This window comes from Acinetobacter sp. SH024 (genome assembly GCF_000163635.1).
GTDB classification, from domain to species: domain Bacteria; phylum Pseudomonadota; class Gammaproteobacteria; order Pseudomonadales; family Moraxellaceae; genus Acinetobacter; species Acinetobacter pittii.
The window spans coordinates 316,749-374,419 of sequence record NZ_GG753603.1 but is presented as its reverse complement, the minus strand read 5'-3'; the positions used below and the strand labels follow the sequence as shown (position 1 = coordinate 374,419).

The 57,671-nt window shown below is 38.2% G+C and carries 59 protein-coding genes and 2 pseudogenes (1 of these 61 only partly in view); 25 read left to right on the top strand and 36 right to left on the bottom strand.

Features of this window, described 5'->3' with window-relative positions:
• Positions 1-71 carry the beginning of a YciI family protein gene (locus tag HMPREF0013_RS20550; RefSeq protein ID WP_005804582.1) on the bottom strand. It extends 214 nt beyond the left edge of the window, so 71 of the gene's 285 nt are visible here — the first part of the coding sequence; it begins with the start codon at positions 69-71; its stop codon lies beyond the left edge, outside the window.
• 35 nt (positions 72-106) lie between these two features.
• A complete protein-coding gene (locus tag HMPREF0013_RS20545; protein WP_005804581.1) occupies positions 107-1,009 on the bottom strand; it encodes a DMT family transporter in 903 nt (300 codons plus the stop codon).
• 108 nt (positions 1,010-1,117) lie between these two features.
• Here HMPREF0013_RS20545 and HMPREF0013_RS20540 point away from each other — a divergent pair, with 108 nt between their 5' ends.
• The 3 genes from HMPREF0013_RS20540 (at position 1,118) to HMPREF0013_RS20530 (ending at position 3,081) form a co-directional block, all read left to right on the top strand.
• The gene (locus tag HMPREF0013_RS20540) at positions 1,118-1,984 is read left to right on the top strand and encodes a LysR family transcriptional regulator (protein ID WP_025464179.1); all 867 of its coding nucleotides are present in this window, start codon (positions 1,118-1,120) and stop codon (positions 1,982-1,984) included.
• Between the two features lie 147 nt (positions 1,985-2,131).
• Entirely contained in the window at positions 2,132-2,551 is a 420-nt protein-coding gene (locus HMPREF0013_RS20535) for a hypothetical protein (protein ID WP_005804579.1), read from the top strand.
• Between the two features lie 95 nt (positions 2,552-2,646).
• A complete protein-coding gene (locus tag HMPREF0013_RS20530; RefSeq protein ID WP_005804578.1) occupies positions 2,647-3,081 on the top strand; it encodes a hypothetical protein in 435 nt (144 codons plus the stop codon).
• Positions 3,082-3,183: 102 nt separating this feature from the next.
• Here HMPREF0013_RS20530 and HMPREF0013_RS20525 read toward each other — a convergent pair whose 3' ends face one another.
• Positions 3,184-4,539 carry a S8 family peptidase gene (locus HMPREF0013_RS20525; protein ID WP_005804577.1) on the bottom strand — a complete coding sequence of 452 codons (1,356 nt, stop codon included), beginning with the start codon at positions 4,537-4,539 and terminating at the stop codon, positions 3,184-3,186.
• A gap of 35 nt (positions 4,540-4,574) precedes the next feature.
• Positions 4,575-4,883, bottom strand: coding sequence for a hypothetical protein (locus HMPREF0013_RS20520; protein ID WP_005078399.1), 309 nt, complete (start codon positions 4,881-4,883; stop codon positions 4,575-4,577).
• 585 nt (positions 4,884-5,468) lie between these two features.
• Between HMPREF0013_RS20520 and HMPREF0013_RS20515 the strand changes: the two genes are divergently transcribed.
• Positions 5,469-6,263: a hypothetical protein gene (locus HMPREF0013_RS20515; RefSeq protein ID WP_005804575.1), complete on the top strand. Its 795-nt coding sequence runs from the start codon at positions 5,469-5,471 to the stop codon at positions 6,261-6,263.
• 59 nt (positions 6,264-6,322) lie between these two features.
• On the opposite strand, the gene astE is transcribed toward HMPREF0013_RS20515, so the two are convergent.
• The 8 genes from astE to HMPREF0013_RS20475 form a co-directional block, all read right to left on the bottom strand.
• Positions 6,323-7,297: a succinylglutamate desuccinylase gene (astE, locus tag HMPREF0013_RS20510; protein WP_005804574.1), complete on the bottom strand. Its 975-nt coding sequence runs from the start codon at positions 7,295-7,297 to the stop codon at positions 6,323-6,325.
• Positions 7,298-7,309: 12 nt separating this feature from the next.
• Positions 7,310-8,653, bottom strand: a complete 1,344-nt coding sequence (gene astB, locus HMPREF0013_RS20505; RefSeq protein ID WP_002116805.1) for an N-succinylarginine dihydrolase — start codon at positions 8,651-8,653, stop codon at positions 7,310-7,312.
• An 18-nt stretch (positions 8,654-8,671) separates the two neighbouring features.
• On the bottom strand, positions 8,672-10,141 hold the full coding sequence (gene astD, locus HMPREF0013_RS20500; protein ID WP_005804573.1) for a succinylglutamate-semialdehyde dehydrogenase: 1,470 nt from the start codon (positions 10,139-10,141) through the stop codon (positions 8,672-8,674).
• On the bottom strand, positions 10,141-11,172 hold the full coding sequence (gene astA / locus HMPREF0013_RS20495) for an arginine N-succinyltransferase (protein ID WP_002116871.1): 1,032 nt from the start codon (positions 11,170-11,172) through the stop codon (positions 10,141-10,143). The genes astD and astA overlap by 1 nt, the downstream gene beginning before the upstream one ends.
• 18 nt (positions 11,173-11,190) lie before the next feature.
• Positions 11,191-12,405: an aspartate aminotransferase family protein gene (locus HMPREF0013_RS20490; protein ID WP_005804572.1), complete on the bottom strand. Its 1,215-nt coding sequence runs from the start codon at positions 12,403-12,405 to the stop codon at positions 11,191-11,193.
• A gap of 136 nt (positions 12,406-12,541) precedes the next feature.
• A complete protein-coding gene (locus tag HMPREF0013_RS20485) occupies positions 12,542-13,813 on the bottom strand; it encodes a Glu/Leu/Phe/Val family dehydrogenase (RefSeq protein WP_005078412.1) in 1,272 nt (423 codons plus the stop codon).
• A gap of 1,034 nt (positions 13,814-14,847) precedes the next feature.
• Positions 14,848-16,281, bottom strand: coding sequence for an amino acid permease (locus HMPREF0013_RS20480; RefSeq protein ID WP_005804571.1), 1,434 nt, complete (start codon positions 16,279-16,281; stop codon positions 14,848-14,850).
• 413 nt (positions 16,282-16,694) lie between these two features.
• Positions 16,695-17,972 (bottom strand): hypothetical protein, encoded by a 1,278-nt coding sequence (locus tag HMPREF0013_RS20475; protein WP_005804570.1) that lies wholly within the window; start codon positions 17,970-17,972, stop codon positions 16,695-16,697.
• A gap of 127 nt (positions 17,973-18,099) precedes the next feature.
• Between HMPREF0013_RS20475 and HMPREF0013_RS20470 the strand changes: the two genes are divergently transcribed.
• Positions 18,100-18,888, top strand: a complete 789-nt coding sequence (locus HMPREF0013_RS20470; protein WP_005804569.1) for a class I SAM-dependent methyltransferase — start codon at positions 18,100-18,102, stop codon at positions 18,886-18,888.
• Positions 18,889-18,914: 26 nt separating this feature from the next.
• Entirely contained in the window at positions 18,915-19,445 is a 531-nt protein-coding gene (locus HMPREF0013_RS20465) for a hypothetical protein (RefSeq protein WP_005067173.1), read from the top strand.
• Positions 19,446-19,498: 53 nt separating this feature from the next.
• Here HMPREF0013_RS20465 and HMPREF0013_RS20460 read toward each other — a convergent pair whose 3' ends face one another.
• Entirely contained in the window at positions 19,499-20,062 is a 564-nt protein-coding gene (locus HMPREF0013_RS20460) for a hypothetical protein (protein ID WP_002116739.1), read from the bottom strand.
• A 139-nt stretch (positions 20,063-20,201) separates the two neighbouring features.
• Positions 20,202-20,669 (bottom strand): Holliday junction resolvase-like protein, encoded by a 468-nt coding sequence (locus HMPREF0013_RS20455; RefSeq protein WP_002116954.1) that lies wholly within the window; start codon positions 20,667-20,669, stop codon positions 20,202-20,204.
• A 158-nt stretch (positions 20,670-20,827) separates the two neighbouring features.
• Between HMPREF0013_RS20455 and HMPREF0013_RS20450 the strand changes: the two genes are divergently transcribed.
• The 4 genes from HMPREF0013_RS20450 to yccS all read left to right on the top strand — a co-directional run bounded on the left by HMPREF0013_RS20450 (position 20,828) and on the right by yccS (position 25,764).
• Positions 20,828-21,472 (top strand): ParA family protein, encoded by a 645-nt coding sequence (locus HMPREF0013_RS20450; RefSeq protein WP_005804567.1) that lies wholly within the window; start codon positions 20,828-20,830, stop codon positions 21,470-21,472.
• Positions 21,473-21,596: 124 nt separating this feature from the next.
• Positions 21,597-22,715: an AI-2E family transporter gene (locus HMPREF0013_RS20445; protein ID WP_005067168.1), complete on the top strand. Its 1,119-nt coding sequence runs from the start codon at positions 21,597-21,599 to the stop codon at positions 22,713-22,715.
• Between the two features lie 125 nt (positions 22,716-22,840).
• The gene (gene sodC / locus HMPREF0013_RS20440) at positions 22,841-23,410 is read left to right on the top strand and encodes a superoxide dismutase family protein (RefSeq protein ID WP_080549280.1); all 570 of its coding nucleotides are present in this window, start codon (positions 22,841-22,843) and stop codon (positions 23,408-23,410) included.
• Between the two features lie 203 nt (positions 23,411-23,613).
• Complete coding sequence (gene yccS, locus HMPREF0013_RS20435; RefSeq protein ID WP_005804565.1) at positions 23,614-25,764, top strand: YccS family putative transporter; 2,151 nt, start codon at positions 23,614-23,616, stop codon at positions 25,762-25,764.
• Positions 25,765-25,804: 40 nt separating this feature from the next.
• Here the strand turns inward: yccS and HMPREF0013_RS20430 are convergent, their stop codons facing one another.
• On the bottom strand, positions 25,805-27,034 hold the full coding sequence (locus HMPREF0013_RS20430) for an MFS transporter (RefSeq protein WP_005804564.1): 1,230 nt from the start codon (positions 27,032-27,034) through the stop codon (positions 25,805-25,807).
• 368 nt (positions 27,035-27,402) lie between these two features.
• Positions 27,403-27,771, bottom strand: coding sequence for a hypothetical protein (locus tag HMPREF0013_RS20425; protein ID WP_078210504.1), 369 nt, complete (start codon positions 27,769-27,771; stop codon positions 27,403-27,405).
• 237 nt (positions 27,772-28,008) lie between these two features.
• On the opposite strand from HMPREF0013_RS20425, the gene HMPREF0013_RS20420 reads away from it, so the two are divergent.
• Positions 28,009-28,596 carry an NAD(P)H-dependent oxidoreductase gene (locus HMPREF0013_RS20420; RefSeq protein ID WP_002117050.1) on the top strand — a complete coding sequence of 196 codons (588 nt, stop codon included), beginning with the start codon at positions 28,009-28,011 and terminating at the stop codon, positions 28,594-28,596.
• A 13-nt stretch (positions 28,597-28,609) separates the two neighbouring features.
• Entirely contained in the window at positions 28,610-28,924 is a 315-nt protein-coding gene (locus HMPREF0013_RS20415) for a putative quinol monooxygenase (RefSeq protein WP_005804561.1), read from the top strand.
• A gap of 44 nt (positions 28,925-28,968) precedes the next feature.
• Here HMPREF0013_RS20415 and HMPREF0013_RS20410 read toward each other — a convergent pair whose 3' ends face one another.
• A complete protein-coding gene (locus HMPREF0013_RS20410) occupies positions 28,969-29,337 on the bottom strand; it encodes a hypothetical protein (protein ID WP_017400479.1) in 369 nt (122 codons plus the stop codon).
• Positions 29,338-29,522: 185 nt separating this feature from the next.
• On the opposite strand from HMPREF0013_RS20410, the gene HMPREF0013_RS20405 reads away from it, so the two are divergent.
• On the top strand, positions 29,523-30,311 hold the full coding sequence (locus HMPREF0013_RS20405) for a hypothetical protein (RefSeq protein WP_005804559.1): 789 nt from the start codon (positions 29,523-29,525) through the stop codon (positions 30,309-30,311).
• 52 nt (positions 30,312-30,363) lie between these two features.
• Here the strand turns inward: HMPREF0013_RS20405 and HMPREF0013_RS25460 are convergent, their stop codons facing one another.
• From HMPREF0013_RS25460 to HMPREF0013_RS20395, 3 genes are all read right to left on the bottom strand, one after another.
• The gene (locus HMPREF0013_RS25460; protein WP_005804558.1) at positions 30,364-30,693 is read right to left on the bottom strand and encodes a hypothetical protein; all 330 of its coding nucleotides are present in this window, start codon (positions 30,691-30,693) and stop codon (positions 30,364-30,366) included.
• A 113-nt stretch (positions 30,694-30,806) separates the two neighbouring features.
• Complete coding sequence (locus HMPREF0013_RS20400; protein WP_005804557.1) at positions 30,807-31,787, bottom strand: AbiH family protein; 981 nt, start codon at positions 31,785-31,787, stop codon at positions 30,807-30,809.
• Positions 31,788-31,863: 76 nt separating this feature from the next.
• The gene (locus HMPREF0013_RS20395) at positions 31,864-33,273 is read right to left on the bottom strand and encodes an FAD-binding oxidoreductase (RefSeq protein ID WP_005804556.1); all 1,410 of its coding nucleotides are present in this window, start codon (positions 33,271-33,273) and stop codon (positions 31,864-31,866) included.
• A gap of 378 nt (positions 33,274-33,651) precedes the next feature.
• Between HMPREF0013_RS20395 and serA the strand changes: the two genes are divergently transcribed.
• From serA to HMPREF0013_RS20380, 3 genes are all read left to right on the top strand, one after another.
• Positions 33,652-34,884, top strand: a complete 1,233-nt coding sequence (gene serA, locus HMPREF0013_RS20390; RefSeq protein WP_004705258.1) for a phosphoglycerate dehydrogenase — start codon at positions 33,652-33,654, stop codon at positions 34,882-34,884.
• A gap of 98 nt (positions 34,885-34,982) precedes the next feature.
• Positions 34,983-35,867, top strand: a complete 885-nt coding sequence (locus HMPREF0013_RS20385) for an EamA family transporter (RefSeq protein ID WP_005804555.1) — start codon at positions 34,983-34,985, stop codon at positions 35,865-35,867.
• Between the two features lie 90 nt (positions 35,868-35,957).
• A complete protein-coding gene (locus tag HMPREF0013_RS20380; protein WP_005804554.1) occupies positions 35,958-36,821 on the top strand; it encodes an EamA family transporter in 864 nt (287 codons plus the stop codon).
• Between the two features lie 7 nt (positions 36,822-36,828).
• Here the strand turns inward: HMPREF0013_RS20380 and HMPREF0013_RS20375 are convergent, their stop codons facing one another.
• The 3 genes from HMPREF0013_RS20375 to truB all read right to left on the bottom strand — a co-directional run bounded on the left by HMPREF0013_RS20375 (position 36,829) and on the right by truB (position 39,187).
• On the bottom strand, positions 36,829-37,272 hold the full coding sequence (locus HMPREF0013_RS20375; protein ID WP_001019905.1) for a hemerythrin domain-containing protein: 444 nt from the start codon (positions 37,270-37,272) through the stop codon (positions 36,829-36,831).
• Positions 37,273-37,485: 213 nt separating this feature from the next.
• Positions 37,486-38,262 carry a sulfite exporter TauE/SafE family protein gene (locus HMPREF0013_RS20370; RefSeq protein ID WP_000525218.1) on the bottom strand — a complete coding sequence of 259 codons (777 nt, stop codon included), beginning with the start codon at positions 38,260-38,262 and terminating at the stop codon, positions 37,486-37,488.
• A gap of 19 nt (positions 38,263-38,281) precedes the next feature.
• Positions 38,282-39,187, bottom strand: coding sequence for a tRNA pseudouridine(55) synthase TruB (gene truB, locus HMPREF0013_RS20365; RefSeq protein WP_002116937.1), 906 nt, complete (start codon positions 39,185-39,187; stop codon positions 38,282-38,284).
• A 153-nt stretch (positions 39,188-39,340) separates the two neighbouring features.
• On the opposite strand from truB, the gene HMPREF0013_RS20360 reads away from it, so the two are divergent.
• A complete protein-coding gene (locus HMPREF0013_RS20360) occupies positions 39,341-40,372 on the top strand; it encodes a lipase secretion chaperone (protein ID WP_005804553.1) in 1,032 nt (343 codons plus the stop codon).
• Between the two features lie 115 nt (positions 40,373-40,487).
• Positions 40,488-41,429, top strand: coding sequence for a lipase family alpha/beta hydrolase (locus HMPREF0013_RS20355; RefSeq protein ID WP_078210319.1), 942 nt, complete (start codon positions 40,488-40,490; stop codon positions 41,427-41,429).
• 52 nt (positions 41,430-41,481) lie between these two features.
• On the opposite strand, the gene rplS is transcribed toward HMPREF0013_RS20355, so the two are convergent.
• From rplS to ispH, 12 genes are all read right to left on the bottom strand, one after another.
• Positions 41,482-41,850 (bottom strand): 50S ribosomal protein L19, encoded by a 369-nt coding sequence (gene rplS / locus HMPREF0013_RS20350; protein ID WP_002116654.1) that lies wholly within the window; start codon positions 41,848-41,850, stop codon positions 41,482-41,484.
• 219 nt (positions 41,851-42,069) lie between these two features.
• On the bottom strand, positions 42,070-42,825 hold the full coding sequence (gene trmD / locus HMPREF0013_RS20345; protein WP_002116964.1) for a tRNA (guanosine(37)-N1)-methyltransferase TrmD: 756 nt from the start codon (positions 42,823-42,825) through the stop codon (positions 42,070-42,072).
• Between the two features lie 42 nt (positions 42,826-42,867).
• Positions 42,868-43,416 carry a ribosome maturation factor RimM gene (rimM, locus tag HMPREF0013_RS20340; RefSeq protein ID WP_002116736.1) on the bottom strand — a complete coding sequence of 183 codons (549 nt, stop codon included), beginning with the start codon at positions 43,414-43,416 and terminating at the stop codon, positions 42,868-42,870.
• 19 nt (positions 43,417-43,435) lie between these two features.
• Positions 43,436-43,687: a 30S ribosomal protein S16 gene (gene rpsP / locus HMPREF0013_RS20335; protein ID WP_000260334.1), complete on the bottom strand. Its 252-nt coding sequence runs from the start codon at positions 43,685-43,687 to the stop codon at positions 43,436-43,438.
• A gap of 147 nt (positions 43,688-43,834) precedes the next feature.
• Positions 43,835-44,260 (bottom strand): type IV pilin protein, encoded by a 426-nt coding sequence (locus HMPREF0013_RS20330; RefSeq protein ID WP_025464177.1) that lies wholly within the window; start codon positions 44,258-44,260, stop codon positions 43,835-43,837.
• Positions 44,257-44,739 (bottom strand): type IV pilin protein, encoded by a 483-nt coding sequence (locus HMPREF0013_RS20325; RefSeq protein ID WP_005804550.1) that lies wholly within the window; start codon positions 44,737-44,739, stop codon positions 44,257-44,259. Before HMPREF0013_RS20325 ends, HMPREF0013_RS20330 begins: the two co-directional genes overlap by 4 nt.
• A 10-nt stretch (positions 44,740-44,749) precedes the next feature.
• Complete coding sequence (locus tag HMPREF0013_RS20320) at positions 44,750-48,604, bottom strand: PilC/PilY family type IV pilus protein (RefSeq protein WP_005804549.1); 3,855 nt, start codon at positions 48,602-48,604, stop codon at positions 44,750-44,752.
• A gap of 11 nt (positions 48,605-48,615) precedes the next feature.
• The gene (locus HMPREF0013_RS20315) at positions 48,616-49,425 is read right to left on the bottom strand and encodes a PilX N-terminal domain-containing pilus assembly protein (protein WP_005067126.1); all 810 of its coding nucleotides are present in this window, start codon (positions 49,423-49,425) and stop codon (positions 48,616-48,618) included.
• Positions 49,422-50,423, bottom strand: coding sequence for a PilW family protein (locus HMPREF0013_RS20310; RefSeq protein WP_005804547.1), 1,002 nt, complete (start codon positions 50,421-50,423; stop codon positions 49,422-49,424). The genes HMPREF0013_RS20315 and HMPREF0013_RS20310 overlap by 4 nt, the downstream gene beginning before the upstream one ends.
• Complete coding sequence (gene pilV, locus HMPREF0013_RS20305) at positions 50,423-50,983, bottom strand: type IV pilus modification protein PilV (RefSeq protein WP_078210318.1); 561 nt, start codon at positions 50,981-50,983, stop codon at positions 50,423-50,425. Before pilV ends, HMPREF0013_RS20310 begins: the two co-directional genes overlap by 1 nt.
• Positions 50,977-51,450, bottom strand: a complete 474-nt coding sequence (locus tag HMPREF0013_RS20300) for a pilus assembly FimT family protein (protein ID WP_005804545.1) — start codon at positions 51,448-51,450, stop codon at positions 50,977-50,979. The genes pilV and HMPREF0013_RS20300 overlap by 7 nt, the downstream gene beginning before the upstream one ends.
• Positions 51,451-51,619: 169 nt before the next feature.
• Complete coding sequence (ispH, locus tag HMPREF0013_RS20295; RefSeq protein ID WP_002116992.1) at positions 51,620-52,570, bottom strand: 4-hydroxy-3-methylbut-2-enyl diphosphate reductase; 951 nt, start codon at positions 52,568-52,570, stop codon at positions 51,620-51,622.
• Between the two features lie 122 nt (positions 52,571-52,692).
• Between ispH and gmk the strand changes: the two genes are divergently transcribed.
• From gmk to HMPREF0013_RS20275, 5 genes and pseudogenes are all read left to right on the top strand, one after another.
• The gene (gmk, locus tag HMPREF0013_RS20290) at positions 52,693-53,322 is read left to right on the top strand and encodes a guanylate kinase (protein ID WP_005804544.1); all 630 of its coding nucleotides are present in this window, start codon (positions 52,693-52,695) and stop codon (positions 53,320-53,322) included.
• A gap of 72 nt (positions 53,323-53,394) precedes the next feature.
• Positions 53,395-53,673, top strand: coding sequence for a DNA-directed RNA polymerase subunit omega (gene rpoZ / locus HMPREF0013_RS20285; protein ID WP_002116990.1), 279 nt, complete (start codon positions 53,395-53,397; stop codon positions 53,671-53,673).
• Between the two features lie 71 nt (positions 53,674-53,744).
• Positions 53,745-53,867 (top strand): annotated as a pseudogene (locus HMPREF0013_RS25010) (hypothetical protein).
• A gap of 15 nt (positions 53,868-53,882) precedes the next feature.
• On the top strand, positions 53,883-55,988 hold the full coding sequence (locus tag HMPREF0013_RS20280; RefSeq protein WP_002116807.1) for a RelA/SpoT family protein: 2,106 nt from the start codon (positions 53,883-53,885) through the stop codon (positions 55,986-55,988).
• Positions 55,989-56,134: 146 nt separating this feature from the next.
• Positions 56,135-56,518 carry a RidA family protein gene (locus HMPREF0013_RS20275; protein ID WP_002116996.1) on the top strand — a complete coding sequence of 128 codons (384 nt, stop codon included), beginning with the start codon at positions 56,135-56,137 and terminating at the stop codon, positions 56,516-56,518.
• On the opposite strand, the pseudogene HMPREF0013_RS25005 reads toward HMPREF0013_RS20275, so the two are convergent.
• Positions 56,508-56,635, bottom strand: a pseudogene (locus HMPREF0013_RS25005) (hypothetical protein). The gene HMPREF0013_RS20275 and the pseudogene HMPREF0013_RS25005 overlap by 11 nt on opposite strands.
• A 102-nt stretch (positions 56,636-56,737) precedes the next feature.
• On the opposite strand from HMPREF0013_RS25005, the gene HMPREF0013_RS20270 reads away from it, so the two are divergent.
• Both HMPREF0013_RS20270 and bfr read left to right on the top strand, forming a co-directional pair.
• A complete protein-coding gene (locus HMPREF0013_RS20270; RefSeq protein WP_000289091.1) occupies positions 56,738-56,932 on the top strand; it encodes a bacterioferritin-associated ferredoxin in 195 nt (64 codons plus the stop codon).
• 243 nt (positions 56,933-57,175) lie between these two features.
• The gene (bfr, locus tag HMPREF0013_RS20265) at positions 57,176-57,640 is read left to right on the top strand and encodes a heteropolymeric bacterioferritin subunit Bfr (protein WP_002117082.1); all 465 of its coding nucleotides are present in this window, start codon (positions 57,176-57,178) and stop codon (positions 57,638-57,640) included.
• Positions 57,641-57,671: the final 31 nt, after the last annotated feature.

Genomic DNA, 57,671 nt, shown 5'->3' with positions numbered 1-57,671 from the left:
GCAATATGCTGTTTCAGTACAGCATCAACTTCGGCTAATGGTTTTTTATAGGTCAAGGTAACAACAATCATTTCATTCTCTTAAAGCAAGTAGCGCATGACATAGCTTATTCGATAGTACGCCTATTCCCCCAATTCATCCATACCAAACTCCCCACAATAATTACTCCACCCAGCAGCACCATCATTGATGGTTTTTCATTTAAGAAAAGCACTGCCAAACTCATTGCGACAATCGGCGAGCAATATAGAAAATTCGATGCAATCGTTAATGGCATATTTTTAAGTACATAACCCCACAGCACATAAGCCATCGCACTTGGGAAAATACCCAATAAGACAACCGACATATTGGCTTGCCAAGTAGCATGTAAAATTTCATGGGGTAAATGAGTACTATAAAATAGTAAAGGAATGGTTCCGAACCAAATGATGTAGCACATCATGCTCAAAGCGTCATAATTTAAAGCAAATTTCTTATATAAATTAAAGTAGAGACCCCATGCAATTGCAGCCAAAACAATCAATAAACTATAAGGACTCGGTACACCAAAACCATGATCTCCACTGACCACCAACACGGCGCCGCAAAGTCCCAATAAAATACATAACCATTGTTTGAAACTAATTTTTTCCTTAAAAAGCAAAGCTGAAATAATAAAAGTAAATAACGGAATAGATTGACTCAAAATACTAGATGCGACCGCAGTCACATACTGCTGCCCTGTATTGATAAGCAAATGATGCAGAGTTACAGAGAAAAAACCTAATACAGCAAGTGCAGGGACATCTTTCCACTTTAAAGGTTGAATGCCTTTTTTCATGACCAAAAGCAGTAAAAAAAACGATGCAATCAAAAAGCGGAGCAAGGCAATGTGCTGCGGTGTATATGAATGCAAAGCACTATGTACGCCAATAGGTGAATAGCCCCAACAAAAGACAGTCACAGCAATACATAAATAGAGCTTAAATGCGGGAGGCTGGGTTTCGGCAGCAAGAGAAATTGCCATGTTAAATCTGCACTAATGAAATGGAACTCTTTCATCATATGCACATAGATAGTTGAATAAAATTAACTTATATTGAGTCAAATATTCATTAAAAGTGAATGATAAAATATGGATATCACACAGTTAAAAATGTTTCAGACAGTGGTTGAGTGTGGCACGATGGCTAAGGCCTCACTACAACTGCATTGCGTACCATCCAATATCACGACGCGTATTAAACAACTCGAAGAAGAACTAGGCGCACCACTGTTTTATCGAGAAGGAAAAAGTTTAAAACTCACCCCATCAGGAGAAATCTTTCTTAATTATTGCCATAAAATTTTAGCGCTATGCGATGAAGCAAAACGCAGTATTCACCCTGATGCTCGCCCCTCTGGTCCATTAAAAATTGGAGCGATTGAATCTTCTGCTACAACTCGCCTACCCAATTTACTTGCGAAATATCATCAACGTTTTCCAGAGGTTTCCATTCAAATTATTACAGGCACATGGAAACAGCTATTAGTCGATATTTCTCAGCACAAACTTGATGGTGCAATTGTCGCGGGCAATATTGATTTTCCAATGTTAAATAAGCTCGGTATTTACCAAGAAGATATGGTCTTAATTGCATCTCACTCTTTGGGAGAGATTCATTGCCAAGAAGACCTGATTGGTAAAGAAATTTTTATGTGGACTGAAGGCTGTCCTTACCGTGCAGCCCTTGAAGAATGGCTTAAACTGAAGAATATCTCTCTTCCCATCACCAGCATTACCAGCTATGCCACGATTATTGGCTGTGTCAGTGCAGGCTCAGGGGTAGCTCTGGTGCCTAAGAGCATTTATGAGCAATATAAAAATTTGGCCCATATTCAAAGTTATAAATTTGAATATCTTGCTTTTATGCAGAACCACTTTTTCTGGCACAAAAATGTGAGTAACCATAAAGCTAGAGACATGTTTATAGAATTGATTAAGACTGAATTTAGTTTATGAATTATTGCAATGATTGGTTTAGCGCCATTAAATGATGATTTATCGTAATCAAATCGTATGGGTTTTATCTCATTGCAGTACAAGCTTTATTTTTAACAGTAAGATCACCACTTCATCTTTTGATTCTGGTTGGGGAGATTGATCCATATGAAAACCTTACAAGTGTTATGCGTTGCAAGTTCTATATTGGCTTCATCAACCTTATTTGCAGAAACAACACAGCCACAACAAGTTGTTGAAACGACACCTAAAACACAACCTTATGGTGACAATCCTAGCTTAGGGCGCGTACTGTTATATAAAACAGGCAAAGGCATACAAAATTTAGGAAACTCTATTCAAGGTGCTTCTGAAAAGACATCGAATAAAATTAGTGAGAAATGGCAAAACACCAAAGAATTTACTGCTGAAAAAGCAGAAGTCGTTCAACAAAAAGCAGATACAGCCAAAGTATTTACTGAACAGAAAATAGAACAAGCCAAACAAAATATTACCAGTAGCCGAAATGGTGAAAATATCCCGATCGAGCAAGGTGAATTAAGTAAATCGAGCACAGCAGCTAACTAATTTTTTGGATAGCGCGATAACTTCGCGCGCTTATAAACACAGATATTTATCTATAAATAATGTCATTAACTATAAGAAAGCTAGGAATCTGCCTTATGAATAGTCAAAAACTCTTCTTTTCAACACTATGCTGCTTAGCATTAACTGCATGTGCAACCTCTACACCTCCTTCTTCATCTTATTCTCAAGCACAAGTTTTAGAACAAGATACGAATATCGAGGCTTATCCCTCTACCACAGGTAATGTAGCCAAACTCATTAAACAAGATAAACAGGCTTGTATGATTGAATTTACTGGCTATTTAGGGGGTGGACATGTAACTGAGCACTGGACTTTTAATAATAATGGTCTGATTTCAGCGACCTCATCGACTATGCAGTATCCTGATGAATCAGGCATATTAAATCAGGCAACCAACTCCACAACCAAAAGCTCAACTACATTTAATATTCAAGATCCAGAAATTCAGAATAATTTCAAGAAACTCCAAAACAACTTTAATCCAGCGAATCTAGCAAAGTGTAATTAATACTTTTTACATAAAAAGCCCGTTGCAGAAGTTACCCTTTGCAACGGGTTATAGCTATTTAAAAATTTCTTGGACCTAATTTAAAAAATTATAAATAAGCTATTAATTAATGGTTAAACCATTTGTTGCTGCCAGTAAATCAATACGTGGGAAAACCAAGCCCGTTCTTGAATCAGTAATTGGTTTACCTGTCGTTTTTAAACGGCTGATGGTTTGATCAATACTTTCTGTTGGACTCACGCTATTCGCTCGTAACAAAGCAATTGCACCTGCCACATGTGGTGTCGCTTGAGATGTACCACCCATGGTATAACCACCCGCCGTGATCATTGCTCCCGGTGCTAATAAGGTCACAAGACTACCACCATTACTAAAGCACGCCACCTTATCTGCCGCTGTGGTTGGGTCCGAACATTTCACAGGGTTCCCCCATGACACACCACCAATATTACTATCATAAACAGCCCCCACTCTTACTGCACCAGCAACACAAGCAGGAGATGAGATACCATCTGAAAATGCATCATTACCTGAAGCGACTACAGGCACCACACCAGCAGCTCGTGCATTGGCAAATGCAGTTCCATAACTGCTATCACTACACTCCGAGGTATATTTAACACCTGGTACGCCAAGGCTTAAGTTAACTGCTTTGATGTTATAAGTCTGAGCATTATTTACAGCCCAATTAATCCCTGCGAGGATATCACTATCATAAGCTGTGCTTACCCATTTACCTTGGGATCTGACCTTTCTAAAAACATCTATGCCTATAATTTTGGTTTTGGTAGCAACCTTAGATACGATGCCTGAAACATTACTTCCATGCCCATCATCATCTAAAGCGCCATCATCTGGTGCACTATCAAATGAATAAACCACTCGACATGTGCTTGATGGTGTATTCACTGCCGTACAGCCAAAATCAGAGTGAAGATAATTCACACCTGTATCAATCACTGCCACACTAGAGCCCTCACCCGTAAAACCATTGGTATTGGCTTGTGGTTGATTAATTAAAGGTAAACTTTCATTGGTCGTAGTCCGGTTAATACGGTTCGGATAAACTGCTTTAACATTTGGATCATTTAATAAAGTCACCAAAGCTTCGCGATTACTAATTCGATAGAAAGCTAAAGGTAAATTATTGTAGTCCCGAAGTACTTGGACACCACCAGCACGGTTAAACCTTGCCTGTATATTCTTTTTATTTGTTGCAATATAACTCCGCCGTTCTAAACTGGAAGGCACACTCACCGAAGGAATATTGTATTCGACGATTAAATCATTCGAATCATTATTAACCAAGGCATCCAAATCAATTTTGCCCTGAAATACTTTTTGTTTTGCTGCTTGATTTAACCGCTGTTTAGCACTTTGAGAATCCAAAGGAAGAGCGGATGCAGTTGTACTTAATATCGTACATAGACCTAATAGAAATAACGTTTTACTTTGCATTATTTTTCTCCGTAGTTTTTCAACTAACAATTTGCTTATTTCGCTTTTATTTCATTTGCTGGATCTTTTTCTGGATCAATCGGTTGAATAGAAAGATCACTTTTTGTGTCATAAAAAGGAACGGTATCAGCTGATACCGATTGAGGATGAGTTGAATGTTGAGATAAATTTTTAGGTTGAGTAGGCTCCTTAAGTTTAGAAAGAAAGGAAGATGTGTCTGGTTGTGGCGAATTCGACTCATGTAAAGCAGAATTGAACACATCAGATGCACCACTTGTCGGCTTAAGATAGAGAACAACGGCGACCAAGCCGACCAATACAAGAAGGGAAGCAATAATTTTCATCTGTCATATCTCTGTTTTTTTGTTTATAGATATCTATTTTTATTTTTGATTATTCGAAATAAAGCGCTATTTCTTTCAATATATTTCATGTGAAATTTCTATTTCATGAAATATACAAACCTGAGAAAAGCTAAAGTACCTTTTCCCGAATAAGCAAAAATACAGTTCTGCCCTGTACATTTATATTTCTGGCAGAATATGGTTCAAAAAAGTGCTAAAAAAACACTCCATTCTCATAATAAGCAATAATTATGCCGTTTCCTCTAATAAATAATTAGATTCACATCACATTTAAAGATATAAAGGACAAGTCGAGAAAAACCGAAAGAGAAAAATTAAAGGATATTTTTTAAAAAAGGAAAGACAAGAGAGTCTAATTAGAATATCTAACAAATAAATGTTCTTTTTCACTTTATTATTAATTTTTATTAATCTTCACAATTTATCCCTAGTCTGTTTACTCAACGTAACACTGTTGTAACATTTTGATGAAGACAGTTCACAAGACTATATTCCCTTGGCTATGATTCGTTTGCGTTTATGAAATACCTCACTAAAAGGGTATATTCTTTGAAGGATATCGCAATGAAAATGATGAAAACAGCTATCGTTACTGCAAGTGTTCTTGCTTCTGCCTCTATTTTTGCACAAAGTGCGGGCGTTAATGCAGGTGCTTCTGCTCAAGTAAATGTACAACCGGGTGGTCTTGTTAGTGGCGTAGCCAACACAGTCAAAAATACTGCTCATAATGTAGGTAGCTCAGCGAAGCATGCTGGTCATGTAGCGGCTGACACTACAGTTAAAGCAACAAAAAAAACAACAGGAAAAGTGACTGAACTTTCTTCTAAAGCTGCAAATGGTACAAAACATTTTGCTACCGAAGCTGCGACAGGTACTAAAAATGTAGCAACTAAAGCCGCAACTGGTACTAAACATTTTGCTACCGAAGCAGTAACAGGTACTAAAAATGTAGCGACTAAAGCTGCAAACGGTACTAAAAACTTAGCAGTTGAAGCGAAAGCTGATACAAAAGCACGTGTTGATGCTGTAAAAGCTAAAGTTGCAGAAAAACAAGCAGATCAAAAAGAGTTTACTGCGGAAAAACAAGCTAATGCTCAAGCGCATGTAGATGCAGTAAAAACTCGTGTAGCTCAAAACCAAGCTGAGCAAAAAGAGTTTGTAGCTGATACAAAAGCAGATGCTCAAGCAAAGTTAAATGCAGCTCAACCAGCTCATGGAGTTAACGCTCAAACAGGTGTAAACGTTGGTGTTAATGTTGCTGGTATTAATGCAAATGCAAACGTAAATGCAGGCGCTCAAGCGACTACACAAAAAGCTGAAAAGAAATCTTTTATTAAAGGTCTTTTCGGTAATAACTAATCCGTTATAAATAAAAAAGGGCAATTAATTGCCCTTTTTTATTTCTCAAAATCAAGTATTCAACTCGTTTCAGTTAAAACTAAGCCTGCACGCAAACCAAGCTTCACTTTTGGGTTTGGAAATAAAATCCAGACCTGATCTTGCTCAACCACATAATTACCAGAAGGTTGAGTTGCAATGATTTCACCTTTGGTAAAAGTCGAAAAATTCGGAGCTTCAGCAGATAAATTCATCTGGAAGTCTTCATCTTTTTTAATTAAAGAATCAGACACTTTAAAGACTCGAATTTTTGTTTTATTGCGTAGCGGTAAGGCTTGCTCAGAAACTACATTACGAATAACTTCATCAATTGCAGCAAATTGGCTCAAGTCATTTTGCCCAAATGGCAAGGCTTTGCCTAACTCTAAAGTTGCGCTCGCCGCTTTAAAATTCTCACTCGTAAAATGTGTAAACGTTTTACCTACCGCATTGTGATAAACCAAAGCATCTAAATCGGCTGCTTCAAGACTTGCTGTTAAATCAGCATCATAGCCATGCGTTTGATAGGGAAATAAAGCAAACGTTGGTAACAATGAAGCACGAATTGCTGTGTGTAAATCATAGTGATAGCGTTTAGCGTCACTTGCACTTTCTTGAAAGAAGTTTGTGACAACTTGCTCTAAAACTTCAGCACGCTTTGACTCTTCAGTCACGGCTAGAGTTTTATATCCACCACAAAACATTCGATTTACATCGTCATGCACATAGCGTTTGCCTTGACGCATTGCATAAGGGTTACCCAATACAAGCAGCAACCTCACAGCAAGGTTTAAACGCCCTGCAAATAAATCCGTGCAAAGATGAGATAATAATTCAATTGGTGCTGTTTCATTACCATGCACTCCAGCTGACAGTACGACAGCTTTGTCGTACTGTGCGTTTGGCGTACATTCAAGAAGTCCTTCACCCAACCAGCGCCAAGAAAAATTATTTTGTTTTCCTTCGCGAGTTGTAGGCTGCTCACCTTGTAAGGTTAATGCTAGAAAATCTTGCATGTCACCTCCTCATTATTTTTGGAAAGGATAAACCGAACCTAAACCTAAAATTTTGGTCAGTTCGTCAAGTGCCATACGGCTTTCCATTAACAAATGCGGATCAGCCAAATCTTCTTGTGCTAAACGATCACGATAATGTTTATCAACCCATTGATTGAGTGTGCCAAACAACTGATCGTTCATGAGTACTTTTGGATTTACGGCATTTAACTCAGTTTCGTTTAAAGCTACACGTAAACGTAGACAAGCTGGACCACCACCGTTACGCATACTTTCACGTAAGTCATATACCTGAATAGCATCAATTGGTGTGCCCATTTGAATCATGTCATTCAAATAGCCCCACACTGCTGCATTTTGACGAGACTCTTCTGGTACAACAATAGTCATTCCACCATCTGGACGAGTCAAAATTTGGCTATTAAATAAATAGGTTGCTACAGCATCGTCAACGGTAACACGGTTTTCAGGGACTTCAATTGAAATAAAGTCTTCACCGATGCTTGCCATTTTTTGACGAATTTCAGCAAAAGCCTGATCTTGATTTAAAAAGGCATGTTGGTGATGGAATAAAACCTGTTGGTTACTTACCGCGATCACATCGTTATGGAAAACGCCCTGATCAATTACATCCGGATTTTGCTGAACAAAAACGGTATGTGCATCATCTAAACGGTGCAAACGTGCAATAGCTTCACTTGCCTCACGCGTTTGACGAGCTGGATAACGTTTTGGTCCTGGCAAGCCATTATTTAAATGTTGTTGACCATAAACAAACACCTGAACACCGCGCTTAGCATAATCACCACCTAAACGATTGTGATTGGCTGCACCTTCGTCACCAAACAACGCTACTTGTGGCAATGCTTCGTGGTGTACAAAGTGGCGTTCATTTTTAAAAATTGCTTGTAAAACTTGGCTTGTAGTTTCAGCTTCAATTGAACGGTGAAACTTATTGTTCAAGTTCGCTGCTGTAAAATGCACGCGCTCATCTTGACTATCTGCCGAAGGTGAAACGGTAGCCGCATTGGCAGTCCACATTGGAGAAGCTGAACTTAAAGATGATAATAGTTCAGGTGAATGACGCATTGCTTGAGCAACAACGCTAATGTCATCACCTGTAAAACCTAAACGGCGTAACATTGGAACATGTGGACGCTCATGCGGAGCAAGTACACCTTGTTTCATTCCCATGTCAGCCAAAGCTTTCATCTTTAGCAAACCTTGTTTAGCTGCTAATTTTGGATTCGAGGTATTATTACGGTTTTTTGTCGATGCTTCATTACCAAACGACAAACCCGCGTAGTGATGTGTTGGTCCCACTAAACCATCGAAATTTACTTCATATCCTTTCATTTTTTCTTTCCCTAGTGTTTAAGGCAACACAATCCCTGGAGATAATTTTTCTGGTAAGGTTAAGCTGTCACTTTCAAGTGATGCCATTGGCCAAGCACAATAGTCGGCAGCGTAAAAAGCACTCGCGCGGTGATTACCTGACGCCCCTACACCACCAAATGGCGCGGCACTTGAAGCCCCAGTTAATGGCTTATTCCAATTCACAATACCGGCACGTGCTTCGATGAGTAAGTCATCAAACAGTTCACGTTTTGGTGAAACCAAACCAACTGACAAGCCAAAACGAGTTGCGTTAGCAATTTTTAATGCTTCATCAAAGTTGTCATAACGTTGAATGGTGGTAAGCGGGCCAAAATATTCTTCATCCGGAATATCTTTCACGCCTGTGACATCAACAATACCCGGAGTAAGTAGAGAGCTGTCTTCTTGAGGACGTGTCATGGCTAATAAACTTTTTGCACCCAGCTCAAGTAATTTTTGCTGAGCATTCATCATGTTTGTTGCAGCAACCGACGAGATTACCCCACCCATAAATGGTTGTTGCTCGTCGTTCCAACGGCCAACTTTTAGGTTTTTAGCAACTTCAACAAAACGTTGAATAAATGCATCACCTTCAGCACCATTTTTTACCAAGATACGGCGTGCACATGTACAACGCTGACCTGCCGAAACAAAAGCAGATTGAATAGCAAGATTAACTACTGCATCGACATCAACAATTTCATCAATAATCAATGCATTATTGCCCCCCATTTCAAGCGCAAGAATTTTTTCAGGTGCACCCGCCATTTGCTTATGCAAGTGATAACCTGTGTTCGCACTTCCGGTAAACAATAAACCATCAATTTCATGTGAAGCAGCTAGCGCTTCACCCGTGGTACGACCACCTTGCACCAAATTCATCACACCATTTGGCAGACCAGCTTGCTGCCAAAGTTTTACAGTTTCTTCAGCAGTCCATGGCGTTAATTCACTTGGTTTAAATACAACTGTGTTGCCAGCAAGTAATGCAGGAACAATATGCCCATTTGGTAGATGGCCCGGGAAGTTATATGGACCGAAAACCGCAAGTACACCATGCGGACGATGACGTAAAGATGCTACACCATCGGCCATTTCAGTTGAGCTTTCGCCTGTACGCTGGTGGTAAGCGCGAATCGAAATCGCAACTTTGCCAATCATTGATTGAACTTCAGTTAACGTTTCCCAAAATGGCTTACTGGTTTCTTGGCTAATGACTTCTGCTAAATGCTTTTTATTTTCTTCAAGCAAAGCGGCAAATTTTTCAACAATCGCTACACGCTCTGCAAGTGGTAAACGCGCCCAAGCTGGAAACGCAGTACGCGCTGCCTGACAAGCTTGCTCTACATCAGTAGCAGTAGCCTCGGCACCTGACCATACAGTTTGGTTATCAACCGGATTTGTTTTTTCAAATGTTGCGCCGCTGCCTTGTAACCAGACACCGTTTATAAATAAAGAGTTTGACATCAGGATACTTCCATTGGATTTAGTGATAACACACGAACAACGTGACCTTCTTGTACACCGAGTTTTTCAGCTTGTTCATGTGTTAAATTTATTGTGTTATCAACAAGATCAAGCTTTAACAGCATTGCCTTATAGTCATGATAATTATCATTGGCAATGAGATATTGGGTCTTACCGACCGCAGCTTCACTTGTAATTTTGACGTTTAGTAACTGACTTTCTTTTACTGCTCGCAATTCATCAATATTGGCTTCAATGGTTGGACCAGCATCAAAAATATCGACATATCCTTGATAGCGTAAGCCTTCCGACTCAAGCACATGATAAGCAGGCAAAGTTTGTGGATGCATTTTTCCAATTACCTCTTGCGCATCTTTTGGCAAGAGATCTACATAGACTGGGAAACGTGGCATAAGCTCTGCAATAAACACTTTTTGCCCAATTCCACTTAAATAGTCTGCTGTTGAAAAATCCATATTAAAGAAATGGTGACCAATCGCATCCCAAAATGGAGAACACCCATTTTCGTCTGAGAAACCACGCATTTCAGCAATTAACTTTTTCTCAAAATATTGCTTAAAGGCAGCGATAAACATAAAACGGATTTTCGATAAGAATTTACCGTTTTGGTTTTCACGACGCTCTGGATCTAAAAATAGTGTACAGAGTTCACTACTACCTGTTCTGTCATTACTTAAAAATAAAGTAGGTAATGACTTATAGACATTTAATGCTTTTGAAGCGTGTACTTGAGTACCAACATGAAAGTTGTACCAAGGTTCAATGAGTCCCACAGCAACTTCAATTGCACTTAACCCAATAACACGTTGAGCTTCTGTATCTTCAAGAACAAATAAATAGCCTTGTTCACTTTTATGGACATTGCCATTTAAAGTATTGCGAGTACGTGAAATTCGAGCCGAAAGTGTATCCATATTTTGTGGCAAGGAAGTCAGGCCTACACCCGACTTACCTGCTAATTTATAAATATCTTCAAGGTCTCGAAACTCGGCATGACGGACGATCATCATGGCTAGCTTTCCTTTTTTTTATTTAGCCAACTTTGCCAATGCGCGTTTTAAACGAGCAATCCCTTCATCAATATCTTGTTCAGGAATAATTAGAGACGGTGTAAAACGAACCACGTTTGGTCCCGCGATTAAAGCAAGCAAACCTTCTTCGCCCGCCCAAGTCGTAATGTCTTTCGCTTTCCCTGCATACTCAGCTTTTAATACACAACCAATGAGTAAGCCTTGACCACGAATTTCTTCAAAAATCGGGTACTCAGTATTTAATTTATTTAATGCGTCTAGGAAATATTGATGACGATGTTTTACACCTTCAAGTACTTCAGGCGTATTAATAAACTCAAAGACTGCACCAGCAACCGCACTTGCTAACGGGTTACCACCATAAGTCGTACCATGTGTACCCACTGAAAAATGCGGAGCAAATTTATCTGTTGTTAACATTGCACCGACTGGAAAACCACCACCTAGTGCTTTTGCAGTGGTTAATACATCTGGAATAACGCCAGAGTTCATGTAGGCATATAGTGCACCTGTACGGCCAACACCAGTTTGTACTTCATCAAAAATCAGTAAGGCACCAAACTCATCACACAGTGCTCTTAAGCCTTTTAAAAATTCGATGTCAGCAGGAATAACGCCGCCTTCACCTTGGATTGGCTCAACAATCACGGCACAAGTTTGTTCATTAATGACCGCTTTTGCAGCTTCTAAATCATTAAAGGCAACATGGTTGATACCATTTGGAAGAGGTGCAAAGTCTTGTGAATATTTAGGTTGACCACCCGCCGAAACGGTAAATAAGGTACGGCCATGAAACGCATTGTTAAATGCCACAATGCCACTTTTGCCAGCAATACCGCTGTCTAGTCCAACTTTACGAGCCAGTTTTAAAGCAGCTTCGTTGGCTTCTGCACCTGAGTTACAGAAGAAAACCTTATCTGCAAATGTATTTTCGGTGAGTTGTTTTGCAAGGCGTAGAACCGGTTCATTTGTATAACCGTTACCAACGTGCCAAAGTTTTGTTGCTTGTTCTGTTAAAGCATTTACTGCCACTGGATGCGCATGACCTAATGCGTTTACTGCAATCCCGCCTGCAAAATCGATATATTCTTTATTTTCTTGATCCCAAATACGTGAACCTTCGCCACGTACTGGAATGAAATTTGCCGGTGCAAAAACTGGAACCATCCAGTCGTTAAAGTTGCTTCGAGTTACAGAAATTGGCTGTTCCATGCTTACCTCAGTATTTATTTAATATATTCGATAACACTTAAATTTGAATAATTCAGAAAAAGGGACTGAACAAATAAACCCTATAACATCCTTTATATTTGTTCAGACCACTTTTTCTAAAAGTAATTTCCGCAGATTAGCCTGGGAAAATACCGCGTTCTTTACGAGCTTTTAAGATACGCTCACATGCCAAGATGTAAGCTGCTGTACGTAAAGTACAAGCGTTGCTGTTTGCTGTATTCCAAACATCTTCCATAGCTTGAACCATCAACTTGTCTAAACGTTCGTTGATTTCTTCTTCGCTCCAGAAGTAGCTCGCCATGTCTTGAACCCATTCGAAGTAACTTACAGTTACACCGCCGGCGTTACATACCACGTCAGGAACTACAACAATGCCACGCTCAACTAATACGTCTTCAGCTTTAGGATATGTCGGGCCGTTTGCGCCTTCTAAAATCAACTTAGCTTTAAGTTTTTGAGCACGTTCAACAGTGATTTGGCCTTCCAATGCAGCTGGAACAATAATGTCAACTTCAGCTGTCCAGAAATCTTCGTCAGCAATTGATTGAGCGCCGGCAAAACCACCAACACCTTGATTTGCATTTACGTGATCACGTAATGCTTCAAGATCAATACCATCAGCATTGAAAATTGTGCCAGTGTGGTCTTGAACGTGTGTAACTTTCGCTTTCGATTCAACAAATAAGAAAGCTGCTTCACTACCTACGTTACCAAAACCTTGAATAGCAACTTTCGCGCCTTCAATTGGTAAATTAATTTTTGCTGCTACTTCACGACCTGTAACGAATACGCCACGACCAGTTGCTTTTACACGACCTAAAGAACCGCCTAAGTGAACTGGTTTACCAGTTACAACACCAGTTACCGTGTGACCTTGGCTAGTAGAATAAGTATCCATCATCCAACCCATGATATTGGCATTCGTACCAACGTCTGGAGCAGGAATATCTTTTTGAGGCCCAATAATATGACCAATTTCAGTCGTATAACGACGAGTCAAACGCTCTAATTCACGAGTTGATAATTTACGTGGATCAACACGGATACCACCTTTTGCACCACCAAATGGCAAGTTCAAAACAGCAGTTTTAATTGTCATCCATGCAGACAACGCCATCACTTCATTCAAATCAACATTTGGATGGTAACGAACACCGCCTTTACCCGGACCACGAGACAAGTTGTGTTGTACACGGTAACCTTCAAAGTGCTGGATCGAACCGTCATCCATCACGATTGGCACGTCAACAATAAGCGCACGCTTAGGACGTTTTAAAGTATCGATATAATCAGCTAAGTGTTCTAAATATGGCGCTACACGGTCAATTTGTGCCAAGTAAGTTTGCCATGCATCGCTATGTTCGTTTACGTATGAAAGATCTGACATCTTTTTTCCTATATACCTTCATAGACTCAGATTTGATAAACCCGTAGTCTTTATTATTCAGCAACCAAAACCTTGCAATAACAAAGTCTTAGTTTATTTACTAAACCTTCTGCTCTTCTAAAGCATTAGATTTTTTAAATTCCATTTGTTGATACTAAAAGTATGATCTACTTTTATATATCGATATCTTTTACAAGCTTTCTTTCATGTAACTTACTGTTTATAAAGCTATCTTTATAAAAGCAAAGTTTAACCACAACCCACTTAATCCAGTCGGCTGAAATATAAATACAAAAGAAATGGCATAACCGTTTGGGAGTTAAAAAGAACGATGATTTATAAAAAAATCATATGTCCATAAAAATTATTTTGACTAATCGATAGATCCCTCCATTAGTCTTTTTAAAAATAAACATTGTTCAATAATGCTACAGATTAATTATCTCTACACATACCGCTTAAAATTAAGCCGGAACATAGCTATAAAATCTTCCAATAAATATAGCATAGAGCACACTCATTTAGAACATTTTAAAATAAATAAGCAGAGAAAAAATAATCAAATCGCACTAATCTTTATAATAAAAAAACAACAAATATTAAAAAAAGCTTAACTTTAATAAAAAAAATTTATAGAAAACATAAAATCATAATTTAAAAAAATACACCAAATTAAAATTATAAATAACAACAACTTAAAAATTAATCATCTTTGTTAAATTGTCAAAAAATTATACCTTCTCTACATGAAATCTATAATAAGTCCATTTCTAATTCATATTTTATAAAAACCCAAAAATCTCTTTATCAAATAACCAAGCTAAACATAGACTTAATCAAATATTAATAATAAATAAATATTAATAAGAATCCGATAAATGGTAATTTTATAAAACAATATTTGTTTTCATGATTAAAAATAAAACTTCATTTTTAAAAAAAATACAGAAAATCTCTCTTTTGTAGTTCCTGTAAGGCACAAAAAAGGCCCCTTTCGGGACCTTTAAAAACAAATTTTTTTCAACTAAAAAAGCTTAGCTTTGCACTAGATCTTTCTTTCGATAAAAAATGAAGTAGCTTGCATAGCATAGAATGATAAAAATAATGCAACAGATAAAACCAACCTGCATAGATGGGTCAAACACCATACTGATACAGGTAACGATACAGAACAGCCCACCTACAATTGGAGTAAGAGGGAAAAGAGGTGCCGCGAAGCGTAAATCTTTTGCTGTTTTACCCGACTTATACCACTGTCTACGGAAGTTAAACTGTGAAACGCAAATCGCAATCCAAACCACAACCATCGTAAAAGCAGCTACTCCCAACAAATTCTTAAAAATTGTTTCTGGCGCGAATTGTTCTGAAAGCAACCCAGGAATTGCACCAAACATAGTTACAGTAATGGCAACAATCGGTGTTCCAGAAGGAGTTAATTTAGAAAATATTTTTGGTAATTGATTTTTTGCCGAAAGCGACCACATCATACGTGAAGCAGCAAACAAACCAGAATTTGCAGCAGATAGTAAAGCCGTAATAATTACAAAGCGAATAATGTCTTCTGCGTATGGAATACCAATATAGTTAAATACCGTCACAAAAGGACTATTACTTACTTCATTTGCACTAAGGCCTGCAAGCTGGAACGGCAGTAATGAACTAATCACCACAATTGTACCAACAAAGAAAATCAGTAACCGCCAAATAGCTGCGTTGATTGCTTTAGGAACTGTCTGTGCTGGATTTTCAGCTTCCCCCGCCGCCACTCCAATCAATTCAGTGCCCGAAAAAGCAAAGTTAACAATCAGCATAGTAGCAAAAATTGGGAAGAGACCGTTTGGGAACCAACCGTGAGCAGTCAGGTTACTAAATAATGGCGCTGTTTCATGTCCTTGGTAAGGAATAAAGCCAAAAATTGCCAGTAGACCTAAACCAATAAAACAGATGATTGTAATAACTTTGACGAGTGCCAACCAGAATTCAGATTCGGCAAATAATCGAGTTGAACTGATATTAAGAAAAAAAACTAAGGCACCAAAAAAAAGAGTCCAAGCCCATACCGAGGTAGATGGAAACCACTCCTGCACCAATAAAGCTGCCGCAGTAAACTCAGTCCCCAAAGTTGCAGTCCAAGTTAACCAATAGAGCCAAGTAATCATATAGCCCGTACCCGGACCAATATAACGACGCGCATATTCCCCAAAAGAACCTGATTCCGGCACATGAACCGCAAGCTCACCAAGGCATAACATCACGGTATAGGCAATTAAACCGCCCAAAAAATAAGAAATAATTGCGCCAATTGGACCTGCTTGGGAAATTACATCACCAGACCCTAAAAAAAGACCTGTACCTATGGCACCGCCAAGGGAGATCATCACCAAATGTCGAGTACTCATTGCTCGTTTCAAAGGTGCAGAACTTCCATGTTGCGATGCATCATTATTCCGATAATTTAATGATTGCATATAAAAAACTGTAACGACAATTTAGTAAAAAATCATTTTAGGAGAAAAAAATAAATATGCAATTATCTTTGAATAGTGAACTTATTTTAACCAAGCCCTTTAGGCAAAAATAAAATATATAGTAAAAACATTTATTTATATTTTTTTGTAGCTATAACTGTATTTTAATTAATCTTATATTATTTCTATAATTTATGTAGTAGAAAAACCCATTTATTTTTAAATATAATATTTATATACATTACTGGTTATGTCTACTTTAAATACAGCAGATCACCATATAATAAACCTACTATTTATTTAAATAATGAATTTTAAAATAATATACAAATAAGTTTATAAAAAAATATTTTTTAAGCAAAAAATAAAGCCCAAACCTAAAGGTCTGAGCTTTATTTAAACACTATAAAGTTTTAATAGCTGATGGTAGTCAACTGTTCTGTAGGTTGAATTGAACCTTCCGTAAATTCACACAGCCCTTGTTCATCACAAGATAAATTTAGTTGCTTATAGCTAATCGCAAAGCAGTCGGAATATTTTTTGATTAGAAAAGGACTCATATCCGATGTTAAAGGCTCTTCACTCTTGAACAATTTAATGACTTTGCGATCATTCATCGCTAACAAATAAATTTCATTATTTAATTCAATATTCACTACACCAGTTTGCTCAGCCACAATTGGAACCAAATAAGATTTATTCGCCAGTAGAGTGTCTACCGTGTAACTTTCAAATTTTGAGTTGATGAGGTTGAATACCAAAATTAAACCAAAGCTAGTCTGCAAGCCTTCTTTGTAATTTGCATCTTCTTGAATTCTTTGTACTTTAATACCGAGCTTTTGAAAGTCCAACTCAGTTGCTTGATTTGTTTTTATCAGACTACGTGTAATAGCCTGTTTAAGTGGGATATCAAAATAACGTTCATCTAGCTGAAAATCATTTTGGCGTAATATTTTTAACAACATTTCATCATGTTGGGTAAGAACATGCGCAAGTACATTACGGAAGTAAAACTTACTTTGTTTTTTGACCTTACGAACTTGCTGATAAAAATAGATTTCATCGAAATCATGTTCAATAAAATCATGTAATAAACTTGAACTAGCCAATACAGACAATGCTTCATGACCAGTAAATGGCAAATGAATCGTATGTAAGCTTGGTAACAGCTCTTTTATTTTTAAGTAATGTTCACGGTCAATCGAGAAATATGGGTCATAAACAATGACGTATTCACGCGCTGCATCAACATCTTGCGGCTGAATCTGCATGTCCTTGTTTGCTACCGAATCAAAAAACTCAGCATAGCGTCGGTCTTCAACGTGTTCAGGGTCAATTGAATATTGAGGCACAAATGCAATCACACGGTTCATATTCAATAAATTAGAATATTTGATTGCCGCATAGCCGCCCATTGAACCGCCATAACCCACAATATTTTTAAAGCCTTCTAGAATAGGCGAAATTGCTTTTGCCAACTCAACCATGCTTGCTTGAGGAAACCATGATTTTTGTTTTGGCATTACCCCAATAACATTATATTGGTATTTAATTAGAGACTTTTCAGCATTGATAGATAAGCCACTCGCTCGGGTAATCAAATCGCCAAAAGAGAGAACCAATGTATTAGAATCGCCTGGTAAAAAAATGGCTCTAATGTGTTCGTCTTCAAAAATAATTTGCTTATCCATGCTCACACCGAAAGAAAATTTACTCCCACATACAACGTCAAAAATGAAACAAAATAGGTGTTTTGCCAATTTATGATTGCGGAGTATCTTATTTTATAGATGCCAGTCAGATTAAAAAGCGCAAAATATGACACAATCCTTACATCCTGCCGCTCAAAAAGGCTTCAGTTCAGCTGCTGAACTATATCAGCAAGTTAGACCCAATTATCCCGCAGAAATAGTAAGTTGGCTGCAAAATTGCCTACAAATACAGGAAAAATCTACTGTTATTGATCTTGGATCGGGTACTGGCAAATTCTTACCCTACTTAAAACAAACACATGCTGATGTTATTGCAGTTGAGCCAATTGGCGAGATGTTACAGCAGCTTCAACAAGTTTATCCTGATATCAAAACATTACAGGCTTTTAGCAATTCAATTCCTGTAGCAGACCATAAAATTGATGCCATTATTTGTGCGCAATCTTTTCACTGGTTTGACAACCTCGATACCCTAACAGAAATGCATAGAGTATTAAAACCAAAAGGACATTTAGGGCTAGTCTGGAATCAACGTGATGAACGTACAGATTGGGTCAAGGCTTTAGCTGACTTCCTACTTCCTCTTGAAGGTGACACACCTCGTTACCATAGTGAAAAGTGGAAACGCGTATTTGAACAACAAGATTTATTTTTATTTGATAGCCTACAAACATTCACACAGTCACAACACGGTTCTGTCGAACAAGTCGTGAGTAAACGTTTACTCTCTACGAGTTTTATTGCTGCAATGACTGAAAAAGATCAATTACAACTCAAAGCACAGTTTGAAAAAATTGTTTATGATTTTACGGGATTAGGTCCTCAAGATCAGATTGATTTTCCATATATTACGTATGCATATCACTTTCAGAAAAGTACGTTACCCATTAAATAATTAGTGAATAGGTTTGGTTGAAAGTTATGAAGAAAACACCTCAAATCATATTAATGTCTTTGCTTTGCTCTAGCCTATTTCTGACTGCTTGTAAAAAAGCGGATGAGCCTGCTAAGACGGAGCAACCTTCTGCCACCTCATCTACCGATCAGGTTTTAGAAAAACTGAATGAAAGACCTGTTAAGACGTTCCCTGCCACTGCTGATGATGCACACGATATTGCGCTGTTAGAGGATTATGACCGTCGCTTTACAGAAATGAGTGACGAGATGGAAAGTGAATTAGCAAAAATGCATGAAGCTGGAACCCTCACTACAGAGTTTGAGCAACAGCGTACTCTCGATAATGTGCGCTCTGCTCTAACCATGTTAAAAGATTTAGATCTAAAAACTGAGCAGGGCCGTTACATTCAGGGTTTACTTTATCAATATTGGGAAAACCAAGAAAAACACTTGAGTGATAAGCAAGCCAATAAAGATGAACAGATCAATGATCTTGCCGACTATTTACAAGCACAAAATCAATTAAAATATTGGAAAGCATCGCAACAGAAATAAGTAATGTAGTGGTTATAAAAAAGCCTTCAAACTTATGAAGGCTTTTTTTCAAATTATATATTTTGCTTTTCAACCCAATGAATTGCCTGAACGCGGAATAACTCACATGCACCATCACCCGTATCAGTCGGCGTAAGTGAAGATTTCCAGACCAAATTTTTGTCCTTAATCTCGACAAGGTCACCTTTTAGATAAACTAAATCACCGCGTTTAACCTGTTTAATCTGCTCTGCAATTTTCGGGTTGGCAGGAATGATGTGCATGTTAGACACCATTTGCATTGCTTGCTCTGCTGGAACAGGTAATTTAGGAATTTTCCAGTTTAAATAACGGTCATATTGTTTCACTGAAATATGACGTGCGATTTCAGGCTGTGCAAACAATCCCCAACTTACGGCATAGTCAATAGGAGAAAATTTAGCTTGTTCATCATTTTGATAAACTTTTGAACCCAAGATTCTGAAATTGCCTTGAAAAGGTTGTAATACAGAAATAGATTGATCTTTTTCTATCGGGCTCAAACCATTGGCAATATTATATTCACTTGAGGTCGATGCAAATGTTGAACTCATGCCAATCGCGGCGAGTAAGCCCATCATCAAACGTTGTTTTTTCATCGTGTTACACCTCAAATATTGCTAGATCAAAGTGAATAGATCTTCAATTTATAATAGCTTTAAGCGATGAAAAAAATATCGAAATTTAGTAACAATACAGATCAATTTCGTCTATTTTTGTGCTGAATTAAACAGCTTGTTAATCTTCGAAATCTATTCTCAACGTTTCAAAACGAACCTTACCTTGTTGAACAGCTTGAGCAATTGCCTGTTGACCTTTCGTAAGTCTAGCTCCACCACTTTTTACATCGAGCAAAATAATATTGATGTCTTCTGCCGTACCATCGCCATCGCGAAAATCGGTATATCCATCAAAAATAATATAGTCCACCGGATCGCCCATGAATTTTGCATCGCTTGGTAAATACTGAAATTCAGGTAAAACCGGAGCAAATTGTTCTGCCATTTTTCCTTTCAACACCGCACGACTTGTATTTACACTTCTCTTTTGTGCTTGAGTAAGCGCTTGTTGATGCTCTAGTTCAAGTTCAGCAATATATTGCTCATATTCAGCCTTAATTCGTCCATTACGTGTATTTGATAAAATAAGAGTAGTGATAATGATGCCAATTCCAGCACCAATAAGCATGGCAAGCCATACAGACATAAATTTTCCTTAAAAAGCACGAATTAAGATTACAGATCTAATCATATCTAAAATAACGAAACAGCTTAAACTTTTGTCAAATGTGGTCATCTCCTTCACATAAAAAGATGCTAAGGTATAAAACATAAACAAATGTGCTGCTGAAAATAATTGGATTTATGAAAACGATACTTATTGCAAATCAAAAGGGCGGATGCGGAAAAACCATGACGGCCATTACGTTGGCAACAGCATTGGCACAAAAAGGATATAAAGTAGCATTAGCAGATTCGGACAATCAAAAATCGGCTTTACAATGGTTAAAACAGCGCCCTGATACCGTTGCAACGATTCAAAGCCTAGACTGGCGTCATGAGAAATCAATTGGTGATGCACCCAAAAATCTGGACTATTTAATTATTGATGCGCCTGGTGCACTTTCAGGTGAGCATGCTGAACAACTTATTAGTGAAGCTCATGCCATTATTACTCCGCTTCAGCCTTCATTTTTTGACATAGATAGTACGCGTCGATTTTTGAAGCATTTACAAGATATTAAACGTATTCGCAAAGGCAAAGTACAGATTTTGCTTCTTGCTAACCGTGTAAAACCAAACAGTGCCAGCTCAAAAGATATTCAACAGTTCTTTGAAAAAATTGAACAGGAACCTGTTGCATGGATTGCTGAACGCACTGCCTATGGCAGCTTAGCAATGCAAGGTTTAAGCATTTTTGATAAACCGCAAAAGAACTTTATTAGTATCCAAAATCAATGGCAACCTGTTCTAAACAAGTTAATTGAAGATAAAGCTGAGTGGTTTTAAAGGAATTTTAGCCTTTGAAACTGGATGTATAAGGTTCTTTACATTACGGCCTTAAAATTTGCCTCAGGTTATTTTTCAGTTAATATGACTTTATTCTATGTAGAAAATTAGAGAAATATTGTTCGTGCATCCATACGCTCCTAATTTACAGCGCGTTTTATTGTTTGGGCTGTTTTTTATTTTGATTTTTTTAGGATTTAATATCCTGAAATATTTTATTGTTCCTGTACTTTGGGCTGCCATCATTGCATATATGACTTGGCCTATTTATTTAAGAATTCAGCGTTTTTTTGGAGAATCACGTAATACTTTAAACGCAACCCTAATGATTAGTCTGGTCATTTTGGTAGTTGGTATCCCCTTTACATGCGCGGTTTTTATTTTGCAGCATGAGGGACGTAACTTATATTTTGATTTACAACGTCAGGTTTTTTCGGGCCATTTAAGCGTTCCAGATTTTATTCGTGATCTTCCTTTTGTAGGAAAAGAGATTTCTCGTACACTCAATGAATTAAATAACGATCCTAATAGTACGATTCAAAATATCGCAGCTTGGGTACAAAGCCATTTAAGTTATGGCCGTGTGCTGCTTGGTGAAATTAGTAAAAATATTGTCAAACTTGGCTTTGCAGTATTTAGCCTATTTTTCTTCTATCGTGATGGACAAATGATTTTATCTCAAGTGAGTAAAGCTTTAGAAATGGTCATTGGCCCTCGTATTCATCATTATCTCGATACAATTTCTGAAACAACTCGTGCAGTAGTCTATGGTGTGGGTTTAACTGCAATTGCTCAAGCCGTTTTAGCTGGATTAAGTTACTTCGTAGCAGGTGTACCAAACCCTATGGTACTCACTATTGTTACTTTCTTATTGGCTTTAATTCCATTTGGTACTCCAATTTCTTATTTAGGCGTTGGCTTATGGTTGTTCTCTCAGGGACAAACTATGGAAGCAATTGGTGTTGTGGTTTGGGGTGTGCTGATTGTCAGTAGCTCAGATAATGTGATTAGACCACTCGTCATTTCTGGTGCCACCAAAATTCCATTCTTATTAATTATGTTTGGCGTATTAGGCGGTATTGCGAGTTTTGGCTTGGTCGGACTATTTATTGGTCCTGTAATTTTGGCTATTTTACTGGCAATTTGGCGTGAATGGTTGCATGAGACGATTGAACCTGAACCTATGCCAAAAACGACCATGATTTATGATTCTGAGAGTGAATCCTCCAATGACAAAGAGTGACATAGTTATTTAATTTAAAAATGTTTCTAGATACAAATTAACTATTTAAATTAACTTGTAGGTCAGACCTCTGTTTGTTTGAATCAAATGATCATATATATTCATAAGGACATCCAATCATGCAGATGTTTAATAAAATTGGCGCAGTCTGTGCGCTTACAGCCCTTTTTACCGTTGGCTGTAGTTCGGTAATTAAAACTGTATCTGACACAGCCCAAGCATTAACCTCAATGCATACTAAAAAAGTGGTCGACGTAAATGAAGTGACAGCTAACGGTATTGGAAAAAAAATAGGTACGATTAGCTTTCAAGATAGCGACAAAGGTTTAATTATTACCCCTGCTCTTGCTGACTTACCAAGTGGTACTCGTGGTTTCCATATTCATGAAAACGCTTCTTGTGCACCTGCTGTAAAAGATGGAAAACCTGGCGCTGCTTTAGCTGCTGGTAGCCACTATAACCCGAACCAAGCCCCTCATCATGGTACTCCAACCACTGGCCATTTAGGTGATCTACCTGTTTTGGTTGTCGATAATACAGGTGTTGCAACAACTGCCGTAATCGCACCTCGATTAAAACTTGCTGATATTCAAGGTCGAGCGATTATGATCCATGCGGGTGGCGACAATTACTCAGACTCACCTCAACCTCTTGGCGGTGGCGGAGCACGAATTGCGTGTGGTGTGATTAAATAATTTATGTGTTTTTCAAATTGTGGGTATCTAAAAAGATATCCACAATTTTGTTAATTTATTGATCGTTACAACTTGATTTAAGTCTAATAAAATCTTAAAAAATGACTGACTTTTGTAGATAAAAAGAATAATATTTTTGAAGTAATAAAAATTTAAAGTTACATACTGCTTTCTCACGTATTCTCTAATTTAGAACAAAAGCCGTGAATTATCTGACCCAAATATTTAATAGCTTTAAGACAAACTCTATTTTAATTTATTGCCTGCAAATTCTGATTGTACTCACTGGCACAACTTTAGGTTTACTTTGGCTGGGCTATAATCAACTTATTGTTCCTGTAACATTAGGGGCTATTGCAGCAGCATTAACAGACTTTGATGATCGTTTAAGTATTCGATTACGCAACTTGGTTTATGTCTGCCTGCTCTTTTTTACAGTCAGTAGCATTCTCGGCTTTTTAGCACCTTACAAAATTTTCTTTATTTTATATCTCTCTATCTCAAGCGCTTTTTTTATTTTACTAGGCGCCTTAGGGCAACGTTATGCCACGATTTCTTTTGGCACGATTCTGCTCTCTATTTATAGTATGTTCGGTTTAGGCGAATATACACATTGGTATCAACAACCTACTTATTTTGTTTATGGTGCTCTCTGGTACGGTTTAACTTCTATTTTATTTTTTATTATTAAACCGACACTCCCCTTACAAGATAAGCTCTCACAAATTTTTAAAGAAATTTCTGTTCTACTACAAGCAAAAGCTCGTTTGTTTGATCCGGACAATAAAGAGAATGTTGAACAGCTTTTATATGAATTATCGCTACAAAATACGCAAGTTGCCCAAAGCCTCAATCAAATACGCAGTTCACTACTTACTCGGCTTAAAGCTTCCAGAGTCAGTAATAAAAGCATCTATTGGCTAAACCTATATTTTTTCGCACGAGATATTCACGAGCAAGCCACTTCAAATTATTTACATTATGAACATATTCAACAGAATTTTAGCCGTAGCGATCTTATTTTCCGTTTCCAAAAAAACCTGCGTCTACAAGCACAAGCATGCCAAGACTTAGCTCAATGTATTTTATATAACCAGCCATATCAGCCTTCGCAAGAAAGCCAGAAAGTCTTGGGACATTTGGAAAGTTCTTTAAAAGATTGGATACAACAACATCCACAAAATTTTGAAGTTAAAAATTTAAAACTTATTTTTGATAATTTAAAAGGAATGCATGAACAGTTTGAACAACTGCAATATGCCCAACCTGTTCCTGAAAATAACACTCAAACAAGACAAGAACACTTAAATTTACTTGATGATGATATTCAAGGATTTTCAGATCTTATCTTAAAACTTCGGCAACAACTTACGCCACAGTCAGCGCTGTTTAGGCATGCCATACGAATTGCTGTGGTTTTCGCCGCAGGTTATGCAATTTCACTGTTACCCTTTGCGCAGCATGGCTACTGGATTTTACTCACCAGTTTGTTTGTCTGTCAGATTACTTATTTTGCGACTAAAAGCCGTCTTAAATTAAGAACGATTGGTACCTTACTCGGTGTTTTATTAGGAATACCTATTTTATATTTTGTGCCGAGTATTGAAGGCCAGCTCATCATTACAATTATTTGTGGAGTCTGCTTTTTTTACTTACGTCAAAAAAAATATGCTTTGGCTACACTCATGGCCACCCTTATGGTGCTATTAATTTTCAACTTAAAAGGCGCTGGCTACAGTATTATTTTGCCTCGACTGATAGATACCTTATTAGGCTGCTTTATTGCATGGCTTGCCGTAAACTTTATTTGGCCCGACTGGAACTTTCGAAACATCCCCAATAATATTAATAAAAGCAGCAAAGCGACCTTAGATTATTTCAATGTGATTGTTGAGCAATATCAATATGGCAAAAATCAGGATATAGAGTACCGTCGAATTCGTCGTGCTGCGCATAACGCTCAGATTGAGCTATCCAACATGATTTCAAGCCTAAGTGCTGAACCCAACCCGAACCCTCAACTCATCCATTATGCTTTTCGTTATTTGGTTTATAGCCACAGCCAACTGAGTTACGTAGCAGCGTTAGGAAGCCAACGACAAAAAATTGATGATCAACAGGTATTACAACTCTTACTGGATTGTCAGCAAATTCTTAAACAGAGCTTATTTGATCCGGCTTATATTGATTTCAATTTCCTTGAGCAGACTTTAGCGCAAATTCAAAGCCTAACTACTTATGAGCACTTTTCAGAAAATTACACACTCGTGTTAAAACAAATCAGTTTATTGCTAGAAACTTTGCCAGAATTATTAACACTTAAAGACAAACTTTTAGAACAAGAGATTAAGTAGAATAAAAAAATACCGGAATATCAATTCCGGTATTTTTTATTTAATTGTTGCCTTGTTGCAGTCTTTCTTGCATTTCCTGCCTCAAAGCACTTCGCGGTTGGCTAAACCAAAGAGCAATAAAGGTAAAGGCAGACAATGCAAAAGCCCATAAATGAAATTGTGTATAGAGATAACGTACAAGCTCAATCATTGCAAAGAAGCTCATCATCAGTAACATTGAAACTGCTGCTGCAACTGTTCCTTTTGATACCTCAGATGACATGAGTGCAAAGCGATATAAGACTGAAAAGCTAATTCCCTCACCAAAACAGATGAGCGTCATGCCTGTAAGCAAACATGGTATGAGATAGGTTTGCCACACTACACCTAATATTAAAATGAGTGTACCAGTGAGCATAATCGGCAAACCCATCATGACGGTTTTACCCAAAGGCAAACGGTCAATAATTTTGATTAAGACAATGTTGCCTACAATCAAACCCAAAAATACGGGAAATTGAGCTAAGCCATATTGCACACTAGTGAGCTTTAACTCATCTACTAAAATGATTGGAGACAAAGCAATCCATAGCATTAAAGGCATACCCACTAAAGGTAATGCGAGGCTTAAACCTAAAAAACGGCGGTTGGTAAACACCTTTTTAAAATCATCAAAAAGATAACTAAAAGGTTGTTTGGTTACACTGACTTGCTGGCTTGGCATCTGTTTTTTCAACCCGATCCAACTGAGTAATGCCAATACTGCGATGGCGACAAAGCCCCAGTGCCATGACACATAATCAATTAAGAAAGCGCCAAGTACAGGTCCTAGCAAGGGTGCAAGTAATGAGATATTTGCCATGAGTGCCATGACTTTAATCGCATCACGTTCAGCAAAGCTTTCTTGAATAGCCGCATATCCAACTGCTGAAATTACGGTTAAGCCAATTCCCTGCAAGAATCTTAAAGCTAGAAATTGCTCGATTTGCGTCGTCAGTAAAATTAAAAAACAGCATAGAGCAAAGAATAAAACTCCTGCTAATAGTACTTTTTTACGTCCGAGACGGTCCGACAAAGGACCAAGTAACCATGCAACAGATGCGCCACCTAATAAATAAAATGACATCGAAGATGGTGCCCAAGTTGCACTTACACCAAAATCTTCAGTAATTGCCAACATGGCTGGCTGAATCAGGTCGTTACCAATATAAACCGCAAATTCAAATAGCACTAAGGCCAAAGGAAACATCAACGTTGTACGGTTCAACGTTGTCGTTTGAATATTTTTCATGAGTTGTACACTTCAAAATAGCGGCCATATGTCTGTACGACTACCTATAAAATAAGATGTAGTCATGACGATGACATGTATGGTCAATCAATCTTTAGTTAAGTTGTTATATGCCGTGAGAGTGCATGTTTAGAGTGTGAAACACCGTATTCACAAGGTGTCTAAAACGAGAAAAAATATATGACGTGAGATTCGGTAATTTTTACCAATTGGCACAATTGCCGAGCGCAACAATAGCACTTTTTAAATTGATCAGCAATCATGCAATTTCAAGAAGCTTAAATTTCAGTTTTTTGCACAAAAGGGCATGTAAATTATGGTTGTGCACAAACTCAAAGTTATCCACATATTCGATAAAAAATTAAGCATCATGGGCAAGGATTAACTTGAAAATCTGTAGTTTCCTCTCCTTTTGTACATTGATAGCTTTGCTTTTTATTCACAATTTTCCAGATTTGCTGATCTCGTTTTAATAAATATTCAGTACGTGTTTTCGACACCGCATCTGGACTAGGCTCTGTTTGCAAAATAGTAACTTGAGCATTGGAAGGATCATCCGAAGCATTCATTTGCTGTGAAATATCTAAATTGCTTGCATCATTTAAAAGATCTGGTTGATCGAGTAATACAGCCTGTATAGGACTATCAGCAAGTTGAGCAGAAGAATTTTGAGATGGAGCACAAGCAGTTAATATACTTAGGCTGAAAATAATCAACAAACCATTCTTTTTCATCACTCTTCCCCTCTATTTACTCAAAATTAATGCTAAAGATAATAGGCCACTTTTTCCTTTTGAGCTTTGTAAATAGGCATAAATTTATTGATATTAATGAGATAGATTAATTTTAAATAGAAATCCAATAATAATTATTGATTTTTTATCAACAATATTTTTCCTATTCATGCATTTTTCTACAACAGTAAATCTCATAGAGTATGCGTCAAATACAGGAATTTAATGAGAGCAACCTCCATGAGTAAGATTTTAGTGATTAATGGTGCTAAACAATTTGCCCACTCAAACGGTGAATTAAATGACACATTAACCACCCTTGCAACGACACATCTCACGGAACTCGGCCACGAAGTTCAAGTCACCCGTGCAGACAGCAATTATGATGCTGAAAGTGAAGTTGAAAAATACTTATGGGCAGATGTTGTTATTTATCAAATGCCAGGCTGGTGGATGGGCGCACCTTGGACAGTCAAAAAGTATATTGATGATGTCTTTACCACTGGCCATGGTTCACTTTATGCAAGTGATGGCCGTAGCCGTTCTGATGCCTCAAAAAAATATGGTTCAGGTGGTCTAATTCATGACAAAAAATATATGCTGTCTTTGACTTGGAATGCTCCAATGGAAGCATTTGAAGATGCAGATCAATTCTTCCATGGCGTAGGTGTAGATGGTGTTTATTTACCATTTCATAAAGCCAATCAGTTCTTAGGCATGAGTACCCTTCCGACATTTATCGTAAATGACGTAATTAAAATGCCTAACGTTGATAGTTATGTTGAAGAATATAAAGCACACTTAAATACTGTATTTGCAGCAGCCTAATAAGGAGAAATCCATGCTAACCATTATTGCGGAAATTCGTACTAAATCGGGTGGACAGCATCGCCATAACGTATTGGATGCCTTTCAAAAAATCATTCCAACTGTTTTAGCAGAAGATGGTTGTCATGGTTATGAACCTCTAGTTGATCACAAATCAAATGCGAGCTTCCAAACCCAAGAGCCTGATACGATTGTCATGCTAGAAAAATGGCAAAGTGTTGCTCATCTTGAAGCGCATTTAGCGACGCCTCATATGCAAGCGCATCATGCAGCCGTTAAAGATGATGTAGTTGACGTCAAAATTAAAATTTTAGAAAGCGGCGTATAATTTAGACTATAAAAAAGACGATATATTTATCGTCTTTTTTATTTTTAAGAGCAAAGTTGTGTTTGGAAACCTCTAGAGCCTTTCCCTCTCGCGCATTGATAGCTCTTTTGCTTATTTTGCAATTGCCACTTTTCATCAACTAGCTTAAATGAATATTCTGTTCGGATTGCAGAAACAGAATCATCCATTAAACCTGTTTGGATAACGGTAATACGGGAAACTGTTGGAGATTCTACTCGGTTAAATACTTGCTGAACTGAGGTATTGTTATGCTCTTTTACGATCTCAGGCTGGGCTTTAAGTACTTGTTGCATCGGAGTTTCCGAACCCACAAAAGGAATTAATTTACTGGTCGTCGCACACCCAGTGAAAAGCCCAGCACAAAGCGCTGAAATTAAAAATAAACGTTGCATTTTTATCACCAAAACAAAAGGCATAGCTTTATGATGCTATGCCTTTGTCGGTTACTCTGTAGAAACTATGTAGTTCTAAGGATAGCTACTCTTTTACAGGTCAAATAATTGTTCTTACTCACTCAACTTTAACGACAATCGTTTGATAAAATTAATTTCTATTACACATAACAAATAGGATCATTATGCAACTGACGTATGCGGGACAAGTTTTCTTGGTGGTCGTTGCAGTTTTGATGATTTGGTCATTTGTAATCACCAAGTTTTGGGTCAAGCGTTTAGCTAAAAATCGTAAAAGTAGTAAGTTTGAATTTGCCTATTTATTTGCCGTGGTTTTTAGTATTAGTGCTTTATTTTTCCCATTTACTTATTGGGTTTCTCAGGCAGTCTACGGCTTAGCAACCAAACCAACTTACGATGCAACTGTAGTGAGTTATACTTCGGAATGGGTAGATACTGAACGCACCGACTCAAATGGGCGTAAATATAAAACTAAGACACTGATGCATATTGCTCAGGTTCAATTTAAAGATAATCAAAACAGAACTCTAACTTTAGACAACTCAGTTCGCTCTGGTGATGTACCTGTAGTTGGTGAACATATTACTGTTGTTTATGAATCAGGTGATCACACCGCACAAGAAAAGAGCTGGCGAACAATTCTATTGTTTGCAGCCGCTTTATTTATGCTGTTTATTTTAGGTTATGTGTTGCTCATGATTATTGCCTACAGTCTAAAGCGCGACATGGAACCCTACAAAACATTTGCTAGCAAGTTAATTTTTAAAGTCACACTTCCACTTGGAACAATGGCGATGTTTTCGATGTTGTCTTATTCTATTTTTGCCTATTTCTTCTTAGGTAATCCAAGGGATTTACCTGTGTGGGCCATTACGCTTTGTAGCTTTTTTGCTCTTAGTCTTTTACCGTTGATTTATCATATTGTGACGGGTTGGAAAGCTTACAAGAAATAACTCTATCTAAAGCCACTTGTAAGATAAGTGGCTTTATCAAAAGTTACCCAAACTAAGTTAAATCAACTGGTTGAATATTATTAATTTCGACAAGATTAGGATTAGGCTCGAACTTTAACCAACCATTTTTCATCCACCTTTCCACTAGATTGCTCCCAAGAATGGAAAGTAAGTTATTTAACAATTCGAATTTTGCATAATTATTGAAATAAAAAACAATAATATTACAACGCTGCTGAATAAACTCTCCATTAAAGGAGAATATTTCTTTAATATAATTTTCATCTGATTGGTCCAAAGAGTGTCCCCATATTTGAATATTGTAAGTTTCTTCAGAACTTTGCTTCAACACTCCGTAATCTCTAGTTTTAGCATCAAACATTGTTCTAAAATATACATCTACACTTAAAGAGGGGTTATCTAAGTAACTATTGATTTCATCCTCTAAACTTTTAACTTTTCTTTCCGTAGAGTAAAAATGATTAATAATTTCACTTAAAAAATATAATCCGTATTTTTATACATTTTCTGATGATATTTAGTAAAACCATATGCTTTTATATTTTTTAATGATTCTGACTTTAAATCTGAAATCCCTAAAACAATATTTTGATTAACACCCGCCTTACCATGTAAGAAATCAACATATCGATCATTATTACAAATCTTAGTGTAAGTATTAGTATAATTAAATGAATAAACCTTATCATAATTAGAAATATAACTATCATCTATACCATTTTTAAACTTAAGATCACAAATCAAACAAAGATACCAGTTAAAAATATCAATAAAATTATTCAAAGATTCATTCAAATCCCCAATACTATTTTCAACTATATAAAAATCATATTTATCAAAGCGCTTAATATATTTATCACTTATAAAATAATTGTAATTCTTTGACTTCAAATCTGTGTAATTAAATTCTCTATATCCATCTGAATCTCTTACTGATTTATAATATTTCTTTTCTAAAATTTTCACACATGATAGAGCATCGCAAGCTCTTTCCCCCAGATAAATAAATTTATTAGAAGTAGAATCGTTACTTATAGATGTTTTTACTTCCAACTCAAGATTGTTATCTTTATTATAAAAATCAGTTATTTTTTCAAATAATTTAGTAAAATAATTTAATACTTCTTCAATCTTTTTTTCGAAATCTATCCAAGTTCTTACCTGTCTTACATGATCAGAGAAATATTGGTACCAAACATTTTCTTTCAAATGTTGCTTTAACTCTATGATTTGGTCAACCGAGATTTTGGTCTCATCTGTTTGATACATTGCTTTTGTATATCTGAAGAAATAATTCTCTTTTTCATACAAAGAGCCAAATAGATCATCAAAGCTCATCTCCCCAACAGATAAATCCCAATTTTCTATAGCTTCCATTGCAACCATAAAATGGTCATACTTTGTAGGCAAATAGTGAGATAAATCGAAGCCATTACCAACTATTAGAATATTCATTGTTATAAAATTCTCATAATAAAAAAGCGCATCTTTCGATACGCTTTTAACAGAAATTCTTTTATTCAATCAAGCATTAAAGATCAAACAATTTACCTGGGTTCATCAAACCATTCGGATCAAATACTTTCTTCAAAGCTTTCATATATTCAATTTCTTCAGGCGAACGTGAATATTCCAAATATGGCTTTTTCGTCATACCTACGCCATGTTCGGCAGAGATTGAACCATCGTATTTTTTAACGGTATCGAACACATATTTATTCACAACCTGACACTTCGCAAAGAACTCATCTTTGGTTAAGTTTTCAGGTTTCAAAATATTTAAGTGCAAGTTACCATCACCGATATGACCGAACCAGCAAATTTCAAAGTCAGGATAGTTCTCTTGAACAATTGCATCAATCTCACGAATAAACGCAGGTACATGAGTAATTAATACTGAAATATCATTTTTGTATGGAATAAACGGCGCGATTGATTCAGAGATATCTTCACGTAAACGCCATAAACTTTCTACTTGGTCAAGACTCTGGCTCATTACGCCATCAAGTACCCAACCCTGCTCCATACAATGCTCGAAGATTTCCATTGCTTTATCGAGAATCGGCTCATATGGAGCTTCAAACTCAAGTAATACATAGAACGGGCATTGAGTTTCAAATGGGCGTTGTACATGTCCATGATCTAAAACTTTTTGCATTGCAAGTTCACCAAAGAACTCAAATGCAGTTAAGTCGATGTCTTTTTGGAAGGCATGTAATACAGGCATTACTGCATCAAAATCAGGAACACCTAAAATTAAAACTTGTAAGTTTTGTGGTTGACGCTCAAGTTTAATTTCTGCTTCAGTCACTAAACCTAAAGTACCTTCACCACCAATAAACAAATGCTGTAATGCATAACCAGTGGCATTTTTAACCATGCCTTTGTTTAAACGTAAAATATCACCCTTACCAGTAACAACGGTTAAACCAAGTACCCAATTACGTGTCATGCCGTATTTAATTACTTTAATACCGCCAGCATTGGTACCGATATTCCCGCCAATCTGGCTAGAACCTGCTGACGCAAAGTCCACTGGGTAATACATACCTTGCTCTTCAGCATAGTTTTGCAATTGTTCAGTCACTACACCAGCTTGCACTCGTACCATACGATCTGCCGGGAAGAACTCAAGAATTTGGTTCAATTTGTCCATGCTAATGACAATTTCACCATTGGTTGCTACAGCACCAGCAGAGAGACCAGTACGACCGCCAGATGGTGTAATCGCAACATTAAACTGGTTCGCAAGCTTCACAACAGCTTGAACTTGTTCAGTCGTTGACGGAAAAACGATGACCGATGGGTTCGGATTAAAATGCTTGGTATGATCTTTACCCCAGTTTTCGAGACTATCAGCATCGGTTTTAATACGGTTTTCACCGACGATTGCTGTTAATTGGGTGAGTAACTCAGGTGTTAAAGCGACTGGAGCATTCATCGTTTGCAGACCTAGCAAGAAGTAAACTATGGTGGGACTATGACTTCATATTCTCAAGGTTTTCACCTGAGCGAAGCCATAATGTTCAAGGAACTCCTATATTCTACATGTATCCGCACAAGCGATAAAGTTCAGAATAGAGATACTGTCAATACAAAACATGTTTAACGCCAATAAATGCGTTTTTATAAGGCTTCCAGATAAAAACATGCTTCTTTAATCTGCCAAGCATATTTTGAAACACTCGACAAGCCATAAACAGAAGTGATTAGACATAGATAAAATTGCCATAAGGCAATGGTATAAACGAAATATCTATAGCACCGCCCAATATGTTATTATACCGCCACCAAATTTGGCCTTTGTAGCGGAGCCGTAATGAGCCAACATCTTTCACTACCTAAAGATAAAATCCGTTTCCTTTTGTTAGAAGGCGTTCACCAAAACGCAGTCGATACTTTAAACGCTGCGGGTTACACCAATATTGACTATCGTAAAACTGCTCTTGAAGGCGAAGCGCTTAAAGAAGCAATTAAAGATGCTCACTTTATTGGTATTCGTTCGCGTACCCAATTGACTGAAGAAGTTTTCGAAGCTGCAAATAAATTGATCGCAGTAGGTTGTTTCTGTATCGGAACAAACCAAGTTGATCTTAAAGCAGCGATGGCACGTGGTATTCCTGTATTCAACGCACCGTATTCAAATACGCGTTCGGTTGCAGAGCTTGTACTTGCTGAAACAATTCTTCTTCTTCGCCGTGTTCCTGAAAAATCGGCGGCTTGTCATCGTGGTGGTTGGGACAAATCTGCTGTGGGTTCTTTTGAAACTCGTGGCAAAACTTTAGGTATTGTGGGTTACGGTTCCATCGGTTCTCAACTTTCAGTTCTTGCTGAAAGTATGGGTATGCATGTTATTTATTATGATGCAGTAACTAAGTTACCAATGGGTAATGCTCGCCAAGTTGGTTCTTTAGATGAACTTTTAGCAACTGCAGATGTTGTAACGTTGCATGTACCAGATGTTCCGTCTACACGTAACTTCTTCACTAAAGAACAATTTGCGAAAATGAAAGAAGGCGCGATTTTCTTAAATGCTGCACGTGGTACATGTGTAGTGATTGAAGATTTAGCTGATGCAATCAAATCTGGTCATATTGCTGGTGCAGCGGTTGACGTATTCCCGAAAGAACCAAAAGCAAACGGTGAAGAATTCCAGTCTCCACTTCGCGGATTAGACAACGTGATTTTAACTCCTCACGTTGGTGGTTCAACCATGGAAGCGCAAGCAAACATCGGTTTAGAAGTTGCAGAGAAATTTGTTGCTTACTCTGATAAAGGTATGACACTTTCTGCGGTGAACTTCCCAGAAATCGCATTACCATTGACAGCTGGCCAACACCGTTTATTGCACATCCACAAAAACGTGCCAGGCGTATTGTCTAAAATCAACAACTTGTTTGCTGAACAAGGCATCAACATTTCTGGTCAGTCTCTTATGACTAAAGGCGACATCGGTTACCTCGTCATGGACGTTGACGCTTCTGCTTCTCACGAAGCTTTAGATATGTTGCATGAAGTTGAAGGTACAATTCGCGTGCGCGTATTGTTCTAATACGAACTGTAAATTTAAAAGCCACAGCAATGTCTGTGGCTTTTTTATGGGCATTTACATTATCATGTGAAAAGTATACCAATCGATCAAATAATAAAATGTCCAGTTCGAACCAGAAATCTCAGCTGCATGCTTTGGGCTTTCTCATTCTCGCTATGCTAAGCGTACAAAGCAGTGCATCTTTAGCAAAAATTCTGTTTCAGAACTTCCCTGTACTGACTGTTTCAGCAATGCGCCTATGTTTAGGTGCAATTATTCTTGCCTTTATTTTTAGAATTTGGCGAATTAATTTTAGTCAGGTTCGATGGAAAGCAATTTTAGCTTATGGATTTGCGCTTGCAGGCATGAACGCACTGTTTTATCTGTCGATCGAACGCTTACCGATTGGGATCGCGGTTGCTTTTGAATTTATTGGACCTTTAAGTGTGGCGTTATACCACGCACGCCAAAAATATGATTTTGTTTGGGTGAGCTTCGCAATTATTGGGCTGATTTTACTTTTCCCTTTCAATCAGGCCCATAGTCTAGATTGGATCGGCGTTTTATTTGCTATTAGTGCAGGGGCTTGTTGGGCGCTTTATATTATTGCCGGTCAGAAACCTTCTGGTATTTCAGGTAATCATACGGTGTGCTTGGGAATGAGTGTAGGTGCATGCATCTTATTACCCATTACCTTTTTTTCAGGCTCAATTGCACAAGTTATAGAACTTCCCTATCTTTTTTATTTTATTGGTTTGGCTATTTTAGCCAGTGCTCTCCCATTCTCTTTAGAAATGTTAGCACTGCGCAATTTGACACCTTTAAGCTTTGGAACATTGATGAGCCTAGAACCCGCAGTTGCAGCGCTATCTGGTTTTATCTTTTTAGGCGAATATCTGTTATGGAACCAATGGCTAGCACTTGCAACCATTATTACCGCTTCTGTTGGTTGTACCATAACCACCCAAAAAGCTCGCCAAGAACGTGAAAAAGTAGCAAGTTAATTTAATGAAATTTGCCAGCTAAAACACAGTATTCGTTATAATTGTCCACCATTATTTTTAGACATCAGATGAAGCGCTAGAGTATTTTCCATGCAAAATCTTCCAATTATTGCTGTGCTGTATATGATTTTGTCTATGGTCTCATATCAAATCAGCGCTTCATTTGCCAAACAGCTCATTGCAACATTAGACCCTCTCACCGTTACAATTTTAAGGCTGAGCTTTGCAACAGTCATCGTCGCGATCATGTTTCGCTCTTGGAAAATCTGGTCACGCTTACCCTATTTAAAATGGCGTGATTTATTGATGTACTGCGCATCTTTAGGCTTAATGAATATCCTATTTTATACCTCACTTGGAAAATTACCCCAAGGTATTGCTGTTGGATTAGAGTTTATTGGTCCATTAGGCCTTGCGCTTCTTTCTATTAAACAAAAGAGCGACTACATTTGGGTAGCACTAGCCATGTTAGGCATTGCACTCATGGTACCTTGGCAAAACCCTATTCAACACCATTTCTCGTATGTAGGTGCAGCATGTGCGCTAGGTGCAGGACTTTGCTGGGCCTTCTATATCTATTTCGGTCATAAAGTTGTGACCCAAAATATCGGGATGCACGCCTTAACGATTGGGATCGGTGTATCTGCACTTGCCTTATTGCCAATTGGAATCTGGCATAATGCTCCTGCATTACTTGAGACACAGTACTGGGGTAAAGCCTTACTTATTGCGGTGTTAGCGACTGCAATTCCATATGCACTCGACTTAATGGCTCTCAAACAACTCAATAAGTTAACTTACGGGACTCTAACGAGTTTAGCACCTGCATTGGCAGCATTAACGGGTTTCTTATTGCTTCACGAAGAAATCAGCATGCTGCAATGGGTGGCTTTGGCTTGTGTAATGTTGGCCTCGATTGGGGTTACTTTAAGAAGCACTAGAAAAGCTGCGTAGGTTTGCTCTACTGCTGCTTTTTATACTTTTTATATTCCTTTAAATATTTATTACCCAGCGTTTCTTTTTCACTGTCTTTCAGAATTTTTCCGGCTTGCTGGAAAAACTTATGCTCTTCTTCTTTTAAATGGTGATGGACTTTTTCACTCAACTGTTTGGCGGTTGCTAACCAGCTTGGGCTACTCATATCGGTTTTTTCGAGCTGCTCAACCAACTCATCCATTTCGTGATGCTCAGATAAAGCATGTCTCGTAATATCTAAACCGACATCGTCAAACATTAAAGGAATATAGAGGTAACGGTCTTCGGCAACTGAATGGGCATAAAGTTCATTTTTTAATGCATCAAATAGTTCTTTTCTTTCTTCAGTTAAACCATGTGTCTGAATAAGTTGTTCAGAAAGGTTACGTTGATTTTCATGGCTTTCTCTTAATGCTTCGAAAATATTCATTCTCTTCCTCATTTTTTAGCTAAAAAATCTTTTTTATTTCAAGGTTTATCATACGTTGAAATTTATAATGTTTAAGTAGCTTAAAATGAGACTATTTTTTACACAGTTTTCTTTCTAGTAAACTTCTGTAATGATTTTTATATTTCTAATTTCAAATGATACAAAAAAGTATGAACTGCATTTTAGGGACAGCTCATACTTTTTTAATCTTATTTAACCCGTAACAAACATTTGATAGCCCAAACGGCAAATCAGAATACTCACCAAGATTAAAAAGATAATTCGCACAAAACCACTACCATATTTAAGCGCAGTACGCACCCCAACAATAGAACCTAGCACGTTAGCCGCCGCCATCATTAAACCAATATGTAAAATCGCGTGACCAGTTGGGATGAGGAAACTCAGCGCAGCTAAGTTAGTCATAAAATTACCGATTTTTGACAAAGCTGAAGCATGCAAGAAATCAACTTGTAAAAAACGGATAAAGAAGAAAATAAAGAAACTACCTGTACCTGGCCCAAAAATACCGTCGTAAAAACCAATAGCCAAACTACCGATACCAGCTAAAATTAACATTTTCGTGGTAATTTTTTGCTCAGTATGAACTTGACCGAAGTTCTTTTTAACTAGGGTATAAATCGCAATCACAATCAACATTACGAAAACGAAAGGACGCAATACGGATTGTGGAATAAGTGATAAGCATGCCGCGCCGGCAAAAGAACTAATCAAGGCACAAATGGCAATAACGGCTAAAAGCTTCCATTGCAACTTAACTTTTTTAGCAAATGTATAAGCCGCTGATGCAGTACCAAAAATGGATGAGACTTTATTGGTACCAATCACCGTAGCAGTCGACATGTTAGGAAAAGTGCTCATGATCCCGGGAATCTGGATGAGTCCACCGCCACCCACAGCAGCATCAATTGCTCCTGCAGTAAACGCAAAAAAGATCAAACTAAGGATAACGTCCCATTCCATGCCCATGCTTTATACTCTACATCTACTACAAATTTAAGATACGCTTAGGTACCAACCGTTTTTTATCGGTAATCTCGGCTAAGCCTAAACAGCGCTCACCCGAAAACACCAAAACTTCTGCTTCTGCAGAATGCTCAATATTGCTTTCTAAACCGTTGCAAAAATATTTTTCACGCCCTTCTGGAACCTGAATTTTTAAGAAATGGTCAACTGGTGCATAAACTGGAAGTAGCAAAGCTTCTCTTTGCTCTTCTGTTAAACTTTCCAGATATTCAATGGTATAACTCGGTATAAGCTCAAAATGTCCTGTTTGAGTCCGGTTTAGCATCGTTAAATGTCCACCACAACCAAGTGCTTCACCAATATCTTCACCTAATACACGGATGTATGTACCTTTAGAGCAGGTTACATCCAGAGTGATACTATTTTCGGTAAACTCAATAAGCTCTAAAGCATAAATCGTGACTGGACGCGCTTCACGCTCAATCTCTATACCTTTTCTCGCCAACTCATATAACGGCTTACCTTCTTTTTTCAAAGCCGAATACATGGGTGGAACTTGTTGAATATCTCCTCTAAATTTCTCTAAGGTTTGTTCAATAAGTTCTTGGCTAAGCACCGGAATAGGACGCTCTTGTAAAATCTCCCCTTCCACATCACCTGTTGTAGTGGTCTGTCCCAATCGAACAGTGGTTTGATAACGCTTTGTTGAGTCCAGCAAATAATGTGAAAACTTGGTCGCTTCTCCCAAACAAATCGGGAGCAAACCTGTCGCCAAGGGGTCTAACGCTCCAGTATGGCCTGCTTTTTGGGCGCGATATAACCAACGCACTTTTTGCAAAGCGGCATTTGAACTTAAGCCTAATGGTTTATTTAATAGAAATACACCACTGATATGGCGACGAGAAATTTTTTGATTTTTTGTCGTCATTTTTACTGGAACACAAAGCTAGAAAAAAGTGCCGACATGTTAGCAAATTCGGCAAGATATTTTCACAATATTTAGGTGCCTTTTCACTTATTTTATGGCACATTAATGATCGAGTAAAAAAACAACAAATTAAAACTTAAGGAAGATATCTTTATGCAAGGGATGCAGAAGAAGGTATTGTGGTGCGTGCTCGGATTTTTTATTTTGGGCCTCATTGCATGTGTGTATTGGCTAAGCCCAGAATCAAAAAATACATCGACTCAACTAAATCAGAACGAAGCTAAAAGCTTAGCATCTATTCCACCTACAAATCATTCATCGCTAAATGCAGATGCTTACCATAGTAAAAGTCAGCAAGATACTGAAGTTAACTGTCAGTTAAAAATTGATAGTACCCAACATTTGGTCGTTAACAGTCAAACACGCGACTGCTTTGAATATTTTATTACCCAATATGGAGAAAATGATTTAGAGCAAATTAAAAATCACTTTGGACAATTTATTCAGGGAAAATATTTAGAACCAGCTCGCTCACAGATTCTGGATTTATGGACCCGCTACTTAAAATACCGTGAACAGCTTGCTCAAATCCAAACACCTCCATCAAAACAACAAGATAAAAATTATTTTCAAAAGATTTTTAATTCAATTCAAGATTTAAGAAAACGTTTCTTTTCGGCCGCTGAAATTGATGGACTCTTCTCAACCGAAGATATCTATCAGAACTATACGCTTGATCGTATGCAAATACTTGAGGACTCATCTTTAAGCGAAATTGAAAAGGCTCAAAAACTTAAAGAACGCTTTGAACAACTACCAGAAGACTGGCAACAAAACCTACAAGAGCTCTCAAAACTTGATGATTTACATGCACTGACCAAACAAATTAAAGCTCGTCATGGTTCTGCAGAAGAACTTAGACAAATGCGTACAGCACTTGTTGGAGCCGAGGCGACTCAACGATTAGAAACTTTAGATACACAGCGTAGTGCTTGGCAGCAAAGGGTCACAAGTTACTTGAGTGGACGAGATGAAATTATTAAAAGCAATATGAGCGATAGTGCTAAAAACCAAGCCATACAACAATTACGCCAACAACAATTTAACTCATCACAAGAACAATTAAGACTTCGAACTTTTGAAACGGTCCATGATCAGGGAGGTGAACTGCCATTTAATTATTAAGCCTTTTCTTTTAGGAACTGGCTAAACAAGCACTAGCAGTAAGAAGCTGCTTTTCATACAAAATAAAAATAGTGAGTAAAAAATGAAAAGGAAGTTAACGTTTTTTTGCACTGCAATGCTCTCAGGACTGAGTATTTCAGCGGCCCATGCAACAAATGCTGAACAAGTTAAAAACTCGTTCGTCTATTCATCTTATGCACAAACCAAATATCCACTGGTTTTTAACCACGGTATGGCGGGTTTTAACCGAGTTGGGACAGATACACTTGGTCTCGATTACTGGTACCAAATCCTTCCGGATCTTGCTCGTAATGGAGGAAATGTCTGGGCCACCAGAGTGTCACCTTTTAACTCAACAGAAGTGCGTGGTGAACAACTTGCCCAGCAAGTAGAAGAGATTATTGCCATTACTGGTAAGCCTAAAGTCAACTTAATCGGTCATAGCCATGGGGGCCCGACAATTTGCTATGTGGCCGGTATCATGCCAGAGAAAGTTGCCTCACTCACTACGATAGGTGCACCTCATAAAGGATCACCAATGGCAGATGTGATCCTGAATGTTGAGGGTACTCCTCTGTCTGGACTGGCAACGTTAGTAAACTGGTTTTCAGCAGCCATTACTTGGGCAGGAGGCCTAGACCCAACAAGCTATCCGCATGACTCTTTAGCAGGTGCTCATAGCTTATCAACTCAAGGTTCAGCTCAATTTAATGCTCAATTCCCTATGGGTGTACCAACTACTTCTTGTGGTGAAGGGACATATCAAGAGAAAGGTATTTATATGTATTCTTTCTCGGGGAATAAAGCGCTGACCAACCCATTAGATCCATTTGATATTGCGCTTACAGGCAGTAGTCTAGTAGTCGATCCATTTGGTGATAATGATGGACTTGTTTCCCGATGCAGTGCCAAATTTGGTAAAACAATTCGTGATGATTACAACTGGAATCATTTAGATGAAGTGAACCAAGTACTTGGTATACGTTCTATTTTCGCTTCCGATCCTGTATCAGTTTATCGTCAACACGCAAACCGTTTGAAACTTCAAGGACTATAGTTTTTAAACAAAAAAATGCGCCAAAAGGCGCATTTTTTTACTCGCTATAAGCTTACGCTTTACGAGCTGGTAATTTTTCACGAATACGTGCAGCTTTACCAGACAAGTCACGAAGATAGTAAAGTTTAGCACGACGAACGTCACCACGACGTTTCACTTCGATTTTAGCAACAACTGGTGAGTGAGTTTGGAATACACGCTCAACACCAACACCGCTAGAAATTTTACGTACTGTGAATGCAGAGTTCAAACCACGGTTTTTCTTAGCGATTACAACACCTTCAAATGCTTGAAGACGTTCACGATCACCCTCTTTTACTTTTACTTGAACGATGACAGTGTCACCAGGAGCAAAAGCAGGGATATCAGATTTTAACTGTGCATTTTCAACAGCTTGAACTAAAGGATGTTTACCACTCATTGTGGGAATCTCCAATATGTGCGGAGTCAGAAGAGGTCTGAATTTCCGCTGGGGATAGAGGCTAAAGCGCATATCAACCCGTTTATCTTTCCCTTTACGACAATATGTCTATAAAGAGCCTTTAAATTTACATAAAACTATTCATTAAATAGAATTATGCTTTAACTCGAAGCATTGCTTCTCGTCTTGTTGCAGAACTTTCGTTCTTGAGAATAACGATTAAGAGTTACCGTTATTCACTTGCGTATCTTTTAGCCATTTTTTTTGCTGCTTAGTCAACTCAACCTTTTCGACCAACTCTGGTCGGCGCTCTAGAGTTCTTTGATATCGCTGCAAAAAACGCCATTTTTCAATATTGCCATGATGTCCAGATTTTAATACCTCTGGCACATCCAGCCCTTCAAAATGGTCAGGCTTTGTATATTGTGGACAATCTAAAAGACCATCAACAAAAGAATCTTGTACTGCTGATTGTTCATCTGACATTACATTCGGCAAACGGCGAATAATACTGTCAAGTAACACCATAGCGGGCAGTTCACCACCAGATAAAACATAATCACCAATTGACCATTCTTGATCAACATAATGCTGGATCAAACGTTCATCGACTCCTTCATAACGTCCACACAGTACAATTAAGCCGTCATAATCAACAAACTGCTGTACTGCCTGTTCATTTAAGGTTTTGCCTTGTGGGGACATATACACCACAGGGACATGAACATGTCCTGCTTGTGAGGCAAGCTGTTTGGCATGTGCAATTGCTTTCGCCAAAGGCTCAGCCATCATCACCATACCTGGGCCGCCACCAAATGGACGTTCATCCACTCTTCTGTAGTTTCCCTCAGCAAAATCACGAGGATTAATACAAGTGACTTGTACAATATCTCGCTTTGCCGCACGTCCGCTGATGCCGTAGGCTGTAATCGCTTCAAACATTTCAGGAAAAAGCGTAATGACTGCAAAAAACATCACAGACTCCTCTATTTTCCTGCTGTATTAATCCTAAAAGGATTAATAATCTACGCCCCAATTGACGTAAATACGACCAGCTTCAAGATCAACACGTTGTACTACATCTTTATGCCAAGGAATCATGCGCTCTTCTGAATCAATGCTGTCTGGGGTAGCATGGACCACCATCACATCATTAGCTCCAGTTTCAAACAACTCATGAATTTTCCCTAAGTTTACTTCCTGTTCTTCTTCATCAAGACCTAATACAGTTAAGCCCTTTAAATCTGACCAGTAGTATTCATCTACATCTGCTTTTGGCAGTTGAGACTTAGCAATCCAGATATTAGCGCCAACCAAGCTTTCCGCCCCAGTGCGATCACTCACACCTTTCAACGCAACAACTAGGCCTTTGCCATGTGGTTTCCAACGTTTTACATCTATTGTTTGCCAACCGGCCTTGGTCTCAATGTACCAAGGCAGGTAGTCAAACATGTTGCTCATAGGTTCTGTATTTGAATACACCCAGAGCCACCCATTCAATCCATAAGCTGAACGTAACTGTCCAATCTGAATACGATCTTCGGGAACATTCTGTGTTGATGTCATGGGCTACCTACTACAAAAATTATGCAGTAGCTTTTTTAGCTTGAGCAGCTAAAGAAGCAACACGTTCAGAAGGTTGAGCACCTTGAGAAACCCAGTGAGCAAAACGGTCTGCGTCTAAACGAAGTTTTTCTGCTTGACCTTGTGCAGTCGGGTTAAAGAAACCGATACGCTCGATGAAACGACCATCACGTGCATTGCGGCTGTCAGTCACAACGATTTGATAGAATGGACGTTTTTTTGCGCCGCCACGTGCTAAACGAATAACAACCATGATAAAAGCCTTATAATTCTTACGGATTATCCCTGCACCGACCATCGGCAACACTTCAAACCCCTTTCATAGAGGGCGACATTCTACGTGATTTTCGCCCTGAAAGAAAGATTATTTTTTGAGTTATCCGCAGTTTTGAATTTAAAATTACTGTAGCCAATTTGATGTGGCAGATAATGCACAATCAGTTGCACCTTTTGTCCAAAATTTTTGCCCTTGATCATTAAGACAAATGATCCCATCACCAGCTTGAGAACTAGTAGCAATAGGTGTAGCAGTTAACACCCAGCTTGAATCAGTTATGCTAGCAAAAGCTAAGTTATATAGGGCTTGGCCTTGTTGAGGACTGACACTAGAACCATAAATCGAAGTAATCGTCGCATTCGACGGATAACGATTATGAACTACTTTTTCTGATTCTAATGTTTGGGCAATATTCATCATTTCAGATTGAACAGCTGTACGATGCCCTTTGCGTAAATACTGCAAATACGAAGGTGTCGCTATAGCTGCTAAAATTGCAATTATTGCTACTACAATCATGAGTTCTATTAAGGTAAAACCATTCTTCATTGCCAATTCTCACTATTTGTTTCACATACATTGCAAGTGACTGTTCCACCACAGTCATTATCAACAGCTGTAGCTGTTAAACTTTGGCAACGCAAACCTGAATTCTTAGCAATAAAATTAAAATTTCTTGAATCTGTAGTTGTCGCTTTAATGACCCATGTCTGCCCATTTGCAGCAGCATTCGTCAATAAATTTCCTGTCGTCGTATCATCACTAATTTCAATCGTATAACCACCCCGTGGCAAAGTTACAGATGTCGTAGTAAATCCTCTATAGGTAAAGTTCTTGGATTTATGCCGTTCCAACTGTTCTGCCAATTTTAGAATTTCACCTTTAGCAGCAGAGGCAGTCGCTCTGCGGCTATAACTTTGATATGAAGGGATAGCAATCGAAGCAAAAATAGCGACAATCACGATGACAACCATGAGCTCAATCAAGGTAACACCCTGATTAAACCGTTGGATATAGTATTTATTCATAAGTCATCCTTTAGCGATAACGCTCATACCAGCGCGCAGGAACTAAGTGACTTGTACATTGCCACTCGCCCGTTCCACTCTCGTTTCCAGACAGCTTTAATTTCCCACAACTATTAGTCGCAGGTGGGTTATCCTCCGTTGGTACAAATGTTACGCCACGAATACCGGAGCCAATAACGTTTTTATTACATTCGGAAGCTCCTACTGGGCAATTAGTACCAGTTTGTGTTTTGAATCCACTTCCATTCTCTTTATTTTGATCAATTGACCCATCAGAATTAAGGCAGGCGCCAAATGGTAAACAGAACGTCTGCTGGTCAGTTTCACCTACTACACGTGGTAAACATGGGTCTGCCGCTACAATGCCTGTTCCCTGCGGATCATAAACAGGCACAATTAAAGTCCCCGTAACGGCCATAGGTTCTTCAAAAGCTTTAAGACCTCCTTTAATACGGAAACTATTATTAGCTTTCTCTGTGCCATCGCTCATACTAGAAAGTGAGCGATACCAACCACTTTGCCCCACCCCAGTGTTTGGAAAGAAAATCTGTGCTACTCGTGTTTCCCCAGACCGTAAAATTTGTGGATTTTTTCGAAGCGTCAATCGAGTAATATCTTTTGTTTCAAGTTGGTTATCAGCTAAAGACATTAAATTCTTTTTGATAAAGTCTTTATCGATAATCCCATAGACATTGTTTACAGGTCTTCCGCTTAATGCGGTGCTCGGTGACATCCCCTCACGACCTGTAAGCGGATAAACATCTAAAGGTGTACTACGGTCACCTGAAGCAATACCGACAGTAATAAAAGTGCGGATTCCATAATCATGAATTGTCACTGTTGGCGGTTCATAAAAACGCGGCGCATTCCCAGCGGTATAGTCATTCGAAGCATCATAAGTTGAGTCATTTGTTGCTAAATTCGCTAATCGAACAACTCGAATACCGAAACTGCTATAAGTTGAATTTGTTTTTGTCTGGTTATTATTAAGATCGATACGGAAAATTTGCCCGCCTAAATCGCCAAAATATAAATGGTCTACCAAACCATCAGCATCTCGATCTAAGGTACTAATGCGACTAACAATACTGTGCTTCATATTAGAGTTATCTATATTAGAGCCTGTATCACTAGTCCACCATAAGCGTTCCCCAGTTTTAGCATCAATAATATAAACAGCATTCCCTTTTGCTTTTCCATTCGTAAAGCAAGAATTACTCAAGGTAATATTCGGGTTTTCATAACATTGGTCGTAGCCACCACCAACAATCATAACCCGTTTAATAACTCCGTTATAACGTATATTTGCAAGTACAGGTTTAGACCAACTCTGCCCCATGCGACTATAATCAGTTTGATCTGCTCCTACTCTAAACAGGAGCTTAGGTGAGACAGGATTTAAGACATTTAAGCCATAATAGCTGCTGCCACCCATTCGCATGCCACCATAAATATTCATTTGCTTTGCAGTTACTTTTGATACTGCTGAGCTACCGCTTCCCGTTGTAGTAATACTATATGCAGGGTCAGATACCCAAGCCCCATCCATACCGTGAGCAGGAGCTGAGGCATCACTTTGGCCAACCACTAAAGCTTTTGATGCAATTGGATCATTTAATATATCAGCCGGAACGAAAGCCATTTGTTCTACGCCAGTTGAAGCATCCACAAGATGCAGACCACCTTCCATCGTTCCATAGAGAATAGATTGTTCACGCGCAGATGTTAAATTCCCATTTTCATCTAATGTTCCATTATAGGTAAGCTGCACCGGTAAAGAATGAATACTACCGCCCATCGATAAATAGGGTTCATTCGATGTAACTAATGACGAAGGTAAAGTCGTAGCGCTAATATCAGTTGAGTAACCTAGATAATTTAATATTTTTAATTTCAAGCCAATCGGGAAAGCTTTTAAAATATCTTGTCCAGTTGATGCATTAAATTTTCCTAAAACATAACTTGCTGTATTAGCCACACTATCAAAAGGATTAGTTCCTTCTGGTGGAGTAGCTGGAATTTTTAGCAAATTAGTTCCAGAAGTCGATATTTTCGTTAAGCTACCATCTGCCGCAACAGCGGAAACATCAGTAAATAAGTTGCGGATTTTAGTTTGTACTGCGTAATAATATTTTGTGATATTTCCTTCTTCATCACGTGTTTCATTTTGTCCAGCAATTGGTAAAGGAACTTTTGCATATGAACCACCAAAAAAGACTTTACCTCCATCATTATAATTAGAGCTATTCCAATAATCTTTTGTACCCGTTCTAAATGCCCCAGTTGCGTTGTAAACCAACCCACCAGTATTAGCTTCAAAAGCACCAGCATTTGTTCCCGATAAAACAACATGATATTTCTTTAAATTTCCTCGCCATGTTAAGTAGGTGTTAGCTGGGTTTGGCTCAAAAGCACGTAAGTAACCATATTCCTGTAAATTTTTAGGATTTAGTGCATCATAAGGAACAGAGATAGCACCTGTGGTTAAGGGTTCTAAAGGAACTTTATCTAAGTTATTAATAAATGCGATAACACTATCTGTTACACCTTGCGCACTTTGGGTAGGGAAAAATCCTCCATTTCCATAACCAGGTGCAGCGACCGCATTTGTGGTCTGATTCGGCGAACAATTATCATCACTTTTACGATCAGATTGGGTTCTCGAACTTAAACGACAGGCATTTTTTACATCAGAAGAACTTAAACTAGAAAAGTCACTACCAAAACCGACAAATGCTGTTTGAATAGAAACTCCAGCTGGGTTTTTTGTTTTATCAAATAATCTTTTTGCAAATTCCCCCATACAGGCCCAACCAGAGTCTGCTGTCGTGTTAGACAAACCTCCAGAACAAGTAAAATTTGCTCCCAAAGTGCTGCCTAGGGCTGTCGACATGACAGTTGCCGAACGTGTATTTGTGGTATTGTTCGGTTCTCCATCTGATAAAAAGTAAATACCCTGCCCATCACAACTCTGGCGATTGGCCACTGCAGGCAAAGGAGATTGGTAAATGGCATTTAAATTAGAGGCATTTCTATCTACAACAATATTCGGATTGCTGGTTGTATCGTTTGATTTTGATTTTGGGATACCACTATCCGCATTTGCTACAGCATAATTAAAAGTGGTGTAGTAATAAGTATAAGAATAGGTCCAATCCGACGAAGTATCATAAGCAGTTGCCGCATCCACACCCGGATTAGAAGTTGACCAGTTACTCCAATAGTTATTAGAACGACAAGGTTGCCATAGATTTGTAGTATCGATTTGTGAATCGCGATAATTCGTACAATAAGAGTATTCCGTTCTATTATCAGATTTTCGCACACGCTTTATATAGCTATCTTTTCGAATGGCATAATTTGCCTCTGAATACGTCGTTGTGCCCATCAAATAAGCAGCAGCTTCCGCATAAGCATGTGCTGAAGGCGTTGACCCGCCAGCAGTTAAATTTGCAACAGCCTGTTTTAATTTATAACGTTGAGAACCCACTGTATTTAAAGTACTCGCATCACCTAAAGGAGCAGCAGCCACTAGAACCTGCCCACTTCGGCTATCACCATTTGCAGAGAAATTTCCCAAGCCCACACGAGTATCATTTAAAACAGGATTATTGCTGGCTAAAAAAGCATTCATACCATTTTTAAGCATAGCCAGACGGTTTTCGCCATAACTATTGTTGGTCATACTTCCTGATGTATCCAACATCATCACAATGGTTTTTTTACCAGCTGTAGGTGAAGCATAAATTTGTAAATCACTCGCCTGCACAACGGAGCTTGTCATTAGCCATGTAAAAGCAACTGAACTCGAACAGATGGCATACCATAAATTATTTGGCTTAAAATTCTTCAATTTTAGTTTCACGATATTCCCCGTTATGAACCTGGTGCCGTAATTTGAGTGAGTTTATTGGTATAGTTAAATTCTTGAACTTGAGTACTAAAAGGCACGTTATGATTTGCCAAACACTCCGCCAATGTTTGTTTAGCCGTTAATGCGGTATCAAAATTATCGCTAATTTTTGCCGAACTCGTGCTTAAACAATCTCTTTGTAAAGTTTCAATAGAGGTAGATGCATAGGCTGGCAAAAAAGCAGTTGTAATCACTCGAATACGTTGCGTAGACAACATGCTTTTAGGAAGTTGCGTACCTTCCGAGGTATTTGTTCCTCGTGGTAAATTTGAGCCTGGAATATCGCTAGCAGCATCTGTTGGAACACTTACAGCAACTTGGGTAACCACTGCTTGACGATTACTTCCATAGTCAGTTGTTAAATTGCAGAAACCCGCCACGCCGCCATCTTCGACAACCGCATTATTGGCGCTTCCTGCTCGAAGTAAACTTGCACCTCTGGTCTGAGCAAAATTTGTTGCTGTAGAAACAGGCTTATAACAAAAGTTGTATTCCGCTCCAGGATTACTTTCATGCTCTTTAAGCGCGGCACCAATCACATTAGTAATATTAGTTAGGGTGGTAGGATTCATCTGCACAATGAGTTCTAAAGGAGTGTCAGATGACTGAAAATTTAATTGGCTAACTTGGCTATTGGTAGCAACTTTTAAAGAAACAATAGCCACTCTTATTGCTAAAACGCCTACAGAAATAACAATCAATAAAATAATAAGCACAACAATAAGGGTTGCCCCTTTTTCCTTAGATCTACTCTTATGAATTAAATGGGTCATAGACTTTCCCCCATCGCGTTGCGTAGAGCAATTGTTAAGTTATAAGTGCGGCGTAAGAATCGAGTTGTATTATCAGAAGCATGCACGGTTTGATCTAACATAAAAAAAGATTGCTCAGGATCTATTGCTTTGCTTTGGGCATTATTAGTAGAGCGCGCTAATACAGATATTTGTATTGAAAGAATTCGTGGCGGCATCACAGATGGCGTGGCATCTCGGGCAGCCTGTGCAGCAGCGCGATATTGGGGAATGGTATAATAAGCAAAATTGCCAGCCGCATTTTTTGCACCAAACAGCACATGGAAATGATCAATACGCGGCAATACAATTTGACCAGCGTCGCCTAACCCAGCAACAGTGGTCGGTTGAGCTGTGGCTACAGCAGAGGGAGTATTTGCATCACATGCAAGTGCATAATCTTGCTGGGAACTACCATTGCTATCCAGACGTAAAAAATAACGCTCTACAATTAAATCACCTGCAAGTACATTTACACCTTCACAATTGGTCATATTCGTAGGTGCAATAAATTGGATAGTCAGCTGATCACTTTGCACAGCAGCATCTGAACTGTTCTGTATATTTGAAAGACCTTTCCAGTGATTACTCACAGTACTCACCGTATCCCCTGCACCACGACTAAGTAATGTGTCAGCAATATAAGTATTTGTTCCAACGTTAGGGACAAAATTAACATTGTTGTTATTGGTTGCAGTTGAAGCAGTTAATACAACACCGCCCCAAGGGGTCGTATCAGTTAATATTGGGTTGGTTACATTTCCATAATTTAGAAGGCGTATATCACGGGCAATATATTCCAAGCCAAAAATACCGCTATCTTGTATTTCAGCATTTGCTTTTTGTAGACGACTTGATAGAAGTCCACCAATAAATAATTGAGTTGCCGCGGCTACTAAAATTAGACCTAAAGCCAATGCAACCATCAGCTCAATTAATGTAAAGCCTCGTTGTTTCCATAATACAAATGAGTGAGCCATTAATATGCCTCCATCATTAAACAGTTCGAATTATTGACATAAACGCCATTTGTACTCATACAGCTCGACACATCCGCGCTCGTGACTCCCTCATTTGTTGTAATTACTGGAGCGGTTTTTCCCCAAAAAACAAAAAGACATTGCCTCTGCTGGGCCATCGTGCTTGTAACCCCTGGGCAATTTGTCATTGTGATTTTCATGCCAAGTTGATCAGCATTTTTTGCTGCTTGATATGCATCAAATTGGGCAAGCTGAGAAGGTGTACAAGCTGTATTGAAACACAACGTAGGAGCTGCGGTGGTAGATGAATAATTGCTATAACTACGGACAAATGCGGGATACTGACTAGCTTGAGAACTATTTACGCGAATGTTTTCTGCTAATCCTCTCATGATCATAATCGCTTGAGATTTGCTTAATGCCTCTGAAGAAGCATCCATAGCCCGAACTTGCAAGGCAACATATCCTAAAACCCCTATCGCAATTAAAATTAAGGCAACCAACACTTCTAATAAACCCACCCCGACTTGAGCTTTTTGTTTAGAACCCTGCATTAACATGTCTCCTCAGCTTTAAAAATTAATGTGCCAAGCTTTGTTAAAATAAGAATTTTCTTTTTATTTATTTTTGAATTACAGATAGATAAAATTGTGTCTTGGGTGATATTGGTTATTACCCCATTCGCATTAAAAGTTAAAGTCGTCGCTGTTAATGAACTCTGCGTACCATCAGCAGCGATATTTTTAAGTTCAAGACTGTTATTGGAATCAGCTTTCCAATTCAAGGAAGTGGGAGTATTTAAAGCTGTTGAATTCAGATTAATAGAAACGTCTTGTCGACCAAGTATGGCTTGGCTCTTTGCTTCCGATAAAGTATTGATTAGATCTCGTTGATTTCCATCTAGTCGTTTGCTTTCTAATAAATTCGACATAGATGGTGCAGCCATCATCGCGATAATAGCCATGACCGCAATCGTCACCATAAGCTCAACCAAGGTGAACCCGTCTTGCGGAATAATTCCCCTCATCCCCACACCCCAAATAAACTTTAAAATTTTTTATTTATTAATTAAATTTTACGTCTTATGTTTACAAAACAAATACAAAGCAGATAAAGGGTATAAAAAAACAGATAACTGTCATATCAACAATTATCTGTTTAAATTTTTAAAATCAGTATGTTAAATACATCACACTTTACGCTTGAGTCACATGAATGCGTAATTCTTTAGGAAGACTAAAAGTTATGTTCTCTTCACGCCCATCTAATTCTTTCGGTGCTTGAGCACCCCAATCTTGTAAACGTTGAATCACTTGTTTAATCAAAATTTCTGGCGCAGAGGCACCAGCAGTAACACCAATTTTACATGTCTCATTGAACCATGACTGCTCTAACTGATCAGCATTATCTACAAGGTAAGCGGCTTTACCCATACGCTCTGCAAGCTCACGTAATCGATTTGAGTTTGATGAGTTAGGTGAACCTACAACTAAAACCACATCACACTTTTCAGCTAAATCACGCACAGCATCTTGTCTGTTTTGAGTTGCGTAGCAAATATCATCTTTACGCGGACCTTGAATATGCGGAAATTTTGCACGCAAAGCATCAATAACTTTAGCTGTATCATCAATAGAAAGCGTTGTTTGTGTTACGAAAGCAAGTTTTTCAGGATGTCGTACGGTAAGTGCAGCAACATCTTCTTCATCTTCAACCAGATAAATATCACCGCCTTTTAATTTGTCATATTGCCCCATTGTACCTTCGACTTCCGGGTGCCCTTCATGACCAATTAAAATAGCTTCAGTACCTTCACGCGCATATTTAGTCACTTCAATATGTACTTTAGTCACCAATGGACAAGTCGCATCGAAAACTTTTAAGCCTCGACGCTCTGCTTCTTGCTGAACTGCTTTTGAAACACCATGCGCACTGAAAATTACAATAGAATCATCTGGCACTTGGTCCAGCTCATCAACGAAAACAGCCCCTCTTTGACGCAGGTCATCTACCACAAATTTATTGTGTACAACTTCATGACGTACATAAATAGGAGGATTGAAACATTCTAAAGCCCGATTGACGATTGCTATGGCTCGATCAACACCGGCACAAAAACCACGCGGATTAGCTAACACAATTTCCATAACAGCCTCAAAATTAATAAAACAGGGGAATTTCTCTTGAATATTTGCAATTAAAACTATTCAGTTTAAACGCACGGTACACTACAATAGCGAAGATATTTTATCATATCAGGAAAAATATCATGTCGGGTCTATTGTTTGTCGTTTCTGCTGCATCAGGAACGGGCAAAACATCTTTGGTAAAAGCCCTGCTTGACCGTGTGAGCAATTTACATGTTTCAGTCTCACATACAACCCGAGGTCAACGTCCCGGTGAGTTAGATGGTGTTCACTATCACTTCACTACAAAAGATGAATTTCTAGACCAAGTCAACCATGATGGTTTTATCGAATACGCTGAAGTATTTGGTAACTACTATGGCACTTCTCAAGCTACGGTAAAACAACAGTTAGCTCAAGGACACGATGTCTTACTTGAAATTGATTGGCAAGGTGCAGAACAAGTCCGCAAGCTTTTCCCTGAATCCAAGCAAATATTTATTTTACCTCCAACTCAATTTGATCTACGTCAGCGTTTATCTAATCGCGGCACTGACTCAGTTGAAGTCATTGAGCATCGTTTAAGCTGTGCAGTAGAAGATATGCAGCACTACACGAACTTTGATTACATCATTATTAATGATGATTTTAATAAAGCCTTACATGAGCTTGAAGCTGTAATTACAGCAAACCGTTTGGTGCTATCTCAGCAAGCAAAACGTCATCAAGCTTTAATTCAGGACTTGATTACTCCTCAACCAAAACAGGAATAACTTGAGTCTAGATCGAAAGCCTTTTATACTATTTAGTCTGTTCAAATTCACCATTCCAAAACGAGAACTTTTATGGCACGCGTCACCGTTGAAGATTGTTTAGATCATGTAGACAACCGTTTTGAGCTTGTGCTCGTTGCAAGTAAACGTGCTCGTCAATTGGCACGTCAAGGCATGGAGCCAACTGTAGAATGGGATAACGACAAACCGACTGTAGTTTCTTTGCGCGAAATCGCGGCAGGGCACGTTACGAAAGAAATCCTTAAACAACGTGAGCAAGATTACCAAACTTCTAGTCTTGATCTTGCCCTTTCTACAAACAGCTTGAATTTAGAAGGTTTTTCTTTCTAATTCACCCTGTTTCATAAAAAAACCATCGTTTTTCTGCGATGGTTTTTTATTTGGCTTTGTCCCATATTTAAATATATTGAGAAAAGCAATTATTTTCATTGAAAAAAAAATACACTTTTTCAAATGAAAAAATTGACAAGTTCCGCAATATGCTTTTCATTAAGAAGCAGATAGATTTAGTTTTTCAGCAATAGGAAAAAGGGTGATTTATGCCAGGCGAAGAGGTCAGCCAAGCCAAGCAACAGCTCAAATTAATTATCGACCCTTACTTATCGGTAAGTGAAGTCGAAAAAGTGCTTGCTGCCTGCGATTTTGCCGATCTAGCGCACACTGGCATTACGCGTAAAAGTGGCGAACCCTATATTTTGCATCCGATTGCGGTAAGCTGCATTCTTGCAAACATGCGTTTAGATGCTGAAACTTTAATGGCAGCACTTTTGCATGATGTTATTGAAGATACTCAATATACAAAAGAAGATATTATTGAGAAGTTTGGCCTAACAGTTGCAGAGCTAGTTGATGGTGTAACCAAACTTAGCCAATCAAGCGATAAAGAATATAACAAGGCAGCTTCATTCCGAAAAATCTTGCAAGCGACCTTACAAGATCCACGTGTCATCATTATTAAATTAGCAGATCGCTATCATAATATGACCACTTTAGGTGCTTTACGTCCAGATAAACGTGCCCGCATTGCTCAAGAAACTTTTGATATATTTGTACCGATGGCAAGATTAGTCGGCATGAATGAAATGGGCGATAATCTAGAGAATCTTTGTTATCAAAACCTTGACCTTGATATGTTTGATAACGTTCAAAATGCTCTGCTTCAAACAAAGCCCGAACGCTGTAAATATCAAAGTATCTGGGAACAAAACCTCGCTGAACTTCTGCATAATTATCATATTCAAGGCCGTATTAAGAAGAAAAATAACAATATCGAATTATTACGCCATTTCGTTAAAAACGAGATGGATCTCCAAGAGCTTACTCATAGTCATGCTTTTGAAATTGTTCTACAAAGCATTGCCGACTGTGACCGCTTAGAAGAAGCATTAAGAGAAAATTTTCAGGTTATCCAGTACCAAGACCATATTCGTCGCCCACTACCTGGCGGTAATCAGTCTTTACTGATAAAGCTTAAAGGCGAAAAAACAACACTATCTCTTACCATTCAAACCGAGCTCATGCGTAAAGCTGCCCGTTTTGGGGTAGTGTTAGGTGAAAATGCGCCGCAAACTTGCCGCTCCGCCATTCAGGCTTCAATGCAGAACTTAAATACATTGATTGACGGTGAATGTGCTAAAACAACTTTTAATGATTTGCTTGATTATCTACACCAAGAAAAAATCTGGGTATATACACCACACGGTCAACTGCATGAGCTACCGCAAGGCGCTACCGTAGTTGATTTTGCTTATTCAGCAAGCTTATTTTTAGGTAACCATGCGGTTGGTGCAAAAGTCGATGGAGAGATTAAACCACTCTCTACACCATTAGTTAGCGGTCAGGTTATCGAGATTATTACGGATGTTTTGGCAACACCAAATCCAGACTGGCTAAGTTTTATTAATACGCAGAAAGCTCGTCGTGCATTACAGCATGTACTAAAAGATCAAGATATCGAAGAACAACGTCTAGTTGGTGCACAAGCGCTTTCTAGAGCACTGAAACTCTTTAATCGTTCAATCAATGATCTTTCTGAAGCTGACTGGTTAGATCTATTGCAATGGCGTCACATCGATAATAAAAATACATTGTTTGAACAAATTGCGGTTGGCGATTTACTACCTCAACTTGTAGCAAACCACCTGTTTGCTCATGATAAACATCCGCAAGTGGAAAACTCAGATCGACTTATTCAAAGTACTGAAGGAGTTGACGTTAAATATGCACATTGTTGCAACCCTATTCTAGGCGATCCAATTCAAGGACATTTAACGCGTCGCGGGTTAATTGTTCATCGAATTCGCTGTCATAACTTATTACATGAACAACATCTACATCCTGAAAATATCATGCCGCTTCAATGGAAAGCAGATGATGTAGATGATGTACGTTTTACAGCCTACCTCGCTATTTATATGGCAATGAATGATGAACAGGTATCAGACCTTATCTATCAATGTCGTAAAAATAACGCTGGGGTAGAGATGGTTCACTCAAATGAGCAAAGAACTTTTGTGAATATTGTAGTGAATAACCGTAAACATATTGCAAAAGTCATTCGTGATTTACGCATGCACTATGGTTTCCCACGGATTGAACGTTTAGACGCTCCTGCTCCACAAATGGAAATTTCAAAAGTAAGTTAAATCTTTATAGAGACTATTGGTTATAAATTTTTGTTTCCTTAACAAAATCAAACTTTCCAAATTCACTTAATCAATTAAATCGATGATACTTTTGTCCAAAGCTATCATCGATTATGATGGAAATAGATTTAATCAAGGAGAACCAAATGTCCCGCCAAGTCATTCATACTGAAAATGCCCCTGCTGCTATCGGCACATACTCTCAAGCTATTTTAGTAGACAATACGCTATATCTTTCAGGGCAAATTGGTTTAGACCCATACAGTATGGAACTTGTAGAAGGTATCGAAGCTCAAATTCGCCGTGTATTTGATAATTTAAAAGCAGTTTGTGAAGCTGCTGGTGGTTCACTTGCAGATATTGCTAAGCTCAATATTTTTTTAACTGATCTATCAAATTTCCAACTCGTAAACCAAATTATGGGTGAATATTTTGCTCAGCCCTACCCTGCACGTGCAGCTCTTGGTGTAGCAAGCTTGCCAAAAGGCGCACTAGTGGAAATGGACGGAATTGTAATTATTAATCAATAAGATATAAATTTTCAAACTATCCAATTTTAAATATTTAGTTTTTAAAAAACGAACCACCTTGGCATAAAAATCTAAATTCTTTTTAGATTTCCGCTTAGGTGGTATTTTTTTATCCAAAATCCCAATAATGATAAATGAGATTTTAAATGAATTTCATTGACAAACGATAATAATTATCAATAATATCAATTATCGCATTTATATTTGGGGATCACTCCCATGTACGTTTGCTTGTGTCGTGGCATTACCGATCAGGATATTAAAGACGCTATTGAAAATGGCGCTGAAAGCTATCGTGAAATTCGCGATTTGCTTGATCTTGGTACATGCTGTGGACGCTGTGCACCAGAAGCTCGCGCTATTATTAGCGAAGAATTAGCAGAAATCGCTGCTCGCATTTCTGTAGCTGCATAATAAAAATTAATATTTAACAAAATTTATTGACTCCTCCACCGCTTTTTGCGGAACCTTTATAGTTCCTCATTCAAGCGGTTTTTTTTGACATAAAAACATCCTTTCTAATATTGTGTTGTTTTTGATTGCGATTTTCATTTGCTGTTCCATAAATTACTCGCCATCTCCATCATTGTTCACTAAAATGGATTTATAGATTGCCTTAATTAAGTTTGAGGCAGAAATTGTTTTGGAGTAGCTACAATGAAAGGCAATCGTGATGTCATTAATCAGCTCAATCAAGTGCTGTATCATCATTTAACTGCAATTAATCAATACTTTTTACATTCGCGCATGTTTAATGACTGGGGAGTCGAGCAGCTTGGCTCTGCTGAATATAAAGAATCAATTCGTCAAATGAAACATGCAGATAAAATCATTGAACGTATTTTATTTTTAGAAGGACTACCTAACCTTCAACATTTAGGCAAGCTTTATATTGGTCAACACACAGAAGAAGTTCTGCACTGTGACATTCGTAAAGTAAAAGAGAATATAGAAGCAATTCAAAAAGCGGTTGCTTTAGCTGAAACAGAGCAAGATTATGTCACTCGTGACCTTGTTCAAGAAATTCTAGAAAAAGAAGAAGAATACTGGGACTGGCTAGATACTCAAATTGATCTTATTGGCAATGTTGGTATTGAAAATTATATCCAGAGCCAAATGTAATTTCTCATAAAAAANCTCTACTACGTAGTTA

Coding starts and splice junctions, on each gene's coding strand:
- HMPREF0013_RS20545 (WP_005804581.1), bottom strand. CDS start 1,009: ATGGCAATTTCTCTTGCTGCCGAAACCCAGCCTCCCGCATTTAAGCTC.
- HMPREF0013_RS20540 (WP_025464179.1), top strand. CDS start 1,118: ATGGATATCACACAGTTAAAAATGTTTCAGACAGTGGTTGAGTGTGGC.
- HMPREF0013_RS20535 (WP_005804579.1), top strand. CDS start 2,132: ATGAAAACCTTACAAGTGTTATGCGTTGCAAGTTCTATATTGGCTTCA.
- HMPREF0013_RS20530 (WP_005804578.1), top strand. CDS start 2,647: ATGAATAGTCAAAAACTCTTCTTTTCAACACTATGCTGCTTAGCATTA.
- HMPREF0013_RS20525 (WP_005804577.1), bottom strand. CDS start 4,539: ATGCAAAGTAAAACGTTATTTCTATTAGGTCTATGTACGATATTAAGT.
- HMPREF0013_RS20520 (WP_005078399.1), bottom strand. CDS start 4,883: ATGAAAATTATTGCTTCCCTTCTTGTATTGGTCGGCTTGGTCGCCGTT.
- HMPREF0013_RS20515 (WP_005804575.1), top strand. CDS start 5,469: ATGAAAATGATGAAAACAGCTATCGTTACTGCAAGTGTTCTTGCTTCT.
- astE (WP_005804574.1), bottom strand. CDS start 7,297: ATGCAAGATTTTCTAGCATTAACCTTACAAGGTGAGCAGCCTACAACT.
- astB (WP_002116805.1), bottom strand. CDS start 8,653: ATGAAAGGATATGAAGTAAATTTCGATGGTTTAGTGGGACCAACACAT.
- astD (WP_005804573.1), bottom strand. CDS start 10,141: ATGTCAAACTCTTTATTTATAAACGGTGTCTGGTTACAAGGCAGCGGC.
- astA (WP_002116871.1), bottom strand. CDS start 11,172: ATGATGATCGTCCGTCATGCCGAGTTTCGAGACCTTGAAGATATTTAT.
- HMPREF0013_RS20490 (WP_005804572.1), bottom strand. CDS start 12,405: ATGGAACAGCCAATTTCTGTAACTCGAAGCAACTTTAACGACTGGATG.
- HMPREF0013_RS20485 (WP_005078412.1), bottom strand. CDS start 13,813: ATGTCAGATCTTTCATACGTAAACGAACATAGCGATGCATGGCAAACT.
- HMPREF0013_RS20480 (WP_005804571.1), bottom strand. CDS start 16,281: ATGCAATCATTAAATTATCGGAATAATGATGCATCGCAACATGGAAGT.
- HMPREF0013_RS20475 (WP_005804570.1), bottom strand. CDS start 17,972: ATGGATAAGCAAATTATTTTTGAAGACGAACACATTAGAGCCATTTTT.
- HMPREF0013_RS20470 (WP_005804569.1), top strand. CDS start 18,100: ATGACACAATCCTTACATCCTGCCGCTCAAAAAGGCTTCAGTTCAGCT.
- HMPREF0013_RS20465 (WP_005067173.1), top strand. CDS start 18,915: ATGAAGAAAACACCTCAAATCATATTAATGTCTTTGCTTTGCTCTAGC.
- HMPREF0013_RS20460 (WP_002116739.1), bottom strand. CDS start 20,062: ATGAAAAAACAACGTTTGATGATGGGCTTACTCGCCGCGATTGGCATG.
- HMPREF0013_RS20455 (WP_002116954.1), bottom strand. CDS start 20,669: ATGTCTGTATGGCTTGCCATGCTTATTGGTGCTGGAATTGGCATCATT.
- HMPREF0013_RS20450 (WP_005804567.1), top strand. CDS start 20,828: ATGAAAACGATACTTATTGCAAATCAAAAGGGCGGATGCGGAAAAACC.
- sodC (WP_080549280.1), top strand. CDS start 22,841: ATGTTTAATAAAATTGGCGCAGTCTGTGCGCTTACAGCCCTTTTTACC.
- HMPREF0013_RS20430 (WP_005804564.1), bottom strand. CDS start 27,034: ATGAAAAATATTCAAACGACAACGTTGAACCGTACAACGTTGATGTTT.
- HMPREF0013_RS20420 (WP_002117050.1), top strand. CDS start 28,009: ATGAGTAAGATTTTAGTGATTAATGGTGCTAAACAATTTGCCCACTCA.
- HMPREF0013_RS20415 (WP_005804561.1), top strand. CDS start 28,610: ATGCTAACCATTATTGCGGAAATTCGTACTAAATCGGGTGGACAGCAT.
- HMPREF0013_RS20410 (WP_017400479.1), bottom strand. CDS start 29,337: ATGCAACGTTTATTTTTAATTTCAGCGCTTTGTGCTGGGCTTTTCACT.
- HMPREF0013_RS20405 (WP_005804559.1), top strand. CDS start 29,523: ATGCAACTGACGTATGCGGGACAAGTTTTCTTGGTGGTCGTTGCAGTT.
- HMPREF0013_RS25460 (WP_005804558.1), bottom strand. CDS start 30,693: ATGTTTGATGCTAAAACTAGAGATTACGGAGTGTTGAAGCAAAGTTCT.
- HMPREF0013_RS20400 (WP_005804557.1), bottom strand. CDS start 31,787: ATGAATATTCTAATAGTTGGTAATGGCTTCGATTTATCTCACTATTTG.
- HMPREF0013_RS20395 (WP_005804556.1), bottom strand. CDS start 33,273: ATGAATGCTCCAGTCGCTTTAACACCTGAGTTACTCACCCAATTAACA.
- serA (WP_004705258.1), top strand. CDS start 33,652: ATGAGCCAACATCTTTCACTACCTAAAGATAAAATCCGTTTCCTTTTG.
- HMPREF0013_RS20385 (WP_005804555.1), top strand. CDS start 34,983: ATGTCCAGTTCGAACCAGAAATCTCAGCTGCATGCTTTGGGCTTTCTC.
- HMPREF0013_RS20380 (WP_005804554.1), top strand. CDS start 35,958: ATGCAAAATCTTCCAATTATTGCTGTGCTGTATATGATTTTGTCTATG.
- HMPREF0013_RS20375 (WP_001019905.1), bottom strand. CDS start 37,272: ATGAATATTTTCGAAGCATTAAGAGAAAGCCATGAAAATCAACGTAAC.
- HMPREF0013_RS20370 (WP_000525218.1), bottom strand. CDS start 38,262: ATGGGCATGGAATGGGACGTTATCCTTAGTTTGATCTTTTTTGCGTTT.
- truB (WP_002116937.1), bottom strand. CDS start 39,187: ATGACGACAAAAAATCAAAAAATTTCTCGTCGCCATATCAGTGGTGTA.
- HMPREF0013_RS20360 (WP_005804553.1), top strand. CDS start 39,341: ATGCAAGGGATGCAGAAGAAGGTATTGTGGTGCGTGCTCGGATTTTTT.
- HMPREF0013_RS20355 (WP_078210319.1), top strand. CDS start 40,488: ATGCTCTCAGGACTGAGTATTTCAGCGGCCCATGCAACAAATGCTGAA.
- rplS (WP_002116654.1), bottom strand. CDS start 41,850: ATGAGTGGTAAACATCCTTTAGTTCAAGCTGTTGAAAATGCACAGTTA.
- trmD (WP_002116964.1), bottom strand. CDS start 42,825: ATGTTTTTTGCAGTCATTACGCTTTTTCCTGAAATGTTTGAAGCGATT.
- rimM (WP_002116736.1), bottom strand. CDS start 43,416: ATGACATCAACACAGAATGTTCCCGAAGATCGTATTCAGATTGGACAG.
- rpsP (WP_000260334.1), bottom strand. CDS start 43,687: ATGGTTGTTATTCGTTTAGCACGTGGCGGCGCAAAAAAACGTCCATTC.
- HMPREF0013_RS20330 (WP_025464177.1), bottom strand. CDS start 44,260: ATGAAGAATGGTTTTACCTTAATAGAACTCATGATTGTAGTAGCAATA.
- HMPREF0013_RS20325 (WP_005804550.1), bottom strand. CDS start 44,739: ATGAATAAATACTATATCCAACGGTTTAATCAGGGTGTTACCTTGATT.
- HMPREF0013_RS20315 (WP_005067126.1), bottom strand. CDS start 49,425: ATGACCCATTTAATTCATAAGAGTAGATCTAAGGAAAAAGGGGCAACC.
- HMPREF0013_RS20310 (WP_005804547.1), bottom strand. CDS start 50,423: ATGGCTCACTCATTTGTATTATGGAAACAACGAGGCTTTACATTAATT.
- pilV (WP_078210318.1), bottom strand. CDS start 50,983: ATGTTAATGCAGGGTTCTAAACAAAAAGCTCAAGTCGGGGTGGGTTTA.
- HMPREF0013_RS20300 (WP_005804545.1), bottom strand. CDS start 51,450: ATGAGGGGAATTATTCCGCAAGACGGGTTCACCTTGGTTGAGCTTATG.
- ispH (WP_002116992.1), bottom strand. CDS start 52,570: ATGGAAATTGTGTTAGCTAATCCGCGTGGTTTTTGTGCCGGTGTTGAT.
- gmk (WP_005804544.1), top strand. CDS start 52,693: ATGTCGGGTCTATTGTTTGTCGTTTCTGCTGCATCAGGAACGGGCAAA.
- rpoZ (WP_002116990.1), top strand. CDS start 53,395: ATGGCACGCGTCACCGTTGAAGATTGTTTAGATCATGTAGACAACCGT.
- HMPREF0013_RS20280 (WP_002116807.1), top strand. CDS start 53,883: ATGCCAGGCGAAGAGGTCAGCCAAGCCAAGCAACAGCTCAAATTAATT.
- HMPREF0013_RS20275 (WP_002116996.1), top strand. CDS start 56,135: ATGTCCCGCCAAGTCATTCATACTGAAAATGCCCCTGCTGCTATCGGC.
- HMPREF0013_RS20270 (WP_000289091.1), top strand. CDS start 56,738: ATGTACGTTTGCTTGTGTCGTGGCATTACCGATCAGGATATTAAAGAC.
- bfr (WP_002117082.1), top strand. CDS start 57,176: ATGAAAGGCAATCGTGATGTCATTAATCAGCTCAATCAAGTGCTGTAT.